We start from the raw sequence: 55011 nt of genomic DNA, 5'->3' as shown, positions 1-55011 counted from the left end.
GTGCGTCTTGTGTGACGATAACATCATCATCATAATAAATAAAATCCCAAGCCGGAGGTTTATCATTGTAGATTTCACGCATAGCTAACGGGAAATTCGGACCTGCTCCAAAGTACATTTTATTCACGTTCGCACAATAGAACATGAATGCAGTACCATCACATCCAATTTCCTTTTCAATCTTCATGCTATATTCATTCAATAGCATACGTGCTTCAAAAAATAAATAATCCGATTTAGGGATAATCCCTTTATGCAATAGCTCTTGTAAATGAGCTCGGACATTGTTTTGTTTCGCAAGAACAGGAAACTTATTTAGTCGAAGTAATTCTTTTACTTCTTTGCTCAATCTGTGTTCTACCAAGGACTCTACGAAATTTTCCATGTTCCCTCCCTACAAGCCTTACTACTTTTTCTCTACCCCACTCCGATCTAAACTGATCGTTGGTCTATCATAACAAGGCTACCTAATATTGTAACTATAATAATAGGCATTTACAATACATTATAAGACAATACGAATATATATTCGATAAATATATAACAATTTGCTAATGTAACTATTATAGTAACAGCAAAAACATATACTGTATATATATCTTTGAACATGTATTTCATCTATATCTTTTCGCAAAAAAAACAACTAACTGAATCGTCAGTTGTTCTTAAAATATTCACGTAGAGCTTCATTCACAATACGGGTTTTTTCTCCTTTTTCTGTACCTGCTCTGCGGTTTAGTTCCTCAAGTCTATCATTCTGAATATAAACAGTCGCTCTCGTATAATTGTCTTCCCATTTTTTCTTTTTCGTTTTTGGAAAATTCACTGGTTTGTTTTGCTCTGTTTGAACAATTTCATCGTGAACAGATGGATTTGTTTTCTGCGTATTTGGTTTTATTCCTGACATCTTTCTAACAGCTCCTTTAAAAATGGTTTGTATTGTCTAACGGCTTTATTGACCTCGGAATTATCAAAGAATCCATACATCTGCAAGCGACGAGCCGCAGCATTCGATTTAATGGTTGTTTCAAATCGCTTATTTGGGAAATATGTATCCAGTGCTTCTAAGTAGTCCTTCGTTTCCCCTACCCGACTATCGATGATACGAGGTAATATCCCTACAAATTTTAAAGATTGATTGACATTCTTTTCGACATATTGAACGGTTTCCATGAAAGGAAATAACGCATCGAATGTCCATTGGTCTGTAGCATACGGAATCACGACATAATCAGAAGCGGTTAACGCATTCGTTGTTAAATCTCCCAAATTCGGCGGTGTATCAATTAGAATATAATCGTACTGATCCTTTATCGGTTCTAAGGCTTTTTCTAAAGCACGTACTGGAACACCTGTATAGTCTCGGTATAAATATTTAGAAATGGTCGCTAGATAATCATTGGCCGGAAGAACATGTAGATTATCTGTTACCTTTACCGTATATTCCTCTGCATTATCTTCTTTGATGGCTTCTAAAACGGTACGACCTGTAAAATCATAAATGTTTTGTTGTGTCAAAATAGCGGTTAAATTCCCCTGTGAATCAAAATCTACAGCTAATACTTTATGACCCATTTCAGCCAGTAAATAAGCGGTAATGCTCGTTGTGGTCGTTTTTGCTACTCCACCTTTTTGCAAAGAAAAGCAAATTACTTTGGTCATGCTCCACCTCTCCTTAATGAACTGGAGTTTCGTCTAGTACTTCTCGAAGCGTCTGATTTCTCATGCGAAATTTTTTGGCTTCGGTCGTTTGAAGCGGAATAAGTCCTCGTTCGGTCACACATACAGGACAAGCGAAATTAAAATCGTCACTTGGTAGCAGAGAATCTTCCGATGGCTGAACCATATCCATATCCCAACGCTTAATCTTTTCTCCGCAACACTCACAAGACAACTCTAGTTTTCTCTCTGTTTCTGTTTTTTCTACTGTTTCGTATAAAGCTTGCATAAACACCCACCCTTTTCTATTTACGGTTGATGTTTACGTTTACGTTTTTATTCCATTATAGAGGTTGTGTTAACTGCAAGCAACAATTTGATAAAGATAATTTGCACAATGGATAAAAAAATAAACGCAAACACTACGTTTGCGTCTGAAAAAACTTTAAGAGGTTGAATTACACTGCCACTTCTATTGTATTCATTTTTTAATATCCTGTATTTTGTCTCTCTTGATTTTCAATATTTTTCGTTACGTAGGCTTGCCTAATTTCCTCCCACGTAAAGAGAAGCAGCTCCCCTAACTTCAAGTACATTTCTAAGCCCAATAAATAGTCCTCCTTGCGTATTTCCATCCAAGGGATAGTCATAAGCTTATCGCATAGCCACATGATGTCCTGTGGCTGTATTTCGCCATCATATAAACCTTGATAGGTAAAGTCCCCTACTTTCTTTTCCCCGCCGATAGATAAAAGAAAATGCAAGCCATCTGCGTATTCATCTAGAATTCGTTCTTTTGATTCAGGTAAACCACTAGACCAGTACTTATGTAATCGCGTGGCATTTAAGAGCTCTCCCATTTCCACACGAAAGCCGACCACCTTTTTCAGATAGTTTTCCTTGGCGATCTCCTCATCTTGAACAACACGAGCATTGATTTTTCGGTCTAGTTTTTCCTGTAAAAAGAAAAGTGGACGAAAGACCATATTTTCATCACTTAAACGGTAGACATTCTTGTTTTGGAACATGTGGTTTTTCCCCTTTCTTTACGTGGCCGTCATTGCGCCAAGCTATGTGGCGTATAGGTTTCTCACCGTTCACCATGCGTTCACGCTAGTAAAAAAAATACCACTACCCAAATGGATAGCGGTCAATGTTGGAGTTCCTCATTTGACAAAAGTAACTAACAGCATGGGGTAAAGTTAGCCTTCATCGTGAAGGGAGTAAATTAATTTACCACCTTCATATACGTTATATTGTGTAAGCTTGTCTTTTGATAGCTTATATCTCTTCCAGTATTCATTAAACATCTTTTCGTCTCCGTAAGCGAAGGTCAAGCCGACCTCTTTTCCTAAGTCATCGATGTATCGGCAATAGACGGTTTTCGCCACTATTCTTTCAACCTATTCGAGAAGGTGGTCGCCGAGTTACTTCCATCGCCATTCCCATTTGAAGGCTTATCTAAGAAATATTTGACGGTCGCCACCGAGCCAATGCCAAGTAGCGCCAAGCGAAGTCCTGCCACGATGCTTTTTTCATTAAAGGCATGGTATTCAACAAAACTAGAATAAGCCAGTCCTAAGACAATCGCTACAATCGGCAAAAATTTGAGCGGAATCACATCTGTTTCTCGGATGGCATATAGCACAAACGCCATTCCTATATACATCGTGAAGCCAATCGGATTTGTCAGTTCCACCGCATACACTTCACCATTCACACCCATGACTGCATTTTGTGATACTTGTTCAGCGGCCGCCATGATTGCTTGCAAAACATCCACCATGTTTATCCCTCCTTAGTATTCTCGGAAAACCGCATACCCTTGTTGGACCATGTAGCCATTTACATCGAGATCGCCAAGGTAGACGGTCGCCAACCATCGTCCATACTTTTCCTTGCTTGGAACAACCACTTCAACCGATTTTCCACCAATCACACTTTCCAAAAAGGCTCGGCTGGCTTCGCCAAGCTCTTTCGTTTCGCCTTTTCTTTCTGGAGCATTGATTCCTTCCATCCGAAAATGTTGCTCTTTTAATACAAAGACATTGCCTAGTACATTGAACGAAACGTCCGCTACAAACGTGTCGCCATCAATGACTTTCGTGACATTTACCGTTACACGTTCATCTTTTGATACGTACATGTTTACGTACATGTTTACACCTGATAAACAAAGACAGGGAAGCCAGCGGAACGTAAGCGTCTTTCCATGGCCGTCGCATTATCTTTGTTGCCATATGCACCAATTTGTACGCGGTAAATGTCATTGCTATATGAAAGGATGGTCGGGAATCCTGCGCTTTTTAAACGTGTTTGCATGGCTAACGCATTCGCTCGTTCTTTGTAAGCGCCGACTTGCACACGATAGAATGTTTTGGATGGCGTACTTGGCGATGGCGATAGAGTAGGCGTAGATTTTTTTCGCACCAAGCTTAATCCTTTTCCCACGCCTTCACCGATGGCGACGGCCATATCATTATAAAAAGCAGGATTTGCGATTAAGTGTTGGTCGCTCGTATTGGATACGAAACCAATTTCAAGCAACGTGGACGCCATCGTACTTTCTCGAAGAACATGGAAATTTGCTTTTTTCTTCCCACGATTCGGTAAACCATATTTATTTAAGATTCGATTGACCACTTCGGTATGAATGGCAGCTCGGATTCTATCTGATGTAGAAGTGTCATTTACATTAATATAGGTGAAGTCTTCATATCCTCTTGCTGAAGGTGCGCCTGAATTATGATGAATGGATAAGAAGTAATCGACATGCTGTTGGTTGGCTAGATTTGTTCGAGCGTCTAAGCTAACCGTTTTATCAGTTGTACGTGACATAATGACATTCACCGTAAACGTAGACAGCAAGTAATCTCGTACTTTTAAGGCTAGTTCTAAATTTCGTGTCTTTTCTAAATAAGGGGCTGTACCTGCACCACCATCTGTTCCACCATGCCCTGGATCTAATAAAACTGTAACCATCAAGAATCCTCCTTCTTTTTAACGGATATATCACCTGAAATTTCAAGAATCGCTACTTCGACTTCTTTTATATCAAATATGCCTTTTGCTCGAAGCTTGGCGGCTAGTTCTTTATGAGAGATTCGGTTTCTTTCCATAACGGATGGTAATGCTACTCCATCCCGAACAATAACTTCGGGTTCCCCGAAAAAGAGTTTTTCGGAGAGCGAAAACCTAAACGTAAGCCAATCAATGAGATAAATCACAATCACAAGTACGACCATCATTAATATCATGTGAGGAATAATATATTGTCCTCCAAAAATAACATCCCAAGCCATACTAGCTAGTAAAACGACACATGCTACTTCAATCGGTGTAGATTGTTGCATTTCTTTATTTCCCATAATTCGGAGGAAAAAGAAAAGACATAGTATAGCAATAGGCAGTTGTAATAATATTTTCCAATACGTCATTGCAGTTCCTCCAAATCAAAGGGGCTAATGGAAAACCACTAACCCCCTGACTGACTACCAAGCAAATAGTTGAAATAGAATTAAAGCTAAAATGATTGCTCCAATGGTTCCTAGTCCAAATACATTGTCTAGGATTTCAAATACTACGAAAAAGACGACAAGTGTAATTAAGGCAAAGCCTATAACCCACCCGATATTTATAACAGCGGTGAAACCTAGATAAAACACAATGGCTAATACGATGACGCTAATAATCGCCCAAGTCTTGTCCATTACGGTTTCCTCCTCTCTTACACGTAAATGTATACGTAAACGTGTACTAATTATTTACCCTTTTTTCGCTCGCCTCACCTCCTTTATTTGTACGTGATTTCAAGCTTCACGTCCTCTTCCATAATCATGTAACTAGAACCATTTACGGTATAGATACCTAATCCCCCGTAACTTCCGTTCGTGAGGGATGTGATAATCCAGATTGGAATGGTAATCCAGTCTTCTTCGCCCCAACCAAAATAGGTATTACTGCTAATGTTGTAATCGAAAACAGGTTCAGTGACACCAACAACGGATTTTTGACTATCTAATGCCCATAACGTAACTGGATATTGACCTGAATAACCACCATACGTTAAACGTTTTAAACGAAGTCGAGCACTTAATACTGTTCTTCCTGAGATCGCAGTTAAGATTGCGCTATTGTTGAAGAAAATACATCCCTTATAGTTTCCGTAATAAGTTGTATTTCCTAATGAATCTTTGTCGCTCCATTCTCCTTGATACAGATAGTTGTTGTTTGTATTCCATCCTTTTCTACTGTTCCACGAACGAACAACGTCAGGGCTGAAAATGGTTGTGATTGGTGGAGCGTCTAGAATTAATGGTGTACCGACTGTACCCGAAGTTGGAACAGCTCCCACAATATCTCCACCGGCAACAGATTCTTTTACAACGGTTCCTGCTGGTACGGTTCCATCTAAAACAGCAATACGTCCTGATCCCGACGCTCGAATTCCCGCGTATCCTCCGCTTCCTTCATTGCTTCCAGTCATATCAATTACACCGCCTAGTTCAGCATAAACACCTGCGGTTGTATTATCATAAAACTTGCAATCTTCTACACGACAGTAGCCTGAACGAACACGAAGACCATAGTCAACATTTCTTCGGGAATAGACATTCATATTACTCAGATAAACATCAAGTGTACGAGTGACGGAAATAGTCCCATCCCCTAAATATTGAGTTCCATAGATTTGATTGACGAATCCATCGTACAACTCAATTCGTTGGTTATTACTATAAATGTAAATCATTCCATTTAACGTGGCTTGTTGAAAATAGATTCTTATTCTTCCTAGTCCAAAGAATCCTTCAATTCGAACCTCGTACTCATTGAAACTAGCTTTCTGTACATAAATATCAACAATTGCGTTATTATGTTTTGGGATTCGGTCAATCGCACGTTGGAGACGTTTTAAGGCTGTCGCAGATGTTAATCCATCATTGTTATCATCGCCTGTACTAGGATTTACAATAATGGTCATGTCATCTGAATTACTATTTAATACATTATCCGATCTGAAATTCCCAACGTATAAATTCGTAAAACCACCTTTTGAGGAATCCAAATCTCCGACTACGTTTCCATTTGCATCGTAAACTACTAACTGACCATTTCCATTTTCCTCTCCCCCAAGAAGCAGCGTTCCCCCTTGTGAGCGGTCAAATTGGATAAACCCTGTCTTGACTAAATCAGATAACCATCCTGCTCCTGTACCAAATGCCCGCCAGTTAAAGGTATTAGTTGCAATGTCTCGGCTATCAGCTAACGCAATTTGTCCTGCATTCAGTTTGATTGCCTTTTGCGGATTATCAGGATCATCAACAATTAGGATACCGTCATTTTTATTCATGATGACCGTTCCCCCGCCAAGACGAATGGCATCCTGAGCAAATTCAAATTCCGTATCAAGCCATGAAGGATTAATGGTATCTCCTTCTTTTAAAGCGGTTTGTTCCAAGTTATCTACCTTTCTTGTAAGGTCATCCACTTGAGCAGAATCCGTTGTGAAATTTGGAAGATAGTTTCCTAGTGTCAAATCATCCTTTTCGGGATAATCTAAATCGAATACATACTGTACGATTCGGGCTTGTACTTCTATCCCTAAATCTCTATCTAGGACTGCTACAGTATCCCCTAAATCCACACTTTCCGCTTCTATTCCAAGTAAGTTATATAAATCTACCACTTTGGCATCATAGCTAATATTAGGCTCATTAATTGTCTGTAAGTTCACCCATGCCTTCCAGATTAAGTCCTCATTATCAACCGCATCGTTATTTTCATAGACACCAAACAAATGATTTTTTTCTGTTCCCCCGTCAATCGGTCTCCCCCAAATCAAACGAGAAGTATCGTCCCCGACCCACGATTGCCCGAGTGGTTTATCGGTAGGATCTCCATTTGCTTTCACCCATTCAATATCTTCAATCCCCATTAATAAACCGTTACTATCAGGAATTTCGGGGCCATACACATACAGAGCGGTTTTTAATCCCCGAGCGTCAATGGTACGTGTGATTTCGGTTAAATCCTCACTGTATTCAAACCGTTTTCCTTTCCAAGCTCCTTGCATCGGGGTAAAATCAATAATTCGTCTTGCAATACGATTTCCCACAATCTCTACTCGGAAGGTGAGCTCTCCATGCCATCGCTCCCTGAATGTTTGCAGGGCACTTAAAATACTTTCACGTTCAACGGTTAAATCATGAATTTCTGTCCCTTCAACACTCCCTACTTCCCATCGTGTGCCTGACAGTAAAGTAGGAAGCACAACTGCAGGTCGTTTTCGGTCATGAAATAAGTATTCGATAATCACATCATCGAGTTCGACAAAGGCTCCCTCTGCGGTCACGTCTTTTTCAATCAGTCCGTCTTCATCATGAATCTCAACGATCTCGGTAATGGTATAGAGTTGCCATTGACGGTATTTATTTTTAACAGCGACACTTCCTAATTCCTCAATCTTTTCGGCATCAGGATGAGTCACTGGAACCGTAAACGTGAGAAGCTGTTCTCCATTTAAAACGTGTTTGATTTTTCCGTTATAGTACGTACACGCGTCTTTATCCCCTTGTTCCAATACCGCTACTAATTCCTCTTCCCTGTTAAAGATATAGAGAGGATGAGGTTTTACAGGTACCGTTGTCGGTGGAGGAATGAGACCTTCAACGTCTCTCATCGTGATATACGAATTAGAACTCCATCCTTTATCTCCCCATATATCCACTGCTACGACATTCACTTGTAACTGGTCATCAATAGCCGTATTTACTTCAATTGTCGTTTCATTGCTCCCTTTAGGAACAGTCCCAAAGAACTCCCCATTTACATAAATTTCAGAGCCAGTATAATCAACGTCAACCGGTTCGGTATACGTAATCTGTATCGTTCTATTCGTGAGCTGTGTGAGTTCGACATTCGTAGGAGCTTCAATAGGTGTTATCTGAGACATGCTGTACGTATAGTTATGGTCAATCTCATTATTACTGCTTGTCACTCCGTATGAACTAGCATCCTTAATGATTTCATACTGCCATAGGTTATAATCCTTCCATCCCCCCAACACTTCGGGAGAACCAGTTGGATTTGATTTATAATAGCGGTCATATTCTGCTATCCATAAAGGCATGAAACTTAATTGGGAAACTTCCTCATCAGTCATCGCCATTTGTGTAGGGTCTTGCAGGAAATAACGATTCACATAAAGCCCGAGTGCTCGTCCTGTTTCGTTATAAAAATAGTCTCGGAATGCTTTAATCCAATCGACTAATTGCTGTCCAGTCATCCCTGTAGCCATTGGATAATTAGCGGTTCCTGTGGTCACATCTGTATAGGATTCAATATCGAGCATAGGGATTAAATCCCCAACTCGTCCGTACCCATAGGCATTATATAGTTTTAGAAGGAACTGATCCGCTTGCGCTTCGGCATCCGCTTGAATATCAGCAACATTACTAGGAGTACCAAAATAATAAGCACCTGATGGCACTCCATGTTGCGCTGCTAAACTCACGAAGTCTTCAAAACTGGTATCTCCATCCCCTGAATGGTTTGAACCATAGGCTCGGAAATAGATAAAATCTACATTACTGAAAAGTAAATCCGCATTACTAATAGTTTGGTAGGAAGATATATCAAGCCCGAAAAATCCTGTCTCTTTTCGTTCCTCTCCCATTACATAGCGGAGCTCTGTTACCGTCACACTCGAACCGCTTATAATTCGTCCAGTTATCCCGAAACTTTTTCCCACTTGACCGTTTACGGTAGCAAGGGATGATACCGAACCATTCAACCTATAGCTTGTACGAAGTGAACCACTTCCATTAGAAGTAGCGGATATCGTACCTGTTAGAGCTTGTACTGCCATTCGTTCTCACCTCCTAGAAGAAACGTTCTCGCCAATTGACAGTTAGAGCGCTTGCCACACCTGCACCTGAAGCGTTTTGGTTTTGAATCAGAATGACATTATCCCCAGGTTGCAATTCAAAGAATTCACTATCAAGCGTAATGTTTTTGATCAGGCTTTCTTCGGTTGCTTCGTTATACACTCGATTGTTGGTATGGTCGATAATGAGTGCATCCCCTGTGGCCCATGACGCATTGTAATAGATAAATTTATTCAGAGAGACATTCGTAATCTTCAACCATGTAGAATCTTCCGCTGGCACAATTCTGAAGCGTGGATACGCTTCTGTGCTTCCATCATTCACAATGGTTTGTTCCATTTCCGTAAAGGCAACTTCCTTTTCTTCTAAGGCATAAGCGAATGGGTCATAACACGTAAAATGGAGTGTGCCTTGACCCATGTATGCCACTTCTTCTAAATCTGTTTTGCTTTGATTAAAACGAGCGTAGTATTGTAGGTCTGGTTCATCACTGAACACCAATATTTTGTCTTCTTTATAGATAAGGAAATCAGCCATTGCTCGTACCCGCTGCCTAACTTCCGCATGGGAATCCATCATGAAGGTAACAGCTACATCAATTTCCCTTGTGCCTATATCATTTCGTTGAACGCTTACCGCTCCTGCTCGGTTTGCTACGGAAAAGCTAGGAACGGTAATAGGAGGGAGATAAGGTCGAGTGATGGAGTTCGTCAAGGGAAAGAGCTCCCGAGAATCCCTCCCGTTAAACGTAAAATATCTCACTTATAAACCCCTCCTTTTAATTGTTTGCTGACGTTTTAATTCGGTATCTATATTTGAAACGATGGCTCTAGCAATCTCTCGACCATTGACGACAAGTGGAACTTCAATCGTTGCATTTTCTAAGCCAGTAGATTTTTGATCAGGCATCCAATCGCCTAAATAATCCCCGATAGCCTTTGCCATAGGTAACATGTGTTTTCCTTCGAGAGGAACAATTCCCTCGGCTCCCGCTTCGCCCATTCCAATGTTTCCGAAGATGGATGTTCCGTCAATGAATCCCCCTTTTTTGTACCACTGGATATCGATATAAGGAGGATTGCTAACCCAGTTTTTCGGATTTAGTGACCAGTTTTTGATTTTAAAGTGAGGGGTTTTGATTCCGTTAATAGAAATCCCCAGTTTTCCTTTCAAACTACTAAAATATCCTCTAATCGCATTTAAAGCGGACTGTACTTTTGAGCGGGCTTGTTCAATCGGATTCATAATAGCGGTTTTCACTGAATTAAATTGGCTTCTGACATTACTCAAAATGGAACTAGCCGCGCTTTGTACACTGCTTTTTAGCTGATTGAAACGATTCACTGCATTAGTTTTCATTTCGTTAAACTGATTTACCACCGCTGTTTTGGCTTGTGTGATCAGGCTTGTCACTGTGGATTTAATATTGTTAAAAGCGCTCTTTATGGAATTCCATAACGCATTTACAACTGACGTAACGCTTGATTTAATCGCATTCCATGTATTCGTTAGGAATGTTTTAATCGCATTAAAGACATTCGTAGCGGTTGATTTAATATTGTTAAATCCAGTCGTTAGCGCATTCCATAGAGACGTTGCAACAGAAGTGACGGATGACTTAATGGCATTCCATGTTGTGGTGAAGAATGTTTTAATGGCATTCCATACAGTCGTCGCATTGGTTTTTAAGTTATTCCAACCGTTTTGCAAAGCTGTCCATAGAGACGTTGCAATTGATGTAACGGACGATTTGATTCCGTTCCATGTCGTCGTAAAGAATGACTTAATCGCATTCCACACCGTCGTTGCATTGGTCTTCACGTTGTTCCATCCTGTTTGTAGAGCTGACCATAGACTAGAAGCAACAGAAGTGACGGATGTTTTGATTCCGTTCCACACTGTCGTGAACAATGATTTAATCGCATTCCAAACGGTTGTCGCATTCGTTTGTAAATTCGTCCATCCTGTTTGTAAGGCAGACCATAGCGAGCTTGCTATAGAAGTGACAGATGACTTAATCGCATTCCATACGGTTGTAAATAATGTCTTAACCGCATTCCACTCAGTAGTAAGTACTGTTTTAATTGTTGACATTACTGTAGTAAAGTAAGTTTTTAGCCCATCCCATACTGTAGTAGCAACAGTTTTAATCGCATTCCATACCGCTGACAGGGCTGTTTGCAAGGCATTCATGGCTGTTGTCACCGCTGTTTTTATACCATTAAAGGCTGTAGTAGCGGATGTTTTAATTTGATTCCACTCATTTATCAATTCGGTTCTAATAGCTGTCCAAACGGTAGTGAGGAACGATTTGATTGCATTAAAAACGGTAGTAAAGAGTGTTTTCAAGTCGTTCATATCGTTCGTCCATTGCGTCTTGATGTTATTTCCTGCTTGTGTAAGGAAAGTAGTGATTGCGTTCCATATGGTGATACCAAAGGCTTTAATACTATCCCAGTTTTTATAGATGGCGACACCCGCGGCCACGAGAGCGGCGAAAATCGCAATGGCAATTCCAACTGGTCCAGTTAAGAGACTAAATGCGCCACCTAAAGCCGCCGCTCCCGCTGAACCTGTGGCGAATAGCCCAACCACTGTACTAATTCCTGTAATCATCCCGCCGAGTATCGCAATAAACCCTGCAATTCCTGCCACTAAAGCTAACACTGCACCTGAAATCGCCGCTCCATACGTGATGAATTGTTGCATCCCAGGCGAGAGATTGTTAAACCACGTCGCCAAGCCTTGAAGTTTATTTGCAAGCCATTCAATCGCAGGTGTGAGCGCAGTACCAACCGTAATTTGTAAGGTTTCAAATGCACCGCCTAGCTCCTGCAATGCACCTTTTAAATTGTCTTTCATTTGGGCGGCCGTCTTAGCGGAAGCACCGTCTGCGTTCTGTAACCCTTGTGTCATGGCGTTTAATTTCGCTGGTCCTGCATCGATAACCGCTAACATACCTGACGCCGCTTCTGTTCCGAAAATCGTTGAGAGCGCCGCTGTTTTTTGTGTATTGCTCATGCCTTCTGTAGCCTTGGCTAACTGACCAACGATATTGGAGAACGGTAGCATTTTCCCCGAAGAATCCGTTACGTTAATACCGAGTGAATTTAATTCTGCTGAAGCGGTTTTGGATGGCGAAGCTAGACTTAAAAGAGCCGAGCGTAACGTTGTCCCCGCTTGCTCACCCTTAATTCCCACGTCAGCCATAATACCTGTGGCCGCCGAAACTTCTTCCAGTGAGACACCTAGAGTTTTGGCTACTGGCGCCGCGTATTTAAAGGCATATTGCATATCGGTGATGTCAGCTGCGGATTGGTTGGCAGATTGCGCCAAGACATCGGCAACGTGTGAGGCATCGGAAGCTTCTAAGCCAAATCCATTTAAAGCAGAAGCAACGGTATCCGAAACCACCGCCATATCTGAACCACTGGCTTCAGCGGCCGCGATAACTCCCGGCATCGCTCCTATGATTTCATTGACTGAGAAACCCGAAGCCGCCATGCTTTCCATCCCTACCGCTACTTCACTTGCGCTCTTACTGGTAGATGCACCAAGTTGTAAGGCTTGGTCATTTAGCTGTTGCATTTGGCTAGCCGAAGCACCTGAGATCGCGCCAACTCTATCCATTTGCGATTCAAAGTCCATTGCTACGCCAACCGCTTTACCTAGCGCCGCGCCAATACCTGCGGCGGCGGCTCCTAACGGAACAGACATTGCTGAGCCAACACCTGACATTTTGCTTCCGACACCTGACATTTTCGTGCCTAATTGGTCGGCTTTCGTTCCTATGCCTTGAATCGCTTTTTCAACCGCTTGTGTACCTTCCATCGCTATTCGTCCAACGAGTTTGAAAACTTCCATGAGGGTTCACCTACCCTTCTTTTTGTTTTCGGTTCATACGGTCAAGCAACAAAATCTGTTGAGCATTGGCGATGTTTCGCTGAGCGATTTTCTTCGCTTCTTCCCTGCTCATTTTCTGTTGCTGTGGAGTGGTTTTTTTCTCATCTAAGCCCAAGTGTTTAAGGAATTGTTTAAGGTTTTTCTTCTGACCTGCACCCATGAGAAACGCATTGAAGGCTTGAAGCACATACGATTCTCGGATTTCTTCTTCTCGTTTTTTGAAAAGAAGCTCCTGTAATTGACAAAAGCGAGAATATGGAAGGTCGAACACAATTTCATCCGTCCAACCATATCTCGCTTGAATGAGGTCGATTACTTGCCAAATAACTTCTTCGTTAAACCTTGTGCTTTGGTAAAAAAACTCTTTAAGTCCTCTTGTTCCGCTACAATATCTAAAACCGTAATCGGAGCATCGAAAGGCTCTTGCTCAAACTCCTCAACCGTCTTTCCGATTAAGTCAGCCAGTAAATGTTTCATATCGCTTTCCGCATGTTTCATCGCAGCTTCAACGACGATAATTCCAAATAGCTGTTGGTCAATTTTGCGGATCTGCAAATCCTTCAATCCGTCTCGCACATCACCCGAGATTTTTGAAAGAATCTTTGTCATCGTAAATAAATCTTTTGTCGCTAAACGTCTTACTTGATAACTCATAGGTCATATCCCCCGATATAGTAGTTTTGGTTTCTGTACACGTATACGTAAACGTCACATATTAAGCGCTTGGAGCAGTTGTTGTTGTCGTAATGTTAGGTAAACGAATTTCCCAAGGCTCTTGATCCATGTTTGCAGGGTCAAAGTGTCCAGTGAATGTAGCACTTAATCCCGCTTCACCTGTAGGGTCTGTTTCGATTTCAAAGTCATCATCTTGCAAAGCATTATAGATAATACCGATGAAGTTTTCATTTGAACCTGATAGCGTACCAACTACCGCAATGTTCGATACATAATCACTCATTTGGATTCCTCGGTTACGAGTAATGGCTGTATGCGTTGGAGCTGTTGCGCCTTCTTCTGTATAGTCTGCTGTATCACTTCCTGCTAGAACTAATTTAAAGTTTTCAGGTGTCATTTCTAAAATCGTTACTTCTAAGCGTGGACGAACTTCTAAAATACGACGTCCACCCATGAATGGTCCTTTTGTGCCATCGACTTCGATTTCAGCTACATCTTGCTCAATCGTCATCGTCACACCGTCACGAGTTGCACCTAGCAATCTTTCATCAGGTAATCCTAAATTCACATAAAGCGCACCTGCATTGATTAAAAAGCGGTTTACCGTTTCAGTTGTTAATCCAGTCGTAGAACGTGCCATCTACAATCAGCTCCTTTGGTTAATTGCATTTATTAAACTAGCATCCCAATAAATCACACGAAACTCGATCATCCAGTGAACAACGTCATCTTCGGGTTCTTGAATATTCCCATCCCTCAAATAATGAGTGCGGATAGGTCCTTCCCCTTCAGAGAAGATAATGTTGTGGTCAAGTATTTCCCTTAACCTATCCCGAATGTTCTCGGCCATGATGGTACTATTTCCTGCTGTGAAAATATCCATCACCACGCTACTATCCATCTTGGACGTAACGTCTCCTGCTTCAAATCCGTAGGATAGAACGATATAAGGCATTGGAATATCTTCTGTTGCCCATCGGTCGTATATCGCCGGAAAATCGGGAGCTAAACTATGCGCTGCCAGTAATGCTCGAAGGTCTAAATCCCCCGATAAGGTATTAAACAGAGTCGAGATTACACTCATTTGAACCATTCCCTTGTTAGCGCGGCTTTTATGCTTGACTCCCGCTTGTAATAAGCAGGAAGCACATGCGGTCTTGGAGCCATTCGGCTTGTCCCTTTTTCTAGATATAACGCATAATCTAAAGGGCTTCCGACTTCTCCAACTTTGTTCCCGCCTGTTTCGGTTACACGAAAACGGTAGGAACTTCTTAATCGTCCAGTGACAGTTGCAGGGGCTTCGCCTGGGCGACTAGCCCGATACGTTCGAGTTGAGCCGGGGATACGATAAGTTCTCCCTGACCGCTCCCCAACCAACATATCCTCAACGATTCCCGCATGCCATTCTGTAATGGCTTCTAGCAAGCGGTCTTCCTGTGCATCTTTCATCATACGAATTGCCTGTTGACTGTTATTTTGAACCGTTATATTCACTTTTGGCATCTGCATCACCTCGCTTCATGTGTATACGTTTTAACCAATTCCGCATAATCGGTTGATAGGGTTAGGGTTCCACTTGTAAAACGGTTGACGGATAGCATTCGAATTCGTAACTCATTACTAGCAGACAAATATCTCGTATAGTCAGTTAAGGTCAGAGTTACAAATTGTTCCGCAGTTTTTCCGTCATAGGTAACAGTAGTCGTTGAATCCCACGTTTTTGAAACCACATTATAGGCCTGTAAAGTGAAAGGCTGACCCAGTGTGCCTTCTACCCGAAATACCAAGCTTCGTAGATTGGTAGGAGAAACAATGAATGAGAAAACAAATTCAACTCGTCTTCCTACCCCCGAATCGATGGTATAGGATAAAACTTTTTGGTCATCTTCGGTTGCTACCCCGCTATACGAAACGGTATCTACCTCAATCAAGGTATCAATCGGTTCCTGTGTATACAGATTACTGTTAGCGGTAATGTCACCCTCTAGTAATTTTGTAAGACCCGCTCTCCCTTGAATACTAGATAGAGAAGAAATAGAGCCATCTATTAATCTCTGTCTGTTTAATACAGGGTTTGAAAGGTCAGAAACAGAATCTACCCACCCGATTAGGGAATGTAAAACGTTCATACTACTAGAAACGTTTGACACGCTTTCTATTTGTCCATTTAAGGGAAGGAAGCCTTCTACTATCAGTTCACCTAAAACAGATGAAAATGAGCTAATTTGAGCGTCTAACGGTATACCTCTTGTTACGTCACCGAGTACACTAGATAAAGCTTCAATTTCACCGATAAGTTGGGCTTCTACCCATATACTACTTTCAACATCTGAATTTGAAAGGATATTTCCACTTATCCCGAATTGAATCGCTAATTCTGTGGATAGTGTGGACTGTGCATCTATTCTTCCTCGTAACGTAACCTGTCCTTCAAGGGTAAAGGCTCCAGCCATATCGGAATTTACTTCTATTAAGCTATCTAGTGAAATGAATCGGTTTACGTTTCCGTATACGTCCGTATTCGCACTCACGCTTCCATCTAAGCGAAAAGCTCTATTTAGAGATCCATTTACATCGGAATTTGCTTCCACTGAACCACTGATTGCTTTTTCAGATAACAAGCGGTCTGCCTGTAAAGCCGACTGGTTTTCAATCGTGCCTTCAAGCGGTCTGCCTATATTCATAACAGCATTTGTAGTAGAAGTTGCTCCTATGTTTCCTCGAAGCTGTATTTCACCTTCTACAGTGAAACTTGCTGTTGAAGTAGAATGACCGCTTATCGTTCCGTTTAATGGACGGTGGATTGGTAACATGGCTTCTTCTACAGATGAAGCAGCTCCTATCAATCCATCTATTAAAATAGAGCGGTCTATCTCGCCGGTTACACTCGAATTACTAGAAACCTGACCTTGTAAGGTCATTCCCTTTTCGATAATGCCCGATAATGACGAATCCGCTTCTATCACACCATCTATGCCTACGGTCTTTTCCAACATATCCGCAGATAATTCAGATGTGACAGTTAGGATGTCCCCTTGCAAGCTACGAATAAGTAAGAGTGGAACGTCGGATACAAATGATTCGGCTTGAATGCTTCCCGCGATCTCCTTTTGTATTCCTGCCATCGCTTCTACTGAAGATTGAGAAGTAATTGAACCTTCAAATCCTCTATCAATGGTCAAGGTACTACTTATCTGAGCGGTTGCGGTAATGCTTCCGAATATTCCTTCTGTTTCTTCAAGTCCTCCTACAAGTGTAGAAGAAGCACCGACACTTCCTGATAATCCAATTCTCCTTGTTATCATGCTTTCAAGGTCTGAAATAAAAGAAATAGTGCCTGTTATTCCAAATGCAAGCCCGATAAAATCAGCATTTGTAGTTGAAACAACGTCCATATTCCCGCTTAATCCTCTGTTAATGGTTAGCTCTGCTTCTAAGGTAGAAGATGAAACCAGATTCCCTTCTAATCCCTTATCTATAAACAAGCTTCCATTCACTGTTGAAGAAACAGATAGCGAACCTTCTACATCATGGATTCTTGTTAAACTAGCGGAAGCTCCTGACGTTCCAGTAATAGAGCCATCAATCGGAACAATGGTTTCATCAACAGGAAATGTCCATTCAATCGCACCTAAATTGGCAATGGTATCTCCTGCATAAACCGTAGATTCCAGTACGACTTCAACATTTTGCATGGTCGTATCTGTAAGAACATCCGCATTAAAGGTTTCAACAATTGGCTGCGTTCCACCTTGAGGATATTTCATGCCTGATTGATAAACTTGTACACCACCGTCATAAATCGTAATTCGTGTACCTACATAATACGGATCATCGACTACCCAACGCATTGTTTGTAATCCACTAATCGGCGAATCTGGTGTTTCAAATTTCAATCGAATCGACGGACTAGACAAAGTATCAATGGTTGTTAGGACGTTCGCATCCTCATTCATCGGGTCATCTTGAATATACGTGACATCATTTGGTGTAAAGTTATTGATACTCACAATCTCAATTGGTTTTAAGTGCCTATATTGCTTCTGCGGGTCTGTTGTAACAGAAATCTCGGTCCCGTTACTCTCATTTCCTAACGTATCTACGGTTGTAAAGCGATACAAATAGGTCGTATTTGGTGCAACACCTGAATCGGTGTAGGTTGAACCGAGGTCTCCCGCTCGTTTTGTTCCATTTCGATAGACGTTGACTCCGTAAAAATCAGCATCCGTTGGCTTGGTCCAGTTGAATTCAATAACGATATCCGTATGGTTTTCGGTTAGATTTGTGATTTCAGCGGGTGCAGTTGTGTCAGGAGGTGGTGCTTCCACTGGTGATGGAGCAGAATCTCCATTTGTACCGACACTGAAATAGTCATAATCACGAGTTCCCTCATAGTCATACGAACCGATACCGATACTACCTGATGTAAGAGCAGTACTGGACGTTGAAATATCCCAAGTTGCTTGTTCCGCATCGCCATCTTTCCACGCTCTACCCATTAAGGAAGTTCCTACTCTTCGGAATCGGAACCAATACCATGTGTTCGCTTGGAATGCAATTGGCATAGCGGTATTAGAAGCTAATGTTGAATAGGAACCATTTACCGTTCGACCAATCCGTAAAGTTGCCGGAAACAAGGCATCCAGTTGAAAACCCTGTTGGGTCGTTTGAGTCGCACTTCCCGAAGCGTAAGCGAATATACGGGTTGGAATATTCCCACTTAATGAATCCGTTGTTTTCCATTTGAGCAAAACATCAAAATCGCCACTAACGCTTCCAACCGCATTCCATGTTGCTAACCGTCTAGCATCCGCTGTAGCGGTATGTCGTAACGTTTTTCCGTCTGTTGCATCTGCTACACTTGTAACTGTCCATGTATCATTTGTCGTGACCCATATAGGTGTCCAATCGGAAGGTTCATACCCGACCGTATATTCACTAAAATCCGTTTTATAAGTTGCCATTTACATCAGTCCAATGTAATTGTTAATGAATCCACTCCAAAACTTGCTGTATCTCCTACTCCGATTGTTTTAGATACACCGATTGGCGCATAAGCTAAAATTCCGCCAGTGTTTGAATCTGCAATAAAGAAATGAGTAACGGTTCCCCAATCTGCAGTTGCTTGTGGGAATGTAATCGTTGTACCGTTTGATTTTGTACCGTCTGTTCCTGTTGCAGGCCAGTTTGTTCCGTTATTTGCTACGGCAACACGAGCATAACCGCCACCTGTTGGCTCTGTTACGCCTGTTCCATCTTCATTAATAGCTGTGGTACTAAGTCCTACATAAACCGTTGCAGGTGGAGTGTAATTGACCCCTCCGAATACTTCATCTAAAATGACACTTTCAAGATAGTTAGTAAATGACATGTAATTTCCTCCTTAGTCGTATGTGACACCAAAATAGATTTTTCGTGTTTCGTCTCCATCCCCTGTTGCTTTTCCTGCAAATGTAACTTTTTCACTTTCCGTAACAAGAGCAGGTGTATTTTCAACAGGTTTTCCTGTTTCGACGACAATCAATTCCATATATTCGTCTTGATATGCAGGGTTTACGACACCTTGCACCTCGTATTTTCTTCCTCTGAATTCAATTACACAACCTTGAGTGATTGACGTATTATATCTCATATGAATTTGAGTGGTAACACTAATATCCATTGCAGAATATTGCGCGATCTCGGATATTCCAAGCGGTTCGATAGCTGCCCAAAACTGTCCAAGTGAAACAGGTTTGTTTGTCCATCCTCCCCGACCATCAAATACTTTTTGGGTTTTGGTGACAGTGACACGTTTATCTAAATATCCGCTAAACATTATGTCCCCACCAACTTTTTATACTTCCAAAGAAGCTCCTCTGCATCCCAAGGAATCTCCCCGACATTTCGGCTACGATCTCCAAGGGTACTTGTTTCGGTTACATCATCCCTGTAGTCATACCAACTGTTAACCATCCGCATACAAGCTAACTTTACAGTAGAGGGGATAGTCAAATATGTGACTACCCCCTCCGTATCTATTTCCGTAAAGTCGTGATTAAGATAAGCTTCGGCTTGTTCTTTAGCGGTTTCGATTAAGAGGGTTAGTAATTCATCATCAGCGGTATGATCCACCCGAAGATAGGATTTCATTTCCGTTACCGAAATGACTAATTGCTCCAAAGCCATCTACCTCACCACTTTCTTTACTGACCTGTATTTCCTCCACCAGTAGAACCGCCAGTATTTCCGCCACCTGTTGAGCCACCAGTATTTCCACCGCCAGCATTGCCACCAGTAGAACCTGTAGAACCACTAGCCATACCGCTTGGAGGTTGTTCACCTTGGCTAGATTGCTGACCTTGTGCTTGGTTTCGCTGTTCACCATTCCAACCGCTTAGGTTTCCAGATTCAACCGTTTCAGCATACGTATTTGTTTGAGCTTCGTTAAGGCTTGCTCCATCTTCAACAGGAGTATTCGCTTGACGAACACGATCTTGATTTGGATGGAATTTGCCTACATTTTCATTTTGTTGAGCTTGTGGTTGTTCCTCTTGGGAACGAGTTTGAACTTGTCCTTGTAAATGCTGATAAGATTCTTGAATTTCTTTTAAACGCATTTCAGCATTGTCTTTTCCTTGAACACGCTCACCGTTTGGAAGGTCGTACCAACCACCGCCTACGTGACGAGCTTCAAATGTAGAATTCTGAGAATCTACTGGCTGTTCTTTTTGGGAAGAATCATTTTTTTTTAGCTCTTCTTGCTTGGCACGAATTTCATTTAATTGTTGAATTAATTGCTGTTCTTGGGATTGAAGTTCCTCGGAAGCTTTTGCTTCTTCACTTTGCTCCGCTTGTTGCTGTTGCGGTTGCTGATTTTGCTTTTCATATTGAGGTTGTTGAGACGTTTCTTGTGGTTGAGCCTGTTGCTGTTGTTGTGGCTGAGCTTGCTTTTGCTCCTGCTGTTGAGCTTGTGGTTGCTCACCTTGATTTGCTACTTTTTGTTGATTTTCTTGTACAACTACTGTTTCTTCTTCTACTTTTTCATCACGAACCACTTCAACGTTTAAATCCTCGGGATTCACACCGTCAACACTGATTTTGATATTTACTGGATTAGCCATACTAGTCACATTCCTTTCTAATGCAGAAGTTTTAAATTCTGTTTGTTTTTCAGGAGTTTCGTATCTATATTTGGCTTGCAGTTTTAAATCGTCATGTTCAGGTTGAGCGGGTTCTGTTCCATCCGTATAGACCGCTTTACCTTGGTTTACTAACATATCCGCTTGGGCTTTAGACGTAGTAAAGAACTCTTGTCCTGCTACGATATAGCCACCAGTACCATAAAACGTACTAAGAGCTTTCATGTTATACACTTCAGCCATTACGCTTCACCACTTTCTTTTAGATAGGCTTCATACTCTGCAAGAGCCTTCTCTTTTCCTCTGATTCGAACACCATTAGGCAGCTCATACCAACCACCGCCAATATGAGGGACGACATCAGGTTCTTCACTCTTTAAATGAGCTTGCAATTCAGAAGGTTCTACAATATCAGGGCCTTCTACGGGTTCAATTAAATGAACTTCTCGAAGGTTCACTTTGTTTTCCGGCGGAGCTTGTTGATCGGGATTCTCCTTCTCGGAAGGTACGCTTTCTTCTTCCACTCTTTCCGCAAGTTTCGCTTCTGATAAAGAACGCGCTCTTGTTTCATTAAGAGCTTCAAAGGTTTGTCCTCTCCTTAGAAAACCCTCCGCACCCGCAAAGGTACGAAGAGCAATCATTTTAATTCCCATCTATAAATCATCCCCTATACGGTAGATGTAAACGTAAACGTGTACGATTAAACACCAGCAGTTGGAGCCGCGTCGAATGTTACACCAACGAATGCTTCTGGTCGGAAGATAGTTAATGCCATACGTTCTTCCGCTAGGATAGCAACCATGTTACGAGTGAAGTAATCTTGTGGCTCACCTACTCGGATATTTGCATCTTCACGATCCCATAGCATTGCACCCATATTGAATGAACCGATTAGGGCTTCACCTTCTGCGATTGCAGTTGTTTCTACTACAGGAACAGACCATAAACGCATAACTCCACCGTCATTGACATTTACCCAAATGTAGTGACCGTCATCACCTTTTGCTAATTGGATATCTTCCCAATCGTTCGGATGAAGTACGACACCGTTTACTGGATATTCAGCAATACGAGCTAATGTGATAGCACGACGGATAGCGTCGATTTTAGAATCTCCTACTGTACCACCGCTCCAGTTATAACCTTGGATGCCAGTGTGAGTTAGGATACCTTGAAGGTTCGGGCTTGTACCGTCACCGTATAGGATTTGTTGCTCTTCCGCTAACATTAATCCGTATAATAAGCGGTTATTGATATACGCTTGAAGCTGTCCTGCATCATCCAACACTTGGCGAGAAGCAGGAATCCAGTGAGCGATAGTCTTTACAGATTCGCTCATTACATCAAACGTTAAAGCTGATTCAGGCTTCGCTGTAGTCTCTGCTACTGGACGAGCTGTGTTCGTGAATCCTGTTTCTTGTACGTACTCAATCGCATTAGATTGTGTAGCTTGTACAGGTAATAGGTCACGTAAACGGAATGCTCGTGTTGGAGCTGCCATATCTACTTGAGCCGTTTGAGTGCCTGTTAATGCACCACCTGAACCGTCAGCAGTTGTGATGATTGCTTTACTGCCTTGATATAAAGATTTCGTACGCATTGGAGCGGATTTAAATTCATTTGCTTTTTTCATCGCTTCAAATGCTTCTGATTGAACGAACATTTCACCTAATGATTTAACTTGTCCGCCACCTGCTAAATCAGGGCGACCAAATTTCTTTTCGATTTCATCCGCACGTTTTTGAATCTCTTTCATTTCATCGCCGATGTCGGAAATTTTACCTTCAACGGATTTAATTTTATTAACGGTATCATCGTTTGTTGTACCGTATTTTTTGATTTCTTCTGATTGGTCATCTAGTAAGCCTTTCAGCTCACCCCAAGCTTCTTTAAACTCGGTATGCAATGATTTAATATTTAACTCAGTCTTTTCAGCAAAGAACTGAATATCTAATTTTACTAATGGATTGAATGGTTTTTTATACATCATTCGTGAATCCCCCTCATCTATTTGTAAGTGTACGGTTAAACATTGGATGGTCTTCATCACTTGGACCCGAATCACTGTCAGGATGATAGGCAACGATCTTCATACCTGATTCATCTGTATAAAAACAGTGTTGAGCCATTTCTTGAAGACAGAAGACTGTTCCAGGCACAAGCGGTTTTTCACCTTGGGGCGTTACACAACGTCCCTTTCCGCTTGCTACAATCCCCATTCGAATAGAAGGGTGGATGTGCATGGTTTGTCTGATATTTGGTGGGAAAACCAATAAGTTTAAGCATGGGTCTCCCTTTCGAGCGGGATGGATTAACAGCGAATCACTGCAACCATCTATATAAGCAAGACGTCCTCGATGTTCAACTGGTCCCCCAATTTGAAACATCCCTCGGTATCCATAGCGCTCAATTAAAGCAACTTTCCCTGTACCTTGGATTTTTAATTCTCCAACGGTTGAGAAATAGTAGCCTTCACGAACTGTCCAGTGGCTTTCGTTATTACAAAGCTCCACTTCTCCATCAATGACGTATCCGTAAATAGTTGATGTATCCGAACCTGCTACAAACTCTCCGTCTCCCTCGTAACCAAGAAGTTTAGTAGGATACATTCCACTACTTTCGTCAATGATTTCACCAGTACGTAATTCTTTATTGATAAATCCGTTTAATGTTTGTTCCATTTCTAGCATTTCAGCATAACCTCCCAAGAATATCTCGGCTTTTCCCCTGCATTTGAGTGATTGCTCGGCTCAAAAGAAAGGTAAAGTGAGCGATTGTTCCTAACCTGTTATATGCAATCCATCGATAAAACATAAACGTAAACGTAAACATTTACTTGTAGGAGTACTCCCTACCCTCTTTTAGCGGTTCGCTACGGTCAAAGGCTCGGCTACAAAAATACGTCCCTTCTTCCCGCTCACTCACAAACAAAGGCAGTCCTTTTCGGATAGCGGACATTCCCTTTTTGGTTGTGGTCAAGATCGCGTATGGCTGGTTTAGAAGCTGAGATACTTTTCGTAGTGAATAGCCTACGTCCAGTAACGCTCCTATCACTTCACTATCGCAATCTGTTTTCATCGTATAGTGAATATAGTTTGCTAGGTATTTATAGTTATAGACGTTTCCATTATGAGCAAAGATATGTCTTTCGGAACGAAGCGGTTGTACGACACCGTTATAGTTTCCAAATGTCGCAAGCCTGCAATGTCCAATCAACCACGATTCATCTTTAAACGAATCGAGAATGTCTATTTTCTGCTCCAATTTTCCGTTCCCAACTTCAAAATACCTATCACTTGCAACTCCCCAACCATGAACCCCTCTCGTACTAGCAAGCTCTCCAATCTCTTTTAGCAAAGACAGGTCTGGTTTACTTCCGATAAAGCCAAAGATTCCACACATTAGCGCATCCTCTCCAAAAACGTTTTTGCGGAAGCTATATACTTGGAAGCTTCAAAGACAATATCCTGATCAATCATATAAACTTCCCTCCAACCGTCCATAATTCCGTTACACCATTGTCGAGCTGCCCATGAATGGGTTCCACATCGATATCCTCTTGGCCACGAATAAAACGGAGGTAATGGATTCTTATAATAGTAATGGAGATAAGCTAGGATATGTTCATGTGTCCAGTCTGCAATAGGGCTGAACCGAGTAATTCCCTGTCTGTTGGTATAAAGGTTTTCTCCCTTTTTCCCAATGTAGTTACCATCGGCTTTTCTTCGTCCTAAGATAATGATTTCAAGCTTATGTTTCTCAAAATATTTCTCTTGGGCTTTATGTTGAATCATCTTGAACCACTTCGCAGCTGTAGTTGAATCTTGAGGGAAAAGCATATCCTGATGTTTCGCAAGCCATTTTAGATCCTGTCCTGTATTGATGACTTCTAATCCATCGGGCATATAATCCGTTACCCATCGTAAAAACTGGGGATATTCAAGATTACTCATTCCCATTAAGCATTCATGAACCCCTGCTTCTTTCATCACACCTTCAAGGGCAATGCTATCTTTCCCACCGCTCCATGCAAAGGCTGTTTTCTTCCCTTTGGTTTTCTTCTTCACATCTTCAACAGAGCGGTCAAGTAGATTATCCAGTTCCCGCTTTGGTACAATGTGTTCGATATTGTCCATTACCTCTATCCAGTCTTCATGAGAGGACGTTTGTTTTCTACCTAGTACCTGCATTACACAAAGTCCTTCGGTATTTTAAATCCAATGAATTTAAAGTAAAAATCATTGTTATTTCCTTGTGAAGGAAAGACTCTTAATCGCAATGCTTCCCCCGGCACTGTTCGGATAGGGGCAATTCCGTTCCAAATATGGTCTTTGCTACTGGTTACAGTATATCCAGCGGTTGTTTGCCATGAATCAGGATTAAAATCACCTATCGTCTCATCAAAATGAAAGTTTCCTTCTAAAGACATACGAACGGGATTGGAAGAATTGGTTACGATTTTTTCTGAAAACCAATAGATTTCATAGTTATCAGTTGGTTTGCATTCACAAAGAGGAAGAACAATATCTGTACCTGTCGGGCAATCTAGCCATCCATACTGATTTAATGAGATACCATCAGGTAAATCAATTGTGTTCGGTTGGAAAAAGGCTTGATATCCGTTAATGGTTGCCCATTCCATAAAGGAACTTTGATAGAAGGCTCGGCTCATATTCTCACCTACTTTCTCGCATAAGAGCGGATTTCAGATAGCAAGGATTTTAATTCTGCATCCTCTTCTAAATTCACAGATTTTCCATCGTCTGTTTGGTCTTCCTCATTGCCTGTTTGAGCTGAATCACCTGTTTCTAATACGGATTCAATAAGTTGAACCGCTTGTTCCAGATTCGAACGGTTGCTTTTTGATAAAACTTTCCCTGCTTTTAGTTCTTCCATGTTGATAATAATGTTTCCATCTTTCGCACCGAATGTTTCACTCTCTAAGCGGTCATTCATCTTGTCTAAGAGCGTTTTGATTTCTCCAAGGCTTCTGATATGGTCATCTTTAAAGATATCGTTTAAGGCTTGTAAATGCTTCACGTTTGTAATCATCGCTTCGGGATTCGCACCCCATGTTACAATCGAAACTTCATATAGCTTCAACTCTTTTAAAAGACGCACACCTTTTTCTTGATCCACATCGTCTTTTATTACGTCATAGCCAATGGACATTCCATCTACTACACCGTCACGCATAAGCTCAATCGCTTCGTCTCCCTTTTGGGTCTTACTGATTTTCCCCTCTACATATAACCCTTCGTCTGTTTCCTCAATGACATCAGGCATACCGATAGGGTCAATATGCTGCCATAAAACCTTAATCATATTTTTAGGCTTACGTTCTGAAATAGTTTTCGTGAAAGCTCCCTTTTCGATAATGTCATTGTGTAAATCTACATTTCCGAATTTTGAAGCATACCCTGAAAACGTACGTTTACTTGTATTTGCTTTTACTTCCATCGCTAGGCTTTTAAATAACATATCATTCACTCCTTTTGGGTTATCTGACTACTCGATACGATAGGGTACAACGGCAATTTACATTTTCACTGGCTTTACTTCCACCGCCTGGATGAAGCATAGCGTCGCCACCTACATGAAATTCCTCATCAATGCCTACCATTGTTCCATCTACACCCTCATGCGTATCACGAACCCGCTTGTCTCGGCTCGATACCCACACTTTTTTTGGGTTTAATCCTGTCTGTTTCGCACTAGCCATACTCCCAAAATTAGAGGAAGCTACGGTTTCCGTTCGAGCAATAACTTCCGCTCTACGTTTCGTAAAACCGTCATATCGTTCACGAATGGCTTTGGCGATCTCCACTACACTCAATCCTTCTTCTTGACCAAGTGCAATCACGTTACGGATTAAATCTTTCGTGGTATCTAAAACATTTTTCACCATGTCAGCGGCTCTATTTGCTACCCATAGCTGAATAAAATCATCCCAAGGGTCAAAGGCTTTGGTTTTCGTAGGACCTTGTGATTTCAGTAAATCCCACGTATTCTCCCCGAAGTCTTCAATTACCGCTAGATACATAGCTTTGTATAACTGGCTCCACGTATTTTCACGTATCTCGATGGCTTCAAAAGCTGAATCTGCTCCCCCATCTTGATAAGCTTTGGCTACTGCTTTTGCTTCACTTTGGAATAAATCCTCAACACGTTTCGAGAACTGGTTACTCCACGCATTACGTCTGCTATCGAGGTTCTTCCAGTACAGCTCTTTTTGTTCTTCGGTATCTAAGTTCCAAGCCTTTTGGTTACGTGGTTTATATCCCGCTACATTTGGTTCTGCGTCTAGGTTTATATCATCGTTTACGTTTACGTTTTCATCTGTAGAAGTAGCATCCGTTGTGGCTTGCGTTGGGTCTGTTCCTGCAATCATTAAGTTAAGCGGAAGATATCCAACCTCTCCACCTTCAATTTCATCAAATCCTAATTCTAAACGTTGATTGATTTCATTGAATGGTAAACCCATAGACCATAACTCTTTTGCAGTAGCTACTTTTTCCCCGTAGTTATCTTGAATGGCTTGCACACTAGATACATCGTAACTAAGCACAAGACCTTCCCCAAATTCAGGAGTTAAGGCTAGGTTGAAGCTACTCTTTAAATCTTCTAGTAAAGGAATCATCGTATCTAACCAAAAGATTTTACGAGCGGTTTCGATATTGCTAAGCGTAGCATTTTCATATAGTCCGACCATTGGAGGTGGAACATTAAAAACGGAACAAATTTCTTCTCGGGTAAAATTACGTGATTGGATAAAATCCATTTCAGCGGGAGTTAACGACATCTGTGTCCAATTTGCTTCCCCACCTAATACCCAAGGAGTACGAGCACCACCTGAACCTTGATGTTGGTCACGTACCATAGCTCTTGCATCTTCCCACTGTTGACGGGTTAGCGGTTGTTTAAAAGAAAATACACCGTCTGCAATCGCTCTGTTTTGTAGACTTACTTTCTGCCAATCTAGCATTTCACTATCCGTATCTACACTTCTCGCAACCGCTTGAAGCGGAGCTAATCCCCAGTAAAGATTTGCAGGATCAATGAACATGAAGTGTAGAATCTCATCCGCAGGAATTTCATACGTAATCCCATTTGCTCGGTACTCATATCCTGCAACAAAATCTGTTTTGCTCGGGATAGGAGAGATAGCATCAGGCATTACAGGCCATAATTCAGCTACGACATTATTGACCTTCACTTTAGATAAAATACCGTTACCGCCTAAATACAAGTGTCCTACCATACGTTCAAACATATCTTGTCCACTCATAAAAGGATTTGGCTTTTTCAGTAGCAGCTCAAGCGGATGGTTCGGAATTTCTTCTAATCCTTCGTCTGTTTCTCGGTATACTTTCCAAGGAACCGAAGCCGCTGTTTTCGCAATACGTGAGACACAGGAATATACCCACGTACTCGATTTATAGCCATAGGCAACCGCATTGTCGGTACTCCAATCCTTCCAGATCGGCTTATTATTTGCGTAAGTAGGAAGGGTCTGCATTGGAGTAATTGACTTTTGCTCCATTCCTTTAGCCATTTTCCATGCCGTTTTGAAGCGAGTCCACATATGTTCACCTTCTTTCTTACATGTACTATGAGAGTTTAGGCTCTACCGATAAATAACGGTTGAGCTTGCATGAAGCGTAGGAGTGCCATAGAAGTCGAATCTACAACATCATCGTGCTTCCCATTTGGAAAGGCTGTAATTTCTTCTACATAATCGTGTACCCAAGGGGCAATACTAGGGTCAGGTATCCAAATATTCCCCGCTTCCATCTGTGGCGATACAGCTTGCAAGCGAGCAACTTTGGATTCCTTAGGCGAATACGGAACAATTCCTGCGATCTCGTTTTTCAACATTTCGATGACCGCTGTACCATTAGCTTTATCTTCCACTAACTTAGTTTGCGCATCAGGGTATTTAGCGGTCATGTTCCGTATCGCTTGCATAGTTGCGACGATACCCATTTTGTCACGTACCATGTCTAGTAAATAGCGGTTTGCTCCTACTCTTCCCCATACCGTACCAACTACATAATCACTGGTACTCATATCTTTAAAACTACAATCCCAAGACTGTATGATTTCTTCAAATTGAGCAGGAGGAGCTTTGTAATATTTCCACCATGAGCGGTTAATAATGTTCCCACTTTCAGGACTAGGTCGCTGTTGGTAAAGAGAAGCCCACGTTTGGGAACCTACTTCTTTTTTCTTTTCCGCAAGCCATTGTTCATCATAGCCACGTTCAGGCCATAAAGGCTCACCTATTTTGCGTCCAAGTAAATCATCATCATCTTCGGCTTCAGCAGGAAGGGAGATAACATCCCACTTTTCCCCTTCTTCTTCTAGCAATCGTCCGACTAAATCATCTTCTGACCACCGAGTTAAAATGATAATAACCGCTCCCCCTGGATGTAATCGGGTTAAGAGTGTATTTTGCCACTCATTCCATAAGCGATTCTTATAAGCAGGAGATAAGGCTTCGGTTCTGTTTTTGATAGGGTCATCGACTACAAGTAAGTCTGCACCTTCCCCTGTTACGGAAGACTGAACCCCTGCGGAAATCATCCCGCCTCTATATCCATCAATACCGAAGTTGGTATTACTAGCATTCATACGGTCTATTCCAATATCGAATATCTCTTTGCCATATTCATTGATTTTCTTTTTATTTTCTCTCCCAAAACGTTGAGCAAGACTATCCCCATACGAAACTTGAATCACTCGTCTATGTGGGTTCTTGCCTATAAACCATGAAGGAAAGGTTTCGGATACGGTCATGGATTTTGAATGTCGTGGAGGTAAACATAAAATTAAGCGGGTACATTCACCCCGCTCAACCGCTTCTAGCTTTTTGCATATTAAGTCTGTATGTCTTGCAGGAACATAAACCCCTCGGTGAACATGCTGTACATAAAATCCGTAATCAGTCCGAGCGAGGGAGTTGACGGTCTTGTTCCATACGTCGTCTGTAAAGTTCTTTAAAAAGCTCTCTAGATTCACTGTCTGTTTCGATTTGTTGTATGATGTTGTACTCATGTTTTGTCTCCCCTTTCTCTTCCACTCGTTCATTCGGTTCACCCATGAGTAACAAATCTAACTTAACTAATCGTTCTAAATCCAAAACGGAATCTACGACAATCTCTTTATCTTGCAATCGCTTGGCAAAATCAGCAATCGCTCCTTTGATAATCGTGCGATAGCGGGCTTTTTCATCTGCAACCGTAGTAGTGGTTTTCTTTTCTAACCTTTTGGCTACATCGATATCCCGCTGCGCAACACGCTCTAGCCATCCAAAATTCGTAGACCATTTATAAACAGTAGTCTTACTCGTATTAAAATGGTCAGCTACCTTTTGATAGGTGCGCTTTTCTCCTAGAGAGTAGTAATATTCAAAGGCTTCTTTATGTTTCAGTGTTTCTTTCATACATCATCACTAGGAACCCATCCTGTGTTGAAACCTTCTTTGGATCCTCGAACCAACATTCCTGACTGGTCGTATAAGCGGTCTACTTCTTCCTCTTCCATTTGCAGACGTTTCCCTACTTCTTCAAAGGAAAGCTTCTCATTATCAACTAAGTGACAAACAATATCCGCCATCTTCAATACACCATGATTTCCTCTTGCTCGGTTATGACGAATCGTAGACATCATTTGATGTTCCAGTGGTACGTCTAAATAAACAACAGGTACTTTTCCACCTGTCATCGCACTTACTTCTTTATCGCTACTGGTTGTCCAACGATGGAAGCCATCCACAATTTCACCGTCTGTTCTCGCTACGATAGGCTGTGTCCACCCATCTTCTAGAATGCTAATCTTTAATAAACGCATTTCCTTTGGAGAAACATGGTTCGGGTTGTACCCATTCGCATGTAGCCTTTCTCTATCTACCCACTCAATTTTATTTAAAGGTTGATTATCGATTCCGTTTGGCATAGTTCGGGTCCTCCTTTAATTTTTCCTCAAGGGCTTTGTAATACTTCTCTTTTGCTTTATGACGGTTTTCATAGTCCACTTTATGCAAAGGGCTTCGACGTCCCTTAAAATCCCCACGTTGAGCAAGCATGAGCAGGAAATCCCACGATAAACCTGTATCATAGTGAGGGGTTGTATCGAGTATCGGGTCTTTCGTCTTTTTGTAGTGCAGCTTGATTTCATCTTGAATACGTTTCGCTATCATCTTTTGGGAATTGTCATCAAACTTCTTGATGTAGTAGTTAATGGCTTCCTCCCACGTCATGCCTTCAGGTCGTACCGCTTTTTTTCCGAAGGAATACAATTCTGTTCGGGCATACATAGAAGCGGTATTTGCGCCTGGAACTCGTTCGCTCATCTTGTCCCAAATATCAGGGAAACACGTTTTAAATAAATACAATCCTCCGAGCGGTTCTTCTCCGTATGGTGGAGCACACCGTTGCTGATTGTGTTTAATGCCCGCTTTTTCCATAACGTCATAGGCTTTGTTATAATCCCATCCAAACTTTTTAGGAGCTGTCCATACATCCTCTGTGTACCAGTCATAAATCGGATAGACTTTCCACACGTTCCCTTTGTCTGTTTCACCAGTAGAAGGGGAAATGTAATTCTCTTTTATTTTCATCGACACCGCTCGTCTTCGGCTTAAACTCTCCTGCGCTCTAATCCCCATCACTAAACCTGTCGAACCATATTCACTAGGCGGGAACAGCATACCGTTTAACTGCGGGATAGGAAGCACCTTATAGTTTGGTATGTCTTTATACGTGATAGCTTCAGGAGGTAGCGGTCTTACCCACTTGTCTTCCTCTTTTGGATTCCAAGGATTCCAGTATGGTTGTTTTCGGGAACAAGCGTTACGATGCACGACCGGCAGACAAAACCAGCGGAAGCTAATCCCCTCCATTTGCGAGACACGACGGGCATATTCCTCCGTTTCATAGGGAATGGCTTCTTCATCGTAAAAGACTACATCAAGCGGTAGTCTACCTAATTCCTTGGCGATCTCGTATGTGAGCATGAGACAAACCGTTGAATCTTTTCCTCCCGAGAAACTGACACATACATGGTCAAAGATTTCAAAGGCTTTATAGATTCGTTCTTTTGCAAGGGTCAATACGTCTTTATTTAATTGCTTGGCTTTATAAACTTTTGACATGCTGTACATCCTCCCCCTTTACGTCTTTTGGTAGTAATAGGGTAAATACACCCGATAGTAAAACAGAAGCCAGTGAGCCTATGACAATCCATACTGTATGGTGTCCGAAGTTACCGTAAGCGAAAATAGGAAGCCCGACTAGAAAAGAAGCGATGATACCGTAAAATACTCCCTTTTCAGCTACATTCGGTTTTAGTAACGTAATGACAGTAGGCAATAACGTTGTGGCTCGTATCGTTCCATAAAATAAAAATAAGTAAAGTATTTGCATGTGTGGTAGATTCGCTATGATTAAAGCGGTAGCACATAGCAATAACATCGCAATTCGTGAGATAAGTAAGCCATTTTCTAAACTGTTGGGCTTTTTGCTATCTGAAAACAAATCGTGTCCTGCAATGCTAGAGACCGCTGATAAACAACTATCTAAGGTACTGACTAATCCGCATAGAATCATGATAGTGAAAGGAACGGCTGTCCATTGCGGTAGATACGTGATAACCGCTTGTAAATTGGTGAGCTGCGTATCTTCAACCATGATTCCATTTCCTGCAACCACAAAGCCAAGTAAACTCATCATCAGCGGTACGGTTGCGAATATCACCGCTCCACGTATGAATGTCTTTTTAATGCTTCTTTGTTCTAGAGAGAAAGCACGTTGCCAAAACGCCTGATCTCCAAAGGGTCCAGATAGTAAGCCAATAGTGGTAGATAATCCAAATGTGAGAAAGACTTCTGTTCCTCCTGCACCAAATAAGCTACTATACTGACCGCTTATGCCACCCAATCCATATTGAATGGTATGCCATCCTCCCGCTTTCACCACTACCCAAGGGATTAACGTAAAACCTATAAGAAGGATTAACCCCATCTGTACATAATCCGCTACGACTGAACCTTTCAATCCGCTTGTAAGGGAATACCCTAGAGCAATCATGGCCATGAGAATCGTTACCCAAATGAAAGGCAATCCTGTTAAAGCTGAAATGATACTTCCACCTGCTAAAAGCTGAACCGCAAAGGAACATGTGCTTAGACCTACGAGCTGTACGATATATAAGCGTTGCACACGTTTTGAATATGTTTCCCTCATAAACCCCGATAACGTGAAACCTTCGGGCATCTTGGCTCTTATTCGTACTGCGAAAAAAGAGAAGAGAATCAGACACCCTACATTCGGGGCTACGAACCAAAACACACCCGCTATTCCTTGCTCATATGCCTTTTGCGCTCCTAGAAATAAAGCGGGCGCCCATATCCAACTAGCGGCGATACTAAAACTCCCTTGCCATGAACCAATCCCTCTATCTCCAACTAAGAATCCTTCTTTCGAGCGGGTATGACCTCGTGCAAATAGAAATGTCGCAAGGTAAATGATGACGGCATATATGACGATAAGCAGAATCCCTTCCCTTTGCGTAAACAATTCCATTTACTTCGCTCCCCCTAAATACTTATTACAGATTCGTAAAAGAGCTTCGGAACTAGTTGATAGCTGAAAATCTTTCTTCGCTCGTCGGATGGCTTCAAGGATAATGTCCCTTTCATCAAACGTGACAGGGAATGTCATTTTGAAATATTGCTCGGCATCCTCTTTGTCGTATTCTTCGATTTCAGGCTCAGAGCTTGGATTTGTATAACTCGGGTATACGTCATGTTCACCTTCGTCTACGTTTCTGTTTACGTTTACGTCTTCATCAGGCTCAAAAGGTAGCGGCTCCCTACTGTTAATACCCGTATTATCGGTATTATCAATCTCGTTCACTTCCGTATCACTTTGTATAATATCGTTTAAGAAACTACCGCTTCGTTGCTGTTCCATTTCTAACTGATACACAAGGTCATCAAATTCACGTTGGTCGAATCCTAAGTTATCTAAATCAAATTGTTCCCGTTCTAATTCCTGCAATACTTCAGCTAGAGCTGTCGTTTCAAATTCACCTTGTACTTTATTCAGTGTCACGTTTAATGCTTTCTCTTGTGGCTCATCCAGATCCACTACAGATACTTGTGCTTTCTCTATACCTAAGTCACGTAAAATCTTTAAGCGTTGATGTCCGCCTACTAATCGTCCTGTACGCTCATTGTAAATCATCGGGTCTATATAACCGTATGTAAGAATAGAAGCCTTTAAACGGTCATAAGCTACGTCCCCTGGGCGTAAATCCTTTCTAGGGTTATAATGAGCGGTATCAATCGAATCTAAATTCATTTCCTGCATGTTCAGTTGTTTAATCTCCATTGTCTTGCTCCTCTCGATATAAATAAAAGAACCACTGAGCAAGCCGAGGGGCTCACCCAAATGGTTCTTTCGGGGGTGTATGCCTTCCTCTCACTTTACCTATTCAGGTGGGAATAGAGGAAAAGCCATACGCAACAGTAAATCAACATTAAAGGAGTCCATGTGGGTTGGACAGATAGCAAATACATTAGGCTTCTCCGATAAACCTAATACACTCTCATTATACAATTGACGTACGTACTAAAAGCGACATCTTTTATAACTCGAATATATTTCCCTTATTGAACACGACAGGTAGCCATCGTTCAGACTGATATTGGTATCCTAGTTTTTTAGCTAATGGATAACTAAGCGCTCTCCCATCCATCAAATAAACCATGAGTGGTGCTTGTTCGGGTTTAATCACTCTATCATCAAAGATTAATTCTTTTACGGCCTCTGCATAATCCTCGGACATATTCGACCACATCTTCACATTTGGGTTGGTCGGTATACAGACTGAATACGTACCCTTATACGGAATCTCTTGTCTTTCAAGCTCCCACTCGAACTCTACGAAACTCACACCTGTTTTTTCATTCATCACTTTCATAACCGCTTCTTTGATTCGCTCTTTCATAGTTCCTCCTGTTTTACGCATTATGCGTCCCTGTTAGTCTAAACCCCTTTAATTTTAACAAAAGTACTCGTAATCTACTCTTTGTCCTAATCTCCTGTCCATTCTCGTGTCGTAACAGGTAATAGGTAGAATACATGTCATTCCCTCCTAAAAATTCGCTTGGATGAATTTAACGAGCTCTCGGTATTTATCCATGTATTTCAGTTGAATGAGTCCATTTCCTACAGCTTGTCGGGTATATTCAAGCGGTACAGTACGTTTGATAAGTTGCGCATATAATTCTGATTCGGTTAGCTTTCTTCCAAACTCTCGCTCTCCCATTACTTTTACAAGGGCTAAGGCTCCTGCTACGTGCGGACTAGCCATACTCGTACCTGATAGTTTTGCATATTGGCTTCCTAAATACGTACTCTGAATATCTACACCGGGGGCTACGAGATCCACTTCTTCGTTTATGTTACTAAACGGAGCTATACGATAGTTTGTATCCACCGCTCCTACAGAAATGACTTCGTTATAGCTTGCAGGATAATCATATTCATACGTAGTCATATCATCGTCGCCTTCATTACCAGCTGCGCACACAATCGGAATGTTCTTTTCGTTTACCGCATACTTAATCGCTTCATGTAATTCTTTTACGTCCTGCGGTCCACCTAATGACATATTCATAACAGAGACAGTTTCCCCATTTGGTCCTTTCCAATCCGCGGCATACTTAATTGCATTAATAATCCAATCATAATTTCCGCTACCTTCACCTGTTAAAACTTTTAAGATTAAGAGTTTCGTAGAGGGTGCGACACCTACTACCCCACCATTATTTAAAACAGCGGCAATCGTTCCTGCTACATGAGAACCATGTCCATTGTTATCTTCAAAATTCGTTTCATCGCCTTTGTAATCGGTTGTGAAATTCTTTCCTCCGATAATCTGGTCTTTTAAGTCAGGATGGTTACGTGAAATGCCTGTATCTAATATCGCTACAACCGTTCCTTTTCCTTGGTCGGATTCTTTCCAAAACTCAGGGGCTTCAATCATCTGTACTCCGTCAGGTATTTCATTCTTTTCCGCAGATACTTGATGAACTAAAAATGGACGTAATTCGATTTCGTTATTACATGACATAGTGGTTTCCACCTTTCAGGATTTGGTTAATTTATAAACAGGGTCAACGATCTCCTTATCTACACGATCTAAATAGAGAAGAAGAACCTCTAAGCGGTTTCGTCTTATACGTCTTGCTATTTCGGGAATGCTAAAACCTCGTTCGATAAGCCTGTCAAAGATTCGCACTTCCTTTTGGGTAAAATCGAGATTCTTATCTTCAAAGACGATGTAAGGCTTCCCTTTGTTGGTATCGTAATACATCGCTTCTCTAGTCATCGCCAACCCAACCTATTCGCAATGTCCTCTACAATGGATTTTCGCCACCGTTGGGCTTGTCTTTTACTAATCGGTACTTGGCTTGCAATGCCTTCCCAATTGTATTTCTGTGGTCGTGACCAATAGAGAATCTTGACTAACCGCTTCTTTTCTTTTGGCAATTCATCATAAACGGTTGAAATGGCTTCAATCACTCGTTCCAAATGCTGAACACGTTGCACATTCGGTAGGTCGGCTTTTGTATGTAGAATCTCGTTTTTAATTTGTTGTAACTCTTTTTTGGTTTCGTGAAAATGATAGAGCTCTCCCTCAACATGTTTGAAGGTTCCCCCGCTCAGTCGTTCTTTTACAGTTGGCAAGGCACACGTACCCCCTTTGGCTTAATCGTCAGATTCTTCGCTGATGGATACTTCCAGATCGTCATCAGGATTCTCCACTTCTAACTGGTCAGCAATTCGTTCTTCAGCTTCACTGACCGTCATTTTCGTTTCTTGATACGTAATCTTCTTTTCTTCACACGCTGCTAATAAAATGCTGATGGAAAGTAAACTTGCCATAACTACTACTCGTTTTAAAAACATCCTCTTTCCCCCTCACATTAAACATGTACCTACAATGACTCCCCAAAATAAGAGAGATAGCAAGATTCCAATGAAGCATCCTTTTGCAAAGGCATACTGCTCCACGTACATCCCCCCTATAGCTCGATTAATTGAACATGGACTCTAGGCTTCTTTTTATCTACTCGAAACGAATGATGAATGTCCCCTATCTCTTTCCATCCATCGTTTTTTAAAATACGAGCTTCCACTAATCCATCAAGAATGAATTTTGTGCCGGCCATGATATTGTCTTTATCTTGTCGTTTGTCTTTCATGTACCAAGTGATCAGGATATTAACACGTTCTACTGGTCTTAATCGCTTGCATGACCAAGCTACGAGATTCGTATAGTCTTCTTTCATCTTTCGGTAGACGCTCCAATGGGATTTACTAGCGTCGATAATCTCATTCATGGTTGGCAATGTGCCTTGAATGATAAAGTTCACTCCCAATCCTCCCCACGCATTTCATCATGAAAAATCATTTTGATAATACGGATAGCTTCCTCAAATGCAAGGGCTTGTCCTAAATGGAAAATAGCGAACTGATCCCCTTTAATTTGTGATTTGTGCTGAGCTTCTGCGTATTTTATGCCAATCAATCGATTTGCTCTTCTTATTTCAGCTTTGCGGATACCTTCGTTAATATTCATGTTATTTCTCCCCACTTTCTCTGTCCTTTTATTCGTAAACGTCTTATCCGTTGGCATACACTCGGTTGTGTTAAACCTAATACCTTGGCGATCTCCCGCTGAGTATATCCCTGATAGAGAAGTTGAATGAGCGTTTCTTCTTCCTCTTCCAAGTCCTCTTTAATAAAACGGTCAATCACTCCTTGCTCAATCTCATACGTCTCGGCATGACGTTCAAGCAAGCGGTTCTGTTCAGGCTTTAATCTTGATTGCTTTCGTAACAGGTGAAGAATTTCGTTCCGAGCTGCTACATACGCATACGTAGAAAACTTGGTGTTTTTATTCGGCTTATACGTTTTGGAGGCTTTCCATATCCCTATCAAGCCCGCCTGAACCAAATCGTCTCGGTCTAATCCATTCGGAATATAAAAACTGTTTACAATGGATTGAACCATTGGGATATGATTCTCAAGGTTGTCCTTTTGAGACATTAGACATCCTCTAGCTTCTCAATCGGAATGCCTTCAATTCGGCTAATGGCTAATAGCTGTCGATAATTAGAAGCCCGATTATAAACGCAATTGTTATTCCCGATAATCCTCCACCATGTTCGTTCTTTATCATCAAGCACTTTGGCATACTTACTGCTTTTAAATTCGGAAGCGGTTAGGTTACTGGTAAACCAAATAGGCTTATTCGCTCGTTCCCTTCCGTTAATCACTTGAAAAATCCAGTCTTTCTCTTTCTTGTCTAGCTTTTGAGAGGAAAGTAAATCATCCCATACCAATAAATCCGCTTCTAAACAAGCATTCATGATTTCAAAGAAACGTTCTTCATTGTCGTAATGGTCTGTTTCTCGGAAGCGGGATAGTAAATCTTTTTCCGTCAGAAAAATAACAGAATAGCCTTGTTTTAACAGGTCATTCGCACCTGCGGCGGTTAAATGGCTTTTACCGTTTCCACTCTGTCCGAATAAGAGCACACCTATTTTTCCCCGCTCTTTAAAATTAGCAACGGCTTCTTTGACTTCCTTATAGGCGCTTTCCATCCCTGGGCGAACTTTAATGTTGTCCCATGTGTAGGACTGCAGTTCTTCCATGCTACTAGACAAACGTAGAATCTTTTTGATTTTCCGATTCTTTTCAAGCTGTTGCTGATCCTGTTTCCATTGTTCCTGTTCCTCTACATGACATTGACACGCAGCTGACACCCAACGTTCACCGATTAACGGAATGTCGATAAACAATTGGGGTCTATCTTCCCCGCAGATATTACAAGGAATCGGTTCAGGCTTTTCATCTTTATTTGAAGAATTCGAAATTGGTAAATGGTTGATTGCTTTCCTCATGCTCTTCACCGTATTTACCTCCTCGTATCAAAGTGGGGGCATTAAATAATTCTTCCCCCATTCTTAAATCATTCTTAAACATTCTTGTTTGTGCTTTTTTGATGTCTTTCTGATGTTTTTCTGATGTTTTTTTGATGTCTTTTTCATGTTCTCGGCTTTGATAAAAGTCATAATTATCAAGGGTTAGAAGGGTATATTTTGATGTCTTTTTTGCGGTACACATTCCGTCTTCTTCTAATAAAGTTAGGAATTTTTGTACTTTCGTTCTGCTCCACTTCCAACGCTCGGATAATTTCTTCATACTGGTTAAATGTTGACCTCTTTTAATCGTGATGAAATTAGAATTAAACAGGATTCTCTCATCCTTGTGATTAGCCCGAAGCAATAAGTCAATCCATGCTTCGGCTTTACTGTAGACACGCTTTTCCTTAAAAATATCCGCTTCAAGTATCTGCCTGTGTAATTTAATCCATCCTTGCATGGTTTTATACAACCACCTTTATTTTCACAAGGTCAGACACATCACAATCTAATCCTTTACAGATACGAACTAGTGTAGAAAGAGAAACGTTTTCGGTTTTTCCATTTATGATTTTTCCTAATGTTACGCGGGATACGCCGGTGCGCTCTTGCAATTCAAGAATCGTACGGATGTTTTTCTTAGCCATCAAAACAATTAAGTTCTGAGCGATAATTACATCATTCATCTAAATCAAACTCCTTTCTCACTCTTCCGAATCGGTTTTTTTGCCATTCCAACATTCGTTCCATCATGCTTGGGTCATCATGTATTTTTCTATGGCATGTACTACATACGGTTGCAAGGTTTCTCGGGTCATGAACATGGTCTAAGTTATATAAACGCTCGTCATATCTACCCTTTGGAATCAGATGGTGCAATTGCAGACTTTTTCTGTGGCCACAAACCACACATTGTTGATGATCTCGCTCTTTTACAAAAGTACGAATCGGTTTAGGTATATTTTTGAGCTTCTTTTTCCTTCTTTGGTGATTTGGTTTTGGTACAGGTCGAAAATATAAATCATAATCATCCATTTCCGTTTCCTCCCCACTCAAGCAAAAGGACTTCAAGCTGTTTCTTTAAGGCATTTATGAGTTCTTTCGTGCTGTCATAGGCATTTTTCCATTTAATCAAATCGGCTTCCGCTTGGTATTCCATTTTTCGATACTTAGTAATACGAAGTTCTGCTTTGCCTTCTTTTTCTTTAGAGGTTCCACCCTCACGTACAATAGCAATGGCATATTCTCGCCTTCGGTCAGCTTCTATCTGTCCGAGCTTATACGTAGCATGAGCGATATAAACACCGAGAACCCGAAGGATTTCGGTATAGACAACTATTTTTTTCGCAAGGTCTGAGGGTATGTCTTCGTTGTATGTATTTGCTTTGTTGTAGAGTTGGTCTAGCTTCGTTGTAGAGTTAGACATGTTTAACCCTCCTATAAGAAGGGAATGTCTTTATCAGATGGTGGTGGATAAGATTCTTCCTGCTGTTGATTGGTGTCGTTTCTAGGTGAGGTATCATCATTTGCTTTAAATTGCAAAATGGTATGGTCTAGTGGGTCTATGCTACGGTCAATTTTGCCTTCATAAATTTTGTAGGCTTCCTTTCCAGTAACAGAGATTACTTTGGCTTTTGGAATCGAATTCGCAAGCTTTTCAGCTCGTTCGCCAAACCAAACTGCTCGAATCCAATATGTTTCCTCTTTTTCATCTTTAAAATTCCAACGTTTATCCGCAATGGATACGGTCAGGACAGGATGTCCATTTGGGCTGTATCTAAACTCTGCATTTCCTACATTTCCGCAAACTGTGATTATTGCCATATTGTTTAATCCCCCTTTTTAATCTTAGCATATTGCTAAATAAAGTTTCTATATGTTAGCAATCTGTTTCGTTCAACAACTTCCGACATTCTGTAATCGTTTCCAGTACTTCTTCCTTAGACTTTCGTAGGTCTATTAGCCTTTTTTCGTATTTTCCGATGAGATAGTCCAATTCTTTATCTTTGTCTTCACATGAATGAAGAATCTTTTTTAATCCCTCTTGGTTAAACATGGAAGCCCTCCTTTAGACAAAAAAAAGAGAGATTTCTCCCTCCTACTGAATTCGGTTTTGATAGCTCTGTTTCCATTTGGTTAGATTCTCGATACATTTGCTTGCTTGGAAAGATGTCATATCTTTTAGTTGAGCAAACTCTCCTACACGCTCTTTTAAAGAATCGACAATCGCATCTTCTTCTTGATCAACCAGTCCTGTGATTTCATTTATACGTTGTTTAATCAGTTCCAGTTGCTTATCCGTAATCGGTTTTCCACCACTGGCTGAACGGTTATTTCCTGATGACTGATTGTTATTATTAAATGGTTGTTGCTGATTTCCATATGCTCGTTGGTCGGTTTGTATATCCGCTTCGGGGTCATCCCCTGTCGGTATAAGGAAGGTTTTCATGAGATAATATTTCGTAGCGCCTGCCATTGCTTTATAGAACTTTTTATCTCCCTTATCCTGTCCTTCTGCTACTACCGTACTTGTCACTGATTCCCCTGTATCGGTACAGCATAAAGTAAACTCAATCGTAGCAATCGCAATTTCGCCATTTACTTCGTACTCTCGCACGTTATTAAACAGAACGAGTCCATCTTCTACCATGAATTTACGTACATGGTCTACTAGGTCGCTTTCCTGTACATATTTATATTTGTGGAAGCTGTTGTACCCGTTTTTAGGTACACGCTCCACCTTTCCCATGACTTTAGCAATCTTTTGATATAACGTAGCTTTTGATTGATTTACATTTAAAGCAGTCATTCTTTTCCCTCCAGAATACGACTTCTTCCATCAAACTCAACTGTCGCCCACTCGATGAAACAGTCCTTTGAGCAAAACGTCATATCCCCTGCTTCATAATGCCAGTCACCTTCATATAAATCTTGTTTACATTCCTCACACTGACAAGTTGGTTGCGGTTCTTCAAAATACGTTTCACCTGCTAATGGTTGCGAAAATCTATCTAAATTTGCCAATTTCATTTTCCTCCTTGATTCAGGAGAATTCATCGTGTACAATAACGTTATTGATGAACCCTCCATGTTGGGTTTATATTTACGTTTACGTTTTTGCTAGGGGCAAGCCTTATACGGGGCTTGTCTTTCTTTTTGTCTAAATCTCTCTCATCACTGTTATTGTAGTGTTTATTTATCGTTTCGATAAACATTTATATCAATGTTTACGTAAACGTACACATATTATACACTAAACAGTTCCGAGTTTCTTGTCTTACCTCGTTTCTATATTTATATATTATCATTTTACGTACGTGACGTAAATAGTTCGGAGCAAGAAACTCTCCACAAAACCGTTGGTAAGTTGTGGCTTCATTTTTTAAAAAAAGAGGTTTGCAACTTTATTCCCGAGGGTAAAATCTAATTGTAAGTAAGTTCCCCTAAGCAACTTTACTTATAAAACGATGGTTACATACAGTACCTTTGTCGAAGCATCTACACACCAAGATGTTTCTTCTTCCTTTCAAACGCAATCACATATACAGGAAAGAAGCCTACGTTTATTCGTAGGTTTTTTTCTTGGAGCAAAAAAGTACACGTTTACGTTTACATGTACGAGGGAATCAGATTATCAAGAAAAAGTTGCCATGCTTTTTCCTTTCTCCTTTTATGTTTATAGATGTATATATGAAGTTCTTACTATTGAGTGCGGTGCGGAAACACTCACTCTACTATCTGTCCTTTTATCGGAAAAGAGTTTTTCAATCGACTAGGAATCAAAGGGTTACTTCATCGGCGGAAGTGACCCTTTTTCCTGTCTTCTCTTGTTACTTAGTTATAACTACTTCGATATTTAGGTTACAGCTATTACATACCTTGTAGAATAATTCCTAATTTGTCGTCACTAAGAGTAAAGGTGTAAACCTTAATTATCATATTGATAAGTTAGTATTTATACCACTACATAAGATACATTAGAAACGGATATAGAAATCAGTTAATTGATGATTAGTACCACGATTGCTATTAACAACATTAATCATACTGTTGAGACGATGGTTTTCCATCACATCAAGCCCAAGCATGTAGTCTATAAAAGCTATCTTGCTTAGTGTAGCAATCATCAATGTCTCAAGGTCATGTTGTTCCATTATTTCATTAACGAGCTTATAAAGTTCATCTTTTCGGTGTCTCATTGCTTTTTCTTCTATCAGAACAGACCTATCAATTTTATGAATGCTCATTATTCATCCTCCCTTTTATTTAGGGCTTCAAAATCATTCAGTACGGATTTTGTTGTTAAAGCGCCTCGTAAATCCCCTCGTATTCTTTTCACTACTTCTTCATCAACAATCACTGTTCGTTTATCAAAATCATTCTCCGCGATCTCCTTTGCTTCTTCGGGAGGATATAACCCTGCACGTTGAAGATTCGTCGTATAGCCACTTTTATTCGCCTTCCAATATGTAACCATTCCCGAATAAATTGAGCGTTCTAAATCCATTAAATAAACCATGTTGTAATCCTCCTTATGTACAAAAAAAGCGCAACGATTACTTTTCGTTACGCACGTATTTTTTATGATGTTCTTCAATTACTGTATCAAAGAAATGTTTTTTCGTAATGCCCATAGCATGTACAACTTCTTCTAGTTTTTGTTTCGTCTCCACGCTTACATCAGCAAGGATTCGCACTTTTGGTTCAGCCATAACTCGAACAGCTCCAATACTCATTTATTTACCTCCTTAGTATAATGTACGTTACGTACCTTTTCAATACATGGAGAACTGTACCTATCTTACTGCATTATTTTTTAAAAGATACTCCTTTAATAATGAATGCCGCTATAATGACTGGTACAAATAAAAGAGATAAGACCATATATGCTTCTTTACTCATTTTTAAGTCCTCCTATAAAAATGGAGGGGAAAAATCCCCTCACTTTATTATTTTACTGCTTATGCTGTCTTTACTTTTATTTATTACAATCCGAGTGTATCAACTGCGTGTGTCGCTTCTTCATTACTGAATCCGTCAAATGTTAATTGCTCGATTAATCCACTTCTTGAAAATGAAGTCATGTCAAGATAGGCTTGACCTTTTTTAACTGCTTGTTCTTTCCAATCAACAGTAATGTTATCAACTGCGAATGTTGCTTCTTCCTTACTGAATCCGTCAAACGTCAATTGCTCGATAAGTCCTGAATGAGAAAATGCGGTAAAGGCAAGATAATCTTCAGCTTTTGAAATTGCGTTTTGCTGTGAAAGACTTACTTCAGGTTTCGCCGGTTCTTCTTGTACTGGTTCCTCTTGCGCTGGTTCTTCTGTTACTGCTTCTACCTTCGGTTCTTCTTCTTTCGTTGCTTCTGTCTTTGTATCTGCTTTTTCTGTAACGGCTTTTTCTTCAGTTGCTGTTGATTCTGTTGCTGTATCTTCCTCACCACCGCTTGCAATTGCCGCAACGATGATAACTCCTAATACCCATACCCAAACTCTTTTATAGAATGGTTTTTTTGCCTTTTTGATTTTTGCCATGATGATGTTTCCCCCTATTTTTTTTGCTTATCTCGACTTTCTCTATTTTGAATTCGAGAGTTTAGCTTTATATATATTTTTTACAACGTTTAATAATGTATCACATCTATGTGACGTACGAACCTGTTAATTTCCAAATGATAGAATCAAAGCTCGTAATGTAACTTTTTATTCCTAAAATAATTTTCTTGGTAAAAAATCCTATTATACGGTAGGTTTATATTTACGTTTGCGTTTTATTTTACGTTTTTCATTTCTTGTGTAGCCTGTGTTAGATACTCATTACCTTGTAGCATGTTTGCTGATAATATATTGATTTGATTTGCATCTAGATTATCAATCGCTGTTGGTAATTGGTCTGCTACGATTTCGTATTGTTCCATTGCTTGCATATACTTTTCATGAACCTCTTTATATTCAGCAGGTACGTTTTTAATGCTGTTTGCTTGATCAACTAAATCTCTTAATTCTTGAATAGCTACTGCTGTATCTACTTTCCATTCTGTTGTATTGCTATAGTTGCTCATTTGTGTAGAAAGAGTAGTGAAAATATCTGTCATCTGTGCGCTTTGGCTTGCGATTTCTGTACGGTATGATGATGTGTCGCTTACTGCTGTTGTTTCACTTGCTTTTGTATCATCTGACCCCGAAAACATAGCGCTCATTATTACGATAAAACTGATAAAAATAGTTCCTAAAACAAATAGTGCTTTTAATCCTTTTTTCATGATGTTATTCCTCCGATGTGTTTTTAGTTTATGTTTACGTAAACGTTGTTGTTTACATTTACTATATTACGTCACGTACGTTACAAAGTCTACTGGTAATTGGAGCCTTCGTTTACTGGTACACCACTTGAATATAACCAGTCGCACAATGGTCAAGAAAGTGCATAACATCGCCATTCATAAAGTCAATTTTGACTAACGTTGTCTTAATCGTATCTTGCATTTCTTTATCTAATCCTGATAGAAAATCAATCAAATAATCCATTTCAATAAAATGTATAAACTCTTCATGCTTGACGGTAAAGCACTCATACGATAATCCTTTTTCCTCAACTAATGTTTGCAGCCACTTCTTAAAGTCCATATTCTAGTTCCTCCGATAGTAATTCATCAATGTGTTTTTGATAAAAAGAATGAAGTCGTCTTGCATCTAAACCAAAATCCATATATCCGTTATAAATAGTCGTGATGTAATCATTGCTTGGCATAGCCTTTGGATAGCTTTGGTGCATCCAGTAGGTCATAGCATCCAAAATCTGTCCATCCTCATTCACAACCCGAATCGTTCCCCTTGTATATAATCTTGGGTATCCTTCATAGCGGTCTAAGGTTTTCATGTCTCTTTCACTTATGGCCCACAAAGCGCCTGGAATAGAAGATCCATTATCTCGTTCAACTGTAGCTACTCCGAATCCTCTACTATTCCCACGAAAAAGAAGCTTGTGTGATGGAAGCTCCGCACGTTCTAGAGGTATCGCATCGGGGCAACGTTTGCTCATTTGTTCCTGATTTAAGTTACTTCCATAGCACCAATATAAATACATGGTCTTTCCTAACATCTTGATTGTAGGTATGCTGTTCTTCATGCTGTCTGTTCCTCCTTAGTTGCTTAAATGCTGTTCTGTAAATTCAATGGCTTGCTTCATATCTAATACGATGTAACCATGACGACTAGGCTTCCAATCCACTCCGAATACATCTTTCATTGCTTTATCTTCAAAGTGAAGCACTTCTTCTTCTGCGAAAACTTTCTTCACGTTCTTTGCAATTTTACCGATTCGTTTTTGGATGGCTTTACGTAGCTCAATCGCTTTTACAACTGGCTTATCTTGCATTGTGTAGGTTTTTACTTCTTCAAGAAGCTGTGCAACCTCTTGGCTCATTTGGATTGTTTCTTCAAGTACTGGCTCACTGATTTGCGCTTCTGCTCGGAACATGTTCATCATGTCTTCTTCTTCAGCAAGTAACAGTTCAGCTTCACGTTTACGAGCGTATCTTGCTTTTTGATATGCTGATACACATGATTTACAGTTAGAGCGTAAACCGTCTGTTTTACGAGCGTCCTTATGAAATTCCGTTACCTCTTTTACTTCTTTACACATTGAACAACATTTTTCCATCGTCATTTCCTCCTAGTTTGTATTCGGAGGTGGTCACCTCCTTTCTTAGTTTACGTTTACGTTTCTGTTTACGTTGTGTTTCTTACTACTTCTTAATAATATCACGTCACGTACGTTACGTAAACATGTAAGTATTTCCTCCTGTTTTATGACTTTTTATCTAACTGAAAAAGATACTTTTCAAAAAGGATAGTTTTTTTTACCACTTCTTTCAACTTTTGTTATAAAATTTATACAAGACGTAAAAGGCGTTATTATCGCATTAAAGGGGGGTAAACGTCATGTATGACTTAATTTTTTTCACAATTTAAGGCATATATGATATGATAAATGGTAAATATAATAGCAGAGGTAATCTCACTACCGTACTTTGACGGTAAAATTGGCATGGATGACTATATGTCAGACTTAGAAGCAGAAGGTTCATTAACCTCTGCCATTAAAACAGGATTTATCCTAAAAGCCATCGAAAAACTAGAGCAAGTTCCGAAATCTTCACTGCCTGCCTTTGGAAAGGATAATTTCATTTCGTTCGAGTTAGAAACTGACCCAATTGAAGGTAGGATTTACAGACTGAATCCTAAAGCTGTCAAAGCGCTAGGCAAGAGTCCCATTTATGAGTTACGCCTAAGCGTAAGGCGATTCGATTGGCATTTCCGTGTTACCTTCTTCCCGAAACATCATCCAGAAACAGGTCAATTATTTTATTGTCTTGTTGATCCTTTTGAGAAAGAGGAGAAAGATGAGAAAGAGGGAATTCATGAGGGTATAGATGTCCTAACTGGGAAAGAGGTTATACATGTTATACGGGCTATAAAAGATGATGACCCAACTAACTTTTTCAGGGACAGAGCATATCGAGTGTATTTAGAAGTCATAAGAGATTTTAATCAGTATCGTGAACATTTTGTTGTGGACGAAGACTCTAATTAAGGAGAGTGATTTCACATGGGTAACTTTAAAAAAATAGGACGCGACTTTATTAAAGAGAAATATCCTGAGTTAAACGAGATTCTATTTGATAGTATGTCAGCTATCTTTGGCAATCTCGTATCAGCAAAACGTATGAGCAAGGGTCTATCCCAAGACGAGCTTGCTTCTATGGCTGACGTGTCCCAAAAAACCATTTCAAGAGTAGAGGGTGGTAGCAGTAATGTGACAATGCACACATACCAAAAACTGTTCCGCATCCTAGACATCAGCAATGAGGAAGTGGCTGAGGCACTCCAAAAAAAGGCTAAACGGGGGAACAAGCCTTTAGTTACTATTTATTAATTAGACAAGACCTGTAGTTCCACGCTACAGGTCTTTTTGGCTTATTCTCCCTTACAAATATCACGAAACGAACACCAACTACACGCTGTACCCTCATTCCGATAATAAATCTCCTTATCAATCGCATTTGCCACATTATAAAACGTATCCTTAAATCTATCCATTCGATAATCTGTTATTTCCGTTTCCCTTCTTACAATCTTAGGTCCAGTCTTTAGGGAAACCGCATAGTCTAAACTACATCCCGCTTCGTAATTGCCGGTTAAGTATCTGTAAGCATAGCTATATCCTGCTAACTGCAGACTCTGTTCGGCTACATCCGCAGCGGGTGTTTTTTTCGAGGTCTTGAGATCGCGTATATGTCCATCCTCTTCTATGATGTCAATAAACCCACGAAACGGAATGCCTTCTACTTCCACATCAAACTTAGCTTCAAATCCCGCAGGGTTTAATGATTTCCCGATATCGTCATTTAGATAGGCTTTAGCAAGAATAAATCCACGTTCCTTTTCCTCGTCAGGGTTTTCGTCATCTTTCCAATCAATATCATGAACGTTTTTCTTCCAGTAGCTATCATAGATGTCTTTCATTTCTTCATCGCTCAGAATTTCCCCTGTATCGAGTTTTTGACGGTTGCTTTCCTCTATAACCTTATGAAAAGAAGAACCCACGACAAGCGGGCTCCCTTTGCTCTCAGGTATCTTTTGAACGTATCGGAATTCATACTGCTTCGGACACGTTAAATACTTATTAATCTGTGAAATACTCAAATACGGTACTGGTAGCATACGTTCCTCCTCCTTCTATGTTTACGTAAACATTTACATCAATGTCACTCTTCTATATTGAATTGCTGTTCTACTCGTTCCTTAATCTTGAAATACAGCTCGTTTAATTCCTTTTGCTCAAGGATAATTGAAAAGCTATCTATACTAACTTTCTTTTCCTCGAAAAACTTATCCATTTCATCACCTATAAAAAAGCGGATTGTATCCCAAGTAGCTTTGTCCATTCGTATTACCTCCCTATAACGAATTCGCAAAAATCGCCCATTAGCATTTCGATTTCAAGTTCTGACAGGTCAACAAAATCCCCTGTATTAGCATCCCTTTTCGTGAGAAAGAAAGTTCCTGCAATCACATCCCCACCGACAATACGGTTTGGAGGTAATCCATTCAGCTTGCCTTCTTCATTACATACTAGAGTTAATCCTATACCCAAATTGACGCATTCGATATATCCACCCACAATTTTTCTCATACAATACAATCCATCGCCGATTTCTCCCACGTATGGCATTTTATTTGGCTCAACTATAATAACCTTCAACATATCCGTAACCCCCGAAATTCGTCCCTCTAGCTATAGAAGGACACCATATTTAATTCATGTAACATATCCACCAGTTCTTCTTCTGAAAAGAACATGACTTCATCTTTCCCTGTGTATTTTCGTAATCTATTTTTTAAGATGATGAGAAAATCTTCATACTCATATCGATTCCATTGAATCGCTAATAATCCATTAATCACTTCTTTTGGTTCTGTACCGTATTGATAACTCATATTGTTCTCCTTTCTAGGAGGAAAAACTCCCTCCCATTAAGCTACTTTCTTTAATGCTTTCTTTCTGTCACGTACCCAAACACCTTGAACTGTGTTATAGATACCGATTTCTTTATTAAATGCCATTGTAGGATTTGCACTTGGAGCAAGTGGTTTGATTGTTTTCTTTTTCTTTGCCGATGCCACCATCATTTGAGTAATTAAGATCCAGTTAAAAATCTTCTCAAATTCAGTTGTTCCGCTATGCTGACGAAATTCGATAGTTCCGTATTTTACGTAAGACTGGAAGTTTAAAGTACGATAACGCTCTCCATATCCTAGCTCAGCAATGCTTTCAGCTCTCTCAACACGTTGCATATCTAAATCTGTTAAACCACCACAGTAGCGATTATAGATTGAATCAGCTCTACGTGATTTCGGCATGAACTCGTCAATCACTGTATTATGTTTTTTATAAATACGGTAGATGTTTTTAATATCTTCTAAAGCAAGGTCATCGATTTCGTGGTGAACGTGTACGCCACATGTTCTATCTACTTGTGCATTCACTTCATTTAGTGCTTCACATACTAATTGCAGTTGACGTTGCATTTCATCGATTGTTAAAGGTGGAGATACGATTTCAAGACCACGTCCTGCACCAGTTCCTGTTGAAGTTACAGAAGCGTCAGTTGTTAGCTTCCATTCCCCTTTAAAAGATTTACGATTTGACCAACCTTCTACTTTAATTTTTAATCCTTTTTCTTTAATTTTTTCAGCGACTTCTTCTCTAGTTGCTCCGAAGAACTCAATTTCTACACCGATTTTTTTATCTGTTCTTACTACCTCTACGTTTGTGAAAGTTGCCATGTTGTTTTTCCCTCCATATTGTGTTTACGTTTACGTTTACGTTTTTATTTACGTTTCTTACATGAATAAATATATCACGTACGTGACGTACATACAATACATCGATGTAAAATTTTAGGACGTAATTATTGGTAAAAAAATATGAAGGGTGTAAGGGAATTTTGGTATAGGTTGTTTCTTAGGCTTCGATACGTGTAATAGAGATATTCACCTTAAAGGTATCGGGATTCTTCTCTAACATCGAAATGAAGCGTTTGACATCTACATGAGCCATAAAGCCTTCGGTTGTTTTTTCATACTTCATTGCAAAGCCTTCTGTCGGGGTTGGCTCTACTGTAGCTGGTTGTGTCGGGGCAACCATATCTACTCGTTCTGTATGATATAACCTTGCGATTTGTTGTGCTTGCTTATCAATTGTTTCTTGCTGTTTAGTAAGTTGATCAAGCAGTTGTTTCATTTGCTCTGCCATTGTCGGGGATGGAGAACTTTCTTCTTCTACTTGTTCGATTTGTTCTACTTGTGGTTCCTCTGTTAGTTCTTCTCGTTTGGATTCTAAGAATTCAGTGAACTTTTCTTTTGAGACACCAGATTCTACTGCTTCTAGGGCTAGTTGTTTTACTTCTTCTTCGGGAGAAGCTTCTACATTCATGACTTCTTCTTCACTAGGTTTCTTTGCTTTTAAAATTTCTTCTTTTGGGGTAGGTGTATATTCAATCTTTTTCAACTTCCCACTGAATCCGTAAATTGTGCCAATTGCAACTCCCCAGGCGTCTGCTAAATCTTTAACTGTTGAATAGCGTCGTACATATTCGTCAAATAGTTCTGCTTGCTGTATCTCAGGCAAACTACGGAATTTTTTATAAGGTAATAAATCCATATCTCCAAGTTGAGCAGCCATGTTCACTTCAACAGGCTTTTTATGATTTCGGGTACTCGTTTCTACACCTAATTTATTAAGCACTGCATAAAACCCTCCTGTACTCATTCCCCAAGCTTTTTTAATATCTTCGGTTTTAAATTCGTTTCGTAGCATGACAATCATTTCTTTTTTGCCTTCTTCGTCTAGGGTTTCAAATTCTTCATAGGTTGGGATTCCATCAACAGGAACAGGTTTTCTTCCCTCTCCTCTAGTAGCTCCCCCTCTAGGTTTCTTTTTCACATTTAGTTCTTCAAGCAAATCATAAAATGCTTTTTTTCCTATACCGAGCGCATCTGAAATGGCGTCGTTTGTGTGAACTTCTCTCCACTTTTCTACAATCATCGTTTGCATATAATCAGGGTTGCGTCTTAATTCGTCTAGTGTCATTAGTGATTGGTACATAGAATATCTCATAACCTTTCCGTTTAGCTTTCGCTTTTCTGTAGTTGATAAATAATCATAAGGAGTGGTGACGTTTCTTCTTCGTCTTCTTCCTAGTCCTTTTATTTGCTGAATCTCTGCTTTTTGGCGTTTCTTATCTTTGACATCACTATAAAATAACTTTTCTACGTCAATGGCCACTGAAACTAAACCTCCGCTTCGGTTCTATTTTTAGATACCAACCATATGTCTTGGTGGGATTGGAATAACTTCTCTCGTAGGTCTCCATAGGTGCAGACAATTTTCGTGATTATTTACATATTCAGATTTCTTCGGGTGTAACTGCATGACCACTTCCTCTTCTCCAAAGAACAGGTCTTTTAATTCACACATCGTTTTCCATGAAGGAATTTTGTGTTTATGAGCAATGGAAACATGCTCCCACCCTCCTCCATCAGAAGCAATGACAGTATACGTCTCCCCTTTGATTTTCAGACGAAACGCTCCGTTTGTGGAATCGCCCATATCGCCCATTAGTGGAATGCGAAAAGGATCCAAATGGCTTAAATCTCTCACGCTTCAACCTCCTATTTTTCGTGTAAGGTAGTTTTATATAAAGGGAAGGTATAAACCCCTCCCGAATTATTGTCTAAGTGCTTGACTTCTCTTCATAGCATTCTCTTTATTCACTTCGTAATAGCATTCCTCTGAGCAATATCTTCTCCTATGACTCTCGTAATACTTTCCACAGTGGTCACAATTTCGTTTAAAGACAGGCGGATTATACGTATACTTTCGTTTGCCCGTCCTTTTTATGCCTTTTGTATATTTCAAAATCGTACGAACAGAAGCATTCGTGATTTCTCGTATTTCCTCATAGGTTCTACCCTTTTTATACATTCTTCGGACGACTTGAATTTGTTCCTCGCTTAACTGGCTCGGATGTTCCCTTTCTAAACCTCGGGTATATTTCACAATCGTCGTATTAGAAAGTTGTAGATTTAGAGCTTCTTTAATTTCGGAATACGTTTTGCCTTTTACATATAACTCTTTTATTGTTTGAACTTGTTTGCTAGTTAGTTTCGTTCCCATTTCTAAACCCTCCAGATTCACGTTTAAGATAGTTTTGTAGGTAAGGAAGTATAAAACCCTCCCGAGCTGTCTAAACTACTTAATAAGGCAGGTCATTATCTGAAATAGTATGTCTAAAGTCTATAGGTTGAAACTCCACTTGTTGGGGTTCTTCCTCTCCGTCAAGCCAGTTATAGAATTGGTCTAGCTTGTCCGTTTGTTTAAAACCTATATACGTATTAATCCACGAATTCATTAGTGCTTTTATGCTACGAATTGGAGAACTAGCTTTTTGTAAAAGGTTATCTAGTATATCAGCATACTCATATTGATTTATCATATCTTCTGAATTTGTATCACTTACTTTTTGACACGTATTAAAATGTATTTCTATGTCAGATAGTTTTATAGAATCCTGACCAATCCTAACCATGTTTTCTTTTATTTTTCTACTTACAATGATAGGTAGGTTTAATTCATTTAATTCACTATATGGGTTAGGTATGGTTTGGTTTTTATTATTATTATTAATGTTTAAGCTATTACTGTTAGAGTTATTAATGTTAGTACCCTGATTTTCCGTGCACGAGTTTTCCGTACACGAAGAATTAGGGTATGGTGAAACCTCACCCGAATTTTTAGGGTACGGTATACTTTCCTCTATTTGTTGTACCTGTTCATCAGATAAAACATTTTCTTCTACTGGTTCAGGTTCTACTGGTTTAGGTACTGGAACAGCTTCTATATAGTATAGATTTCTCTGAAACTGTCCTTTTTTTCTTTCAGTCTTTTCAATCGTTAAATAACCTTTTTCTTCTAATGGTTTTCTCCACTTATAGTAAGTGTCCTCAGTCATACCTAGTTCATTACATTGAAGACTTACACTAGGAAATGCTACGCGATCTCCGTTTGCTCCTACACTTGCAAAACTACACATATACGCATAAATTAATTTTGATTGTTTTGGTAAAGTTTTATCTCTCATTACTTTTTGAGCAATCAATCCATAACCATCTTCATAGATTGTGCCTCTCATTTGTAGTACTGAATCCATTTTTTTAGTTCCTCCTAGATTTTTCTATTGGAGAAACCATCATTTTCTGATAAACTATGTAATTGTAATGTAAAGCTTATCATTTTGATAATAATGGTTTACCCATTGGAAGTGTCTACGGGAATAGATACTTCCTTATTTTTTTGCATTTTTTTGACCAAAGTCTATAAATCTATCTTTTTCCTGTTGCTCCATCGATTATTTTTCGATATAATGGGAACATAAAATAGTATATAAGCTCAAAAAAAGTCAGGGATATCCCTTGGGGTGAACCTCTTTTTTTTGAAATAGTTTCGACTAAAAAGGGTAGATTACTCCCTTGTGGTCGAACCTCTATTTTTAAGAGCTTCTAATAAGTCGTAGAAAGAAACTAGCAAAGCTTTGGTCGGTTGAGCTAGTTTTTTTCTGTGTTCTTTTCCATATTACCACAAAATCTTTTCATAGAATATAAGATTTTAGAGGTAATTGTCAGCTTTTGAGGAAAGGACTACGCGTACCGTTGGTTATCTCTTGGATTAGTACTTGGAAGAAGTCGTGTGTCTCTGATTCTCTGGTTGCTTCTCTAAGAGCATTTGTGAAGAGTTCGTCTGTAAACCCTTCGTCCTTTCGGTAAACGTTATACAGCATAACTACCGACCCTATGTAATCGTTTAAATTATTTTCTTCGACTAACTTCATCCACTTATACAAAAACTCACCTTCTACGCAAGTTTTTAAGAGGTTTGTTTCCTAACTCCACCATAATATCCTGTAACACATCAGGACTTAATACTAGTTTTCCATTTAATAATTTCACATTATTTTCTGAATTTTCACCAGTCACGTGACACGTCATGCTCGGTACATACTTCTTGAAGATAACGCGATCTCCGTCTACATAGATTTCTAATGAATCTTGTGTCTTCAAATCTAACGCTCTGCGTAATTCAATCGGAAGAACAACTCTTCCTAATTGGTCTACTTTTCGAACCATTCCTGTGGATTTCA

Annotated in this window: 75 protein-coding genes (1 of these 75 only partly in view); 2 read left to right on the top strand and 73 right to left on the bottom strand. The window is 40.2% G+C overall.

The features are described 5' to 3' along the window. From M3225_RS26940 to M3225_RS26630, 63 genes are all read right to left on the bottom strand, one after another. A protein-coding gene (locus M3225_RS26940; protein WP_251400193.1) for a hypothetical protein crosses the window boundary here: on the bottom strand, window positions 1-385 show its 5' portion. 260 nt of this gene lie to the left of the window's left edge; 385 of the gene's 645 nt are visible here — the first part of the coding sequence; it begins with the start codon at window positions 383-385; the stop codon falls past the left edge of the window. Window positions 386-655: 270 nt separating this feature from the next. Next, window positions 656-907: a hypothetical protein gene (locus M3225_RS26935; RefSeq protein WP_251400192.1), complete on the bottom strand. Its 252-nt coding sequence runs from the start codon at window positions 905-907 to the stop codon at window positions 656-658. Then, a complete protein-coding gene (locus M3225_RS26930; protein ID WP_251400190.1) occupies window positions 895-1662 on the bottom strand; it encodes a ParA family protein in 768 nt (255 codons plus the stop codon). The genes M3225_RS26935 and M3225_RS26930 overlap by 13 nt, the downstream gene beginning before the upstream one ends. 13 nt (window positions 1663-1675) lie before the next feature. Then, window positions 1676-1948: a hypothetical protein gene (locus tag M3225_RS26925; protein WP_251400188.1), complete on the bottom strand. Its 273-nt coding sequence runs from the start codon at window positions 1946-1948 to the stop codon at window positions 1676-1678. Between the two features lie 199 nt (window positions 1949-2147). Further along, the gene (locus M3225_RS26920; RefSeq protein WP_251400186.1) at window positions 2148-2687 is read right to left on the bottom strand and encodes a dUTP diphosphatase; all 540 of its coding nucleotides are present in this window, start codon (window positions 2685-2687) and stop codon (window positions 2148-2150) included. Window positions 2688-2861: 174 nt separating this feature from the next. Beyond that, on the bottom strand, window positions 2862-3050 hold the full coding sequence (locus M3225_RS26915) for a hypothetical protein (protein ID WP_074683502.1): 189 nt from the start codon (window positions 3048-3050) through the stop codon (window positions 2862-2864). After that, window positions 3050-3445, bottom strand: coding sequence for a hypothetical protein (locus M3225_RS26910; RefSeq protein ID WP_251400184.1), 396 nt, complete (start codon window positions 3443-3445; stop codon window positions 3050-3052). Before M3225_RS26910 ends, M3225_RS26915 begins: the two co-directional genes overlap by 1 nt. Window positions 3446-3457: 12 nt before the next feature. Beyond that, the gene (locus M3225_RS26905) at window positions 3458-3817 is read right to left on the bottom strand and encodes a thermonuclease family protein (protein ID WP_251400181.1); all 360 of its coding nucleotides are present in this window, start codon (window positions 3815-3817) and stop codon (window positions 3458-3460) included. A 2-nt stretch (window positions 3818-3819) separates the two neighbouring features. Beyond that, window positions 3820-4641 (bottom strand): N-acetylmuramoyl-L-alanine amidase, encoded by an 822-nt coding sequence (locus tag M3225_RS26900; RefSeq protein ID WP_251400179.1) that lies wholly within the window; start codon window positions 4639-4641, stop codon window positions 3820-3822. Beyond that, window positions 4641-5096, bottom strand: coding sequence for a DUF421 domain-containing protein (locus tag M3225_RS26895; RefSeq protein ID WP_251400176.1), 456 nt, complete (start codon window positions 5094-5096; stop codon window positions 4641-4643). Before M3225_RS26895 ends, M3225_RS26900 begins: the two co-directional genes overlap by 1 nt. A gap of 54 nt (window positions 5097-5150) precedes the next feature. After that, window positions 5151-5369 carry a hypothetical protein gene (locus M3225_RS26890; protein WP_251400173.1) on the bottom strand — a complete coding sequence of 73 codons (219 nt, stop codon included), beginning with the start codon at window positions 5367-5369 and terminating at the stop codon, window positions 5151-5153. 83 nt (window positions 5370-5452) lie between these two features. Further along, window positions 5453-9526, bottom strand: a complete 4074-nt coding sequence (locus tag M3225_RS26885) for a phage tail spike protein (RefSeq protein WP_251400171.1) — start codon at window positions 9524-9526, stop codon at window positions 5453-5455. A gap of 13 nt (window positions 9527-9539) precedes the next feature. After that, window positions 9540-10307 (bottom strand): distal tail protein Dit, encoded by a 768-nt coding sequence (locus tag M3225_RS26880; RefSeq protein WP_308215773.1) that lies wholly within the window; start codon window positions 10305-10307, stop codon window positions 9540-9542. Continuing rightward, window positions 10308-13409: a phage tail tape measure protein gene (locus M3225_RS26875; RefSeq protein WP_251400168.1), complete on the bottom strand. Its 3102-nt coding sequence runs from the start codon at window positions 13407-13409 to the stop codon at window positions 10308-10310. 10 nt (window positions 13410-13419) lie between these two features. Further along, window positions 13420-13719 (bottom strand): hypothetical protein, encoded by a 300-nt coding sequence (locus M3225_RS26870; RefSeq protein ID WP_251400162.1) that lies wholly within the window; start codon window positions 13717-13719, stop codon window positions 13420-13422. A 41-nt stretch (window positions 13720-13760) separates the two neighbouring features. Continuing rightward, the gene (locus tag M3225_RS26865; protein WP_251400159.1) at window positions 13761-14102 is read right to left on the bottom strand and encodes a hypothetical protein; all 342 of its coding nucleotides are present in this window, start codon (window positions 14100-14102) and stop codon (window positions 13761-13763) included. A 61-nt stretch (window positions 14103-14163) separates the two neighbouring features. Then, complete coding sequence (locus tag M3225_RS26860) at window positions 14164-14763, bottom strand: hypothetical protein (protein WP_251400157.1); 600 nt, start codon at window positions 14761-14763, stop codon at window positions 14164-14166. Window positions 14764-14769: 6 nt separating this feature from the next. Next, a complete protein-coding gene (locus M3225_RS26855) occupies window positions 14770-15207 on the bottom strand; it encodes a hypothetical protein (RefSeq protein WP_251400154.1) in 438 nt (145 codons plus the stop codon). Next, window positions 15204-15626: an HK97 gp10 family phage protein gene (locus M3225_RS26850; protein ID WP_251400151.1), complete on the bottom strand. Its 423-nt coding sequence runs from the start codon at window positions 15624-15626 to the stop codon at window positions 15204-15206. The genes M3225_RS26855 and M3225_RS26850 overlap by 4 nt, the downstream gene beginning before the upstream one ends. 5 nt (window positions 15627-15631) lie before the next feature. After that, a complete protein-coding gene (locus M3225_RS26845; protein WP_251400148.1) occupies window positions 15632-19087 on the bottom strand; it encodes a hypothetical protein in 3456 nt (1151 codons plus the stop codon). Between the two features lie 5 nt (window positions 19088-19092). Next, the gene (locus M3225_RS26840; protein WP_251400146.1) at window positions 19093-19494 is read right to left on the bottom strand and encodes a phage tail fiber protein; all 402 of its coding nucleotides are present in this window, start codon (window positions 19492-19494) and stop codon (window positions 19093-19095) included. A gap of 12 nt (window positions 19495-19506) precedes the next feature. Beyond that, window positions 19507-19941 (bottom strand): phage head closure protein, encoded by a 435-nt coding sequence (locus tag M3225_RS26835; RefSeq protein WP_251400144.1) that lies wholly within the window; start codon window positions 19939-19941, stop codon window positions 19507-19509. After that, entirely contained in the window at window positions 19941-20291 is a 351-nt protein-coding gene (locus tag M3225_RS26830) for a head-tail connector protein (RefSeq protein WP_074683519.1), read from the bottom strand. The genes M3225_RS26835 and M3225_RS26830 overlap by 1 nt, the downstream gene beginning before the upstream one ends. Window positions 20292-20308: 17 nt before the next feature. After that, window positions 20309-21487 carry a hypothetical protein gene (locus tag M3225_RS26825; RefSeq protein ID WP_251400143.1) on the bottom strand — a complete coding sequence of 393 codons (1179 nt, stop codon included), beginning with the start codon at window positions 21485-21487 and terminating at the stop codon, window positions 20309-20311. Next, window positions 21487-21897 carry a hypothetical protein gene (locus M3225_RS26820; RefSeq protein ID WP_251400141.1) on the bottom strand — a complete coding sequence of 137 codons (411 nt, stop codon included), beginning with the start codon at window positions 21895-21897 and terminating at the stop codon, window positions 21487-21489. The genes M3225_RS26825 and M3225_RS26820 overlap by 1 nt, the downstream gene beginning before the upstream one ends. A gap of 47 nt (window positions 21898-21944) precedes the next feature. After that, window positions 21945-23234 (bottom strand): phage major capsid protein, encoded by a 1290-nt coding sequence (locus M3225_RS26815; protein ID WP_251400139.1) that lies wholly within the window; start codon window positions 23232-23234, stop codon window positions 21945-21947. A gap of 13 nt (window positions 23235-23247) precedes the next feature. Next, window positions 23248-23934, bottom strand: a complete 687-nt coding sequence (locus M3225_RS26810; protein WP_251400138.1) for a hypothetical protein — start codon at window positions 23932-23934, stop codon at window positions 23248-23250. Window positions 23935-24076: 142 nt separating this feature from the next. Beyond that, the gene (locus M3225_RS26805) at window positions 24077-24646 is read right to left on the bottom strand and encodes a class II glutamine amidotransferase (RefSeq protein WP_251400137.1); all 570 of its coding nucleotides are present in this window, start codon (window positions 24644-24646) and stop codon (window positions 24077-24079) included. After that, complete coding sequence (locus M3225_RS26800) at window positions 24646-25434, bottom strand: phosphoadenosine phosphosulfate reductase domain-containing protein (RefSeq protein ID WP_251400135.1); 789 nt, start codon at window positions 25432-25434, stop codon at window positions 24646-24648. Before M3225_RS26800 ends, M3225_RS26805 begins: the two co-directional genes overlap by 1 nt. Beyond that, window positions 25434-25916, bottom strand: a complete 483-nt coding sequence (locus M3225_RS26795) for a hypothetical protein (protein ID WP_251400120.1) — start codon at window positions 25914-25916, stop codon at window positions 25434-25436. Before M3225_RS26795 ends, M3225_RS26800 begins: the two co-directional genes overlap by 1 nt. 8 nt (window positions 25917-25924) lie before the next feature. Next, complete coding sequence (locus M3225_RS26790; protein WP_251400117.1) at window positions 25925-26725, bottom strand: HK97 family phage prohead protease; 801 nt, start codon at window positions 26723-26725, stop codon at window positions 25925-25927. A 19-nt stretch (window positions 26726-26744) separates the two neighbouring features. After that, the gene (locus tag M3225_RS26785; protein WP_251400115.1) at window positions 26745-28829 is read right to left on the bottom strand and encodes a phage portal protein; all 2085 of its coding nucleotides are present in this window, start codon (window positions 28827-28829) and stop codon (window positions 26745-26747) included. A gap of 35 nt (window positions 28830-28864) precedes the next feature. After that, window positions 28865-30301 (bottom strand): phage terminase large subunit, encoded by a 1437-nt coding sequence (gene terL, locus M3225_RS26780; RefSeq protein ID WP_251400100.1) that lies wholly within the window; start codon window positions 30299-30301, stop codon window positions 28865-28867. Continuing rightward, window positions 30189-30689 carry a hypothetical protein gene (locus M3225_RS26775; RefSeq protein ID WP_074683455.1) on the bottom strand — a complete coding sequence of 167 codons (501 nt, stop codon included), beginning with the start codon at window positions 30687-30689 and terminating at the stop codon, window positions 30189-30191. The genes terL and M3225_RS26775 overlap by 113 nt, the downstream gene beginning before the upstream one ends. Further along, complete coding sequence (locus M3225_RS26770) at window positions 30686-31201, bottom strand: IbrB-like domain-containing protein (protein WP_251400085.1); 516 nt, start codon at window positions 31199-31201, stop codon at window positions 30686-30688. Before M3225_RS26770 ends, M3225_RS26775 begins: the two co-directional genes overlap by 4 nt. Beyond that, entirely contained in the window at window positions 31182-32399 is a 1218-nt protein-coding gene (locus M3225_RS26765) for a DUF3440 domain-containing protein (protein WP_251400082.1), read from the bottom strand. The genes M3225_RS26770 and M3225_RS26765 overlap by 20 nt, the downstream gene beginning before the upstream one ends. Continuing rightward, complete coding sequence (locus tag M3225_RS26760; protein ID WP_251400079.1) at window positions 32383-33828, bottom strand: sodium:solute symporter family protein; 1446 nt, start codon at window positions 33826-33828, stop codon at window positions 32383-32385. The genes M3225_RS26765 and M3225_RS26760 overlap by 17 nt, the downstream gene beginning before the upstream one ends. Further along, window positions 33829-34638: a ParB N-terminal domain-containing protein gene (locus M3225_RS26755; RefSeq protein ID WP_251400076.1), complete on the bottom strand. Its 810-nt coding sequence runs from the start codon at window positions 34636-34638 to the stop codon at window positions 33829-33831. 256 nt (window positions 34639-34894) lie between these two features. Beyond that, window positions 34895-35257 carry a hypothetical protein gene (locus M3225_RS26750; RefSeq protein ID WP_251400073.1) on the bottom strand — a complete coding sequence of 121 codons (363 nt, stop codon included), beginning with the start codon at window positions 35255-35257 and terminating at the stop codon, window positions 34895-34897. Window positions 35258-35404: 147 nt separating this feature from the next. After that, window positions 35405-36385 (bottom strand): S8 family peptidase, encoded by a 981-nt coding sequence (locus tag M3225_RS26745; protein WP_251400070.1) that lies wholly within the window; start codon window positions 36383-36385, stop codon window positions 35405-35407. 15 nt (window positions 36386-36400) lie between these two features. Then, the gene (locus M3225_RS26740) at window positions 36401-36643 is read right to left on the bottom strand and encodes a hypothetical protein (protein WP_251400067.1); all 243 of its coding nucleotides are present in this window, start codon (window positions 36641-36643) and stop codon (window positions 36401-36403) included. Beyond that, window positions 36640-37002 carry a transcriptional regulator gene (locus M3225_RS26735; RefSeq protein WP_251400064.1) on the bottom strand — a complete coding sequence of 121 codons (363 nt, stop codon included), beginning with the start codon at window positions 37000-37002 and terminating at the stop codon, window positions 36640-36642. The genes M3225_RS26740 and M3225_RS26735 overlap by 4 nt, the downstream gene beginning before the upstream one ends. Window positions 37003-37023: 21 nt before the next feature. Further along, a complete protein-coding gene (locus M3225_RS26730; protein ID WP_251400061.1) occupies window positions 37024-37224 on the bottom strand; it encodes a hypothetical protein in 201 nt (66 codons plus the stop codon). Between the two features lie 116 nt (window positions 37225-37340). Beyond that, a complete protein-coding gene (locus M3225_RS26725; RefSeq protein WP_251400058.1) occupies window positions 37341-37691 on the bottom strand; it encodes a Holliday junction resolvase in 351 nt (116 codons plus the stop codon). Next, on the bottom strand, window positions 37688-37897 hold the full coding sequence (locus M3225_RS26720; protein WP_251400056.1) for a hypothetical protein: 210 nt from the start codon (window positions 37895-37897) through the stop codon (window positions 37688-37690). The genes M3225_RS26725 and M3225_RS26720 overlap by 4 nt, the downstream gene beginning before the upstream one ends. Beyond that, the gene (locus M3225_RS26715) at window positions 37894-38367 is read right to left on the bottom strand and encodes a sigma-70 family RNA polymerase sigma factor (RefSeq protein ID WP_251400053.1); all 474 of its coding nucleotides are present in this window, start codon (window positions 38365-38367) and stop codon (window positions 37894-37896) included. The genes M3225_RS26720 and M3225_RS26715 overlap by 4 nt, the downstream gene beginning before the upstream one ends. Next, a complete protein-coding gene (locus tag M3225_RS26710) occupies window positions 38367-39224 on the bottom strand; it encodes an ATP-binding protein (protein WP_251400198.1) in 858 nt (285 codons plus the stop codon). Before M3225_RS26710 ends, M3225_RS26715 begins: the two co-directional genes overlap by 1 nt. Continuing rightward, the gene (locus M3225_RS26705) at window positions 39178-39705 is read right to left on the bottom strand and encodes a hypothetical protein (protein WP_251400051.1); all 528 of its coding nucleotides are present in this window, start codon (window positions 39703-39705) and stop codon (window positions 39178-39180) included. Before M3225_RS26705 ends, M3225_RS26710 begins: the two co-directional genes overlap by 47 nt. A 4-nt stretch (window positions 39706-39709) precedes the next feature. After that, complete coding sequence (locus M3225_RS26700; protein WP_251400049.1) at window positions 39710-39931, bottom strand: helix-turn-helix domain-containing protein; 222 nt, start codon at window positions 39929-39931, stop codon at window positions 39710-39712. Continuing rightward, a complete protein-coding gene (locus M3225_RS26695) occupies window positions 39924-40280 on the bottom strand; it encodes an HNH endonuclease (protein WP_251400046.1) in 357 nt (118 codons plus the stop codon). Before M3225_RS26695 ends, M3225_RS26700 begins: the two co-directional genes overlap by 8 nt. Continuing rightward, window positions 40273-40671: a hypothetical protein gene (locus tag M3225_RS26690; protein ID WP_074683471.1), complete on the bottom strand. Its 399-nt coding sequence runs from the start codon at window positions 40669-40671 to the stop codon at window positions 40273-40275. Before M3225_RS26690 ends, M3225_RS26695 begins: the two co-directional genes overlap by 8 nt. Window positions 40672-40682: 11 nt before the next feature. Beyond that, window positions 40683-41069, bottom strand: coding sequence for a single-stranded DNA-binding protein (locus M3225_RS26685; RefSeq protein ID WP_251400043.1), 387 nt, complete (start codon window positions 41067-41069; stop codon window positions 40683-40685). A 55-nt stretch (window positions 41070-41124) separates the two neighbouring features. Continuing rightward, complete coding sequence (locus tag M3225_RS26680) at window positions 41125-41301, bottom strand: hypothetical protein (protein WP_251400040.1); 177 nt, start codon at window positions 41299-41301, stop codon at window positions 41125-41127. A 42-nt stretch (window positions 41302-41343) separates the two neighbouring features. Beyond that, window positions 41344-42054: an ERF family protein gene (locus M3225_RS26675; protein WP_251400037.1), complete on the bottom strand. Its 711-nt coding sequence runs from the start codon at window positions 42052-42054 to the stop codon at window positions 41344-41346. Further along, entirely contained in the window at window positions 42051-42269 is a 219-nt protein-coding gene (locus M3225_RS26670) for a hypothetical protein (protein WP_251400034.1), read from the bottom strand. Before M3225_RS26670 ends, M3225_RS26675 begins: the two co-directional genes overlap by 4 nt. 953 nt (window positions 42270-43222) lie before the next feature. Beyond that, window positions 43223-43492: a hypothetical protein gene (locus tag M3225_RS26665; protein WP_251400031.1), complete on the bottom strand. Its 270-nt coding sequence runs from the start codon at window positions 43490-43492 to the stop codon at window positions 43223-43225. Beyond that, window positions 43492-43764 carry a hypothetical protein gene (locus M3225_RS26660; protein ID WP_074683477.1) on the bottom strand — a complete coding sequence of 91 codons (273 nt, stop codon included), beginning with the start codon at window positions 43762-43764 and terminating at the stop codon, window positions 43492-43494. Before M3225_RS26660 ends, M3225_RS26665 begins: the two co-directional genes overlap by 1 nt. A 37-nt stretch (window positions 43765-43801) precedes the next feature. Then, window positions 43802-43981 (bottom strand): hypothetical protein, encoded by a 180-nt coding sequence (locus M3225_RS26655; RefSeq protein WP_251400028.1) that lies wholly within the window; start codon window positions 43979-43981, stop codon window positions 43802-43804. A gap of 249 nt (window positions 43982-44230) precedes the next feature. After that, complete coding sequence (locus M3225_RS26650; protein WP_251400024.1) at window positions 44231-44782, bottom strand: Ltp family lipoprotein; 552 nt, start codon at window positions 44780-44782, stop codon at window positions 44231-44233. A 236-nt stretch (window positions 44783-45018) separates the two neighbouring features. After that, a complete protein-coding gene (locus tag M3225_RS26645; protein WP_251400022.1) occupies window positions 45019-45510 on the bottom strand; it encodes a hypothetical protein in 492 nt (163 codons plus the stop codon). A gap of 112 nt (window positions 45511-45622) precedes the next feature. Then, on the bottom strand, window positions 45623-45874 hold the full coding sequence (locus tag M3225_RS26640; RefSeq protein WP_251400019.1) for a hypothetical protein: 252 nt from the start codon (window positions 45872-45874) through the stop codon (window positions 45623-45625). Next, complete coding sequence (locus M3225_RS26635; protein ID WP_251400015.1) at window positions 45864-46376, bottom strand: gamma-glutamylcyclotransferase family protein; 513 nt, start codon at window positions 46374-46376, stop codon at window positions 45864-45866. Before M3225_RS26635 ends, M3225_RS26640 begins: the two co-directional genes overlap by 11 nt. A 15-nt stretch (window positions 46377-46391) precedes the next feature. Then, window positions 46392-46910: a hypothetical protein gene (locus M3225_RS26630; protein WP_251400011.1), complete on the bottom strand. Its 519-nt coding sequence runs from the start codon at window positions 46908-46910 to the stop codon at window positions 46392-46394. Window positions 46911-47309: 399 nt separating this feature from the next. On the opposite strand from M3225_RS26630, the gene M3225_RS26625 reads away from it, so the two are divergent. Both M3225_RS26625 and M3225_RS26620 read left to right on the top strand, forming a co-directional pair. Further along, window positions 47310-47843, top strand: a complete 534-nt coding sequence (locus M3225_RS26625) for a hypothetical protein (RefSeq protein WP_251400008.1) — start codon at window positions 47310-47312, stop codon at window positions 47841-47843. Window positions 47844-47858: 15 nt separating this feature from the next. Next, complete coding sequence (locus M3225_RS26620) at window positions 47859-48185, top strand: helix-turn-helix transcriptional regulator (RefSeq protein ID WP_251400004.1); 327 nt, start codon at window positions 47859-47861, stop codon at window positions 48183-48185. Between the two features lie 41 nt (window positions 48186-48226). Here M3225_RS26620 and M3225_RS26615 read toward each other — a convergent pair whose 3' ends face one another. The 10 genes from M3225_RS26615 to M3225_RS26570 form a co-directional block, all read right to left on the bottom strand. Then, window positions 48227-48973 carry a RecB family exonuclease gene (locus M3225_RS26615; protein ID WP_251399999.1) on the bottom strand — a complete coding sequence of 249 codons (747 nt, stop codon included), beginning with the start codon at window positions 48971-48973 and terminating at the stop codon, window positions 48227-48229. 44 nt (window positions 48974-49017) lie between these two features. Beyond that, complete coding sequence (locus M3225_RS26610) at window positions 49018-49197, bottom strand: hypothetical protein (RefSeq protein WP_251399996.1); 180 nt, start codon at window positions 49195-49197, stop codon at window positions 49018-49020. A gap of 5 nt (window positions 49198-49202) precedes the next feature. Continuing rightward, entirely contained in the window at window positions 49203-49517 is a 315-nt protein-coding gene (locus M3225_RS26605) for a DUF3846 domain-containing protein (RefSeq protein ID WP_251399993.1), read from the bottom strand. A gap of 26 nt (window positions 49518-49543) precedes the next feature. Continuing rightward, complete coding sequence (locus M3225_RS26600; protein ID WP_251399991.1) at window positions 49544-49750, bottom strand: hypothetical protein; 207 nt, start codon at window positions 49748-49750, stop codon at window positions 49544-49546. Between the two features lie 36 nt (window positions 49751-49786). Continuing rightward, a complete protein-coding gene (locus M3225_RS26595) occupies window positions 49787-50599 on the bottom strand; it encodes an amidoligase family protein (protein WP_251399988.1) in 813 nt (270 codons plus the stop codon). A gap of 178 nt (window positions 50600-50777) precedes the next feature. Continuing rightward, window positions 50778-52100 carry a hypothetical protein gene (locus tag M3225_RS26590; RefSeq protein ID WP_251399985.1) on the bottom strand — a complete coding sequence of 441 codons (1323 nt, stop codon included), beginning with the start codon at window positions 52098-52100 and terminating at the stop codon, window positions 50778-50780. Between the two features lie 30 nt (window positions 52101-52130). Further along, complete coding sequence (locus tag M3225_RS26585) at window positions 52131-52475, bottom strand: DUF7694 domain-containing protein (RefSeq protein WP_251399982.1); 345 nt, start codon at window positions 52473-52475, stop codon at window positions 52131-52133. Window positions 52476-52541: 66 nt separating this feature from the next. Continuing rightward, window positions 52542-52991, bottom strand: coding sequence for a helix-turn-helix domain-containing protein (locus tag M3225_RS26580; RefSeq protein ID WP_251399978.1), 450 nt, complete (start codon window positions 52989-52991; stop codon window positions 52542-52544). 79 nt (window positions 52992-53070) lie between these two features. Next, complete coding sequence (locus M3225_RS26575; RefSeq protein WP_251399975.1) at window positions 53071-54024, bottom strand: helix-turn-helix domain-containing protein; 954 nt, start codon at window positions 54022-54024, stop codon at window positions 53071-53073. Window positions 54025-54718: 694 nt separating this feature from the next. Then, window positions 54719-55011, bottom strand: a 293-nt coding sequence (locus M3225_RS26570) for an AbrB/MazE/SpoVT family DNA-binding domain-containing protein (RefSeq protein WP_251399972.1), incomplete at its 5' end; no start/stop codon positions are given.

Source organism: Priestia aryabhattai (assembly GCF_023715685.1).
In the GTDB taxonomy this organism is placed as follows: Bacteria; Bacillota; Bacilli; order Bacillales; family Bacillaceae_H; genus Priestia; species Priestia aryabhattai_B.
This window is presented reverse-complemented; position numbering and strand designations above follow the sequence as displayed.

What these genes read in the sequence shown, in the direction of transcription:
- M3225_RS26935 (WP_251400192.1), bottom strand. Translation starts at nt 907, where the DNA reads ATGTCAGGAATAAAACCAAATACGCAGAAAACAAATCCATCTGTTCAC.
- M3225_RS26930 (WP_251400190.1), bottom strand. Translation starts at nt 1,662, where the DNA reads ATGACCAAAGTAATTTGCTTTTCTTTGCAAAAAGGTGGAGTAGCAAAA.
- M3225_RS26925 (WP_251400188.1), bottom strand. Translation starts at nt 1,948, where the DNA reads ATGCAAGCTTTATACGAAACAGTAGAAAAAACAGAAACAGAGAGAAAA.
- M3225_RS26920 (WP_251400186.1), bottom strand. Translation starts at nt 2,687, where the DNA reads ATGTTCCAAAACAAGAATGTCTACCGTTTAAGTGATGAAAATATGGTC.
- M3225_RS26910 (WP_251400184.1), bottom strand. Translation starts at nt 3,445, where the DNA reads ATGGTGGATGTTTTGCAAGCAATCATGGCGGCCGCTGAACAAGTATCA.
- M3225_RS26905 (WP_251400181.1), bottom strand. Translation starts at nt 3,817, where the DNA reads ATGTACGTAAACATGTACGTATCAAAAGATGAACGTGTAACGGTAAAT.
- M3225_RS26900 (WP_251400179.1), bottom strand. Translation starts at nt 4,641, where the DNA reads ATGGTTACAGTTTTATTAGATCCAGGGCATGGTGGAACAGATGGTGGT.
- M3225_RS26895 (WP_251400176.1), bottom strand. Translation starts at nt 5,096, where the DNA reads ATGACGTATTGGAAAATATTATTACAACTGCCTATTGCTATACTATGT.
- M3225_RS26890 (WP_251400173.1), bottom strand. Translation starts at nt 5,369, where the DNA reads ATGGACAAGACTTGGGCGATTATTAGCGTCATCGTATTAGCCATTGTG.
- M3225_RS26885 (WP_251400171.1), bottom strand. Translation starts at nt 9,526, where the DNA reads ATGGCAGTACAAGCTCTAACAGGTACGATATCCGCTACTTCTAATGGA.
- M3225_RS26875 (WP_251400168.1), bottom strand. Translation starts at nt 13,409, where the DNA reads ATGGAAGTTTTCAAACTCGTTGGACGAATAGCGATGGAAGGTACACAA.
- M3225_RS26865 (WP_251400159.1), bottom strand. Translation starts at nt 14,102, where the DNA reads ATGAGTTATCAAGTAAGACGTTTAGCGACAAAAGATTTATTTACGATG.
- M3225_RS26860 (WP_251400157.1), bottom strand. Translation starts at nt 14,763, where the DNA reads ATGGCACGTTCTACGACTGGATTAACAACTGAAACGGTAAACCGCTTT.
- M3225_RS26855 (WP_251400154.1), bottom strand. Translation starts at nt 15,207, where the DNA reads ATGAGTGTAATCTCGACTCTGTTTAATACCTTATCGGGGGATTTAGAC.
- M3225_RS26850 (WP_251400151.1), bottom strand. Translation starts at nt 15,626, where the DNA reads ATGCCAAAAGTGAATATAACGGTTCAAAATAACAGTCAACAGGCAATT.
- M3225_RS26845 (WP_251400148.1), bottom strand. Translation starts at nt 19,087, where the DNA reads ATGGCAACTTATAAAACGGATTTTAGTGAATATACGGTCGGGTATGAA.
- M3225_RS26840 (WP_251400146.1), bottom strand. Translation starts at nt 19,494, where the DNA reads ATGTCATTTACTAACTATCTTGAAAGTGTCATTTTAGATGAAGTATTC.
- M3225_RS26835 (WP_251400144.1), bottom strand. Translation starts at nt 19,941, where the DNA reads ATGTTTAGCGGATATTTAGATAAACGTGTCACTGTCACCAAAACCCAA.
- M3225_RS26830 (WP_074683519.1), bottom strand. Translation starts at nt 20,291, where the DNA reads ATGGCTTTGGAGCAATTAGTCATTTCGGTAACGGAAATGAAATCCTAT.
- M3225_RS26825 (WP_251400143.1), bottom strand. Translation starts at nt 21,487, where the DNA reads ATGGCTGAAGTGTATAACATGAAAGCTCTTAGTACGTTTTATGGTACT.
- M3225_RS26820 (WP_251400141.1), bottom strand. Translation starts at nt 21,897, where the DNA reads ATGGGAATTAAAATGATTGCTCTTCGTACCTTTGCGGGTGCGGAGGGT.
- M3225_RS26815 (WP_251400139.1), bottom strand. Translation starts at nt 23,234, where the DNA reads ATGATGTATAAAAAACCATTCAATCCATTAGTAAAATTAGATATTCAG.
- M3225_RS26810 (WP_251400138.1), bottom strand. Translation starts at nt 23,934, where the DNA reads ATGCTAGAAATGGAACAAACATTAAACGGATTTATCAATAAAGAATTA.
- M3225_RS26805 (WP_251400137.1), bottom strand. Translation starts at nt 24,646, where the DNA reads ATGTGTGGAATCTTTGGCTTTATCGGAAGTAAACCAGACCTGTCTTTG.
- M3225_RS26800 (WP_251400135.1), bottom strand. Translation starts at nt 25,434, where the DNA reads ATGCAGGTACTAGGTAGAAAACAAACGTCCTCTCATGAAGACTGGATA.
- M3225_RS26795 (WP_251400120.1), bottom strand. Translation starts at nt 25,916, where the DNA reads ATGAGCCGAGCCTTCTATCAAAGTTCCTTTATGGAATGGGCAACCATT.
- M3225_RS26790 (WP_251400117.1), bottom strand. Translation starts at nt 26,725, where the DNA reads ATGTTATTTAAAAGCCTAGCGATGGAAGTAAAAGCAAATACAAGTAAA.
- M3225_RS26785 (WP_251400115.1), bottom strand. Translation starts at nt 28,829, where the DNA reads ATGTGGACTCGCTTCAAAACGGCATGGAAAATGGCTAAAGGAATGGAG.
- terL (WP_251400100.1), bottom strand. Translation starts at nt 30,301, where the DNA reads ATGAGTACAACATCATACAACAAATCGAAACAGACAGTGAATCTAGAG.
- M3225_RS26775 (WP_074683455.1), bottom strand. Translation starts at nt 30,689, where the DNA reads ATGAAAGAAACACTGAAACATAAAGAAGCCTTTGAATATTACTACTCT.
- M3225_RS26770 (WP_251400085.1), bottom strand. Translation starts at nt 31,201, where the DNA reads ATGCCAAACGGAATCGATAATCAACCTTTAAATAAAATTGAGTGGGTA.
- M3225_RS26765 (WP_251400082.1), bottom strand. Translation starts at nt 32,399, where the DNA reads ATGTCAAAAGTTTATAAAGCCAAGCAATTAAATAAAGACGTATTGACC.
- M3225_RS26760 (WP_251400079.1), bottom strand. Translation starts at nt 33,828, where the DNA reads ATGGAATTGTTTACGCAAAGGGAAGGGATTCTGCTTATCGTCATATAT.
- M3225_RS26755 (WP_251400076.1), bottom strand. Translation starts at nt 34,638, where the DNA reads ATGGAGATTAAACAACTGAACATGCAGGAAATGAATTTAGATTCGATT.
- M3225_RS26750 (WP_251400073.1), bottom strand. Translation starts at nt 35,257, where the DNA reads ATGAAAGAGCGAATCAAAGAAGCGGTTATGAAAGTGATGAATGAAAAA.
- M3225_RS26745 (WP_251400070.1), bottom strand. Translation starts at nt 36,385, where the DNA reads ATGTCATGTAATAACGAAATCGAATTACGTCCATTTTTAGTTCATCAA.
- M3225_RS26740 (WP_251400067.1), bottom strand. Translation starts at nt 36,643, where the DNA reads ATGACTAGAGAAGCGATGTATTACGATACCAACAAAGGGAAGCCTTAC.
- M3225_RS26730 (WP_251400061.1), bottom strand. Translation starts at nt 37,224, where the DNA reads ATGTTTTTAAAACGAGTAGTAGTTATGGCAAGTTTACTTTCCATCAGC.
- M3225_RS26720 (WP_251400056.1), bottom strand. Translation starts at nt 37,897, where the DNA reads ATGAATATTAACGAAGGTATCCGCAAAGCTGAAATAAGAAGAGCAAAT.
- M3225_RS26715 (WP_251400053.1), bottom strand. Translation starts at nt 38,367, where the DNA reads ATGTCTCAAAAGGACAACCTTGAGAATCATATCCCAATGGTTCAATCC.
- M3225_RS26710 (WP_251400198.1), bottom strand. Translation starts at nt 39,224, where the DNA reads ATGAGGAAAGCAATCAACCATTTACCAATTTCGAATTCTTCAAATAAA.
- M3225_RS26705 (WP_251400051.1), bottom strand. Translation starts at nt 39,705, where the DNA reads ATGCAAGGATGGATTAAATTACACAGGCAGATACTTGAAGCGGATATT.
- M3225_RS26700 (WP_251400049.1), bottom strand. Translation starts at nt 39,931, where the DNA reads ATGAATGATGTAATTATCGCTCAGAACTTAATTGTTTTGATGGCTAAG.
- M3225_RS26695 (WP_251400046.1), bottom strand. Translation starts at nt 40,280, where the DNA reads ATGGATGATTATGATTTATATTTTCGACCTGTACCAAAACCAAATCAC.
- M3225_RS26690 (WP_074683471.1), bottom strand. Translation starts at nt 40,671, where the DNA reads ATGTCTAACTCTACAACGAAGCTAGACCAACTCTACAACAAAGCAAAT.
- M3225_RS26685 (WP_251400043.1), bottom strand. Translation starts at nt 41,069, where the DNA reads ATGGCAATAATCACAGTTTGCGGAAATGTAGGAAATGCAGAGTTTAGA.
- M3225_RS26680 (WP_251400040.1), bottom strand. Translation starts at nt 41,301, where the DNA reads ATGTTTAACCAAGAGGGATTAAAAAAGATTCTTCATTCATGTGAAGAC.
- M3225_RS26675 (WP_251400037.1), bottom strand. Translation starts at nt 42,054, where the DNA reads ATGACTGCTTTAAATGTAAATCAATCAAAAGCTACGTTATATCAAAAG.
- M3225_RS26665 (WP_251400031.1), bottom strand. Translation starts at nt 43,492, where the DNA reads ATGAGCATTCATAAAATTGATAGGTCTGTTCTGATAGAAGAAAAAGCA.
- M3225_RS26660 (WP_074683477.1), bottom strand. Translation starts at nt 43,764, where the DNA reads ATGGTTTATTTAATGGATTTAGAACGCTCAATTTATTCGGGAATGGTT.
- M3225_RS26655 (WP_251400028.1), bottom strand. Translation starts at nt 43,981, where the DNA reads ATGAGTATTGGAGCTGTTCGAGTTATGGCTGAACCAAAAGTGCGAATC.
- M3225_RS26650 (WP_251400024.1), bottom strand. Translation starts at nt 44,782, where the DNA reads ATGGCAAAAATCAAAAAGGCAAAAAAACCATTCTATAAAAGAGTTTGG.
- M3225_RS26645 (WP_251400022.1), bottom strand. Translation starts at nt 45,510, where the DNA reads ATGAAAAAAGGATTAAAAGCACTATTTGTTTTAGGAACTATTTTTATC.
- M3225_RS26640 (WP_251400019.1), bottom strand. Translation starts at nt 45,874, where the DNA reads ATGGACTTTAAGAAGTGGCTGCAAACATTAGTTGAGGAAAAAGGATTA.
- M3225_RS26635 (WP_251400015.1), bottom strand. Translation starts at nt 46,376, where the DNA reads ATGAAGAACAGCATACCTACAATCAAGATGTTAGGAAAGACCATGTAT.
- M3225_RS26630 (WP_251400011.1), bottom strand. Translation starts at nt 46,910, where the DNA reads ATGGAAAAATGTTGTTCAATGTGTAAAGAAGTAAAAGAGGTAACGGAA.
- M3225_RS26625 (WP_251400008.1), top strand. Translation starts at nt 47,310, where the DNA reads ATGTCAGACTTAGAAGCAGAAGGTTCATTAACCTCTGCCATTAAAACA.
- M3225_RS26620 (WP_251400004.1), top strand. Translation starts at nt 47,859, where the DNA reads ATGGGTAACTTTAAAAAAATAGGACGCGACTTTATTAAAGAGAAATAT.
- M3225_RS26615 (WP_251399999.1), bottom strand. Translation starts at nt 48,973, where the DNA reads ATGCTACCAGTACCGTATTTGAGTATTTCACAGATTAATAAGTATTTA.
- M3225_RS26610 (WP_251399996.1), bottom strand. Translation starts at nt 49,197, where the DNA reads ATGGACAAAGCTACTTGGGATACAATCCGCTTTTTTATAGGTGATGAA.
- M3225_RS26605 (WP_251399993.1), bottom strand. Translation starts at nt 49,517, where the DNA reads ATGTTGAAGGTTATTATAGTTGAGCCAAATAAAATGCCATACGTGGGA.
- M3225_RS26600 (WP_251399991.1), bottom strand. Translation starts at nt 49,750, where the DNA reads ATGAGTTATCAATACGGTACAGAACCAAAAGAAGTGATTAATGGATTA.
- M3225_RS26595 (WP_251399988.1), bottom strand. Translation starts at nt 50,599, where the DNA reads ATGGCAACTTTCACAAACGTAGAGGTAGTAAGAACAGATAAAAAAATC.
- M3225_RS26580 (WP_251399978.1), bottom strand. Translation starts at nt 52,991, where the DNA reads ATGGGAACGAAACTAACTAGCAAACAAGTTCAAACAATAAAAGAGTTA.
- M3225_RS26575 (WP_251399975.1), bottom strand. Translation starts at nt 54,024, where the DNA reads ATGGATTCAGTACTACAAATGAGAGGCACAATCTATGAAGATGGTTAT.